Raw genomic sequence first — 56,803 nt, forward strand, 5'->3', positions numbered from 1 at the left:
GCTAAATCATTAAAGCGAACCCCCGTTGGAGTCTCTCCTTCGGGGGTTTCGTCTGTTTGTGCGGCATGAATTTTCAGACCCTGTCCAGACGGAGTCTTTTCTTGAGAGAAAACAACATGTCTGAGGAAACCAAACCGGCTCGCCGGCAATACCGTCGTACCACGGAACGCCGCCAGGAGATTCTGGTTGCAGTCGTGCAGCTGTTGTCGGATCCTGATAGCACCGGTGTCACGACGAAAGACATTGCCCGCTACCTTGGGTTGGCAGACGGCGCGCTTTATCGCCATTTTTCCGGCAAGGCCGAGATCCTTCAGGAACTGATCGGTTTTTGCGATGATTCTTTCGAGCGTATGTTCGATGAAATCAACGCCGAAGCGGAAGTGACGATGGTGACGCGTGCCATGGTGAAGGCTCGTGCTCTGCTGTTGTTTGCGGAAGCCAACTGCGGTCTGACTCGTCTTCTGACTGGTGAAGCGCTTTCTTCGGAGGGGCAGCAAGTGCGTGAAGCAATGCTGGCCTGTTTGGAAAAGGCCGAGAAGGCTCTTTGCTCGAGTCTGCAGCTTGCGGTGGTGCAGCGCGAGGTTCCCAACAGTGAGGATCCGGCCGTGCGCGCGCGCCTCATCATGAGCTACGTGCAGGGACGTTGGGCTCGGTTCGTGGCTTCGGGCTTTGAAGAAAAGCCTACGGCCGATTGGCCCCAGGCACAGGCGGTTTTGTTCGGCGGCCTGCTTGCTTCTTAATCTGCTGATAATTGTTGTTAACGGCTTTGTTACATATGAAATGGCGACGTTTTTGCTTAAATGAGCGACGGCGCTATAGCCAAAAATTCGATTAAGTCCTTGAATTTGTTTGGATTATTGCGTTTTAAAGCGAAGTTCAATAGGATTGGATTCTTAAGTTTGTCCTAAGACAGTGTGAAGAAAGGTCTATGGGCTTCATTCTTTGTTTACAAACGGTTGCTTCACACTAGATTTCTTTGCACATAGGACAAATATCCATATGTACTATTCAAGGCACACATCGATCTCCTTAGTTTGGTCATTGTAACTGTGATCAAATGCTTTGGGCCGGGATTAGAGACAAGATCCCGGCCCGTTTTTTTGTCCTCCGTCTGCGCACTGATTCTGCGGAAGTGGCAGAATCCGACAGTTGACAGAATTTTTTTGCCCGACTTCGGATGTTTTTGAGTTGGTTGAGCAATCTGCGCTGTAGCGCAATACTTTTCTTCGCGGCTTTTGTTCTTTTGTTTAACGCCGCCGGCGTTCATGCGGCGAGCGACGTGAGTCGCGCGCATGATCGTCCCCTGCGGCTGGCGATCGTCAATACCTACGGTCAGATTCTCTCGGACATGTATTACGGCGAATCGCTCAAAAAGATTCGCGAGGCGATTGCGCCGCGTCCGCTGGAGATTCGTATCTACGGGCCGGATACTTTTCTGGACGCCGCTCGCAGCAATCAGTTTGACATGTCCATCGCCTCCTACGGGCTAACGAGCATCATGCTGCGTCAAACCGGAGGCGCGCGTGTTTTGACCGCCGTCAACAATCGTTTCCCCAACCCCTATGCCGGCAACGGTGCGGCCATTATCGTTCGCTCGGATAGAAAGGACATCAATACCTTTGAAGACTTGCCGGGAAAATCGCTTGGGGTGATGAGCATCACTGCGTTTGCGGGCTGGCAGGTGCCGATGGCCGAACTCACATCGATGGGTATTGACGTCAAGAGAGCCTTTCGCGACATCAAGGTCGTGGGCGAGCCGATGACTCAGATTCTCGATCTGGTCTACAGGGGCGAGGCTGACGTAGGTTTTGTTGTCAACTGTCTGTTGGAGGACGTTCAGGCGCTTGGCAAGTACAAGGAAGAAGACTTCAAGGTGATCGGCGACCGAGGATTGCGCTCAGGCAGCAGCTGCAAGCATTCCACTCGACTTTATCCCAACTGGTCGTTTTCCATTAAGCCGCAGATGAGTCCGGACGAGTCCAAGGCTGTCGTGATGGCACTGCTGTCGATCCCCGCCTCAGAAGACATCTCCGTGCACTGGACATTGACTCCCGACGGCACGGGTGCCGATGCCGTTTTTCAGCAGCTGAACCTTCCTTATGCTGAAGCCTACGGTCTGCGTGATCTGCTGCTTGAATACTCCGGCGTGGCTTTTGGTGTTCTGGCCGTTGGTTTGGTGCTCGTCGTTAACATTGTGGTGCTCACGGTGGCGGTCCGTATCCGCACCAAACAAAAGGAAAAAGCGCTTGCCGAAAAAATGCAGTCGGATTTGGATGCGAGGCGGGCGGCTCTCAAACTTCGCACCATGGAAAAGTTAAGCGCCGTTGGTACACTCTCGAGCATGGCCGCCCACGAGCTCAAGCAACCTTTGACGGTTGTCAACAATTATGCGGGAAGTCTCCGGCGCCGATTGATGCGTAGTGATGTGCCGCGTGAGGTACTCATTGATGCGCTCACCGAAATTGAAGAGTCGGGACTGAAGGCCGCCGAAGTGATCGACCTGGTGCGCGGATACGCCACCAATAAGGAAAGAACCTTTGTGCGTACGGACCTTGCGATGAATGCGCGGCACGTTTTGGATCGCAACCGCAAGTACCAGCATATTATTCACCCGGACCTGCGCCTTGGCACCTATGTGCTTGCCGATACGATTGAGCTTGAACTGGTGCTCACGAATCTGCTGAAGAACGCGGTGGCTGCGGTGGCCGACGTGGAGTCGCCCAGAGTTGAATTCAAGGTCTGGCGTGACGAGGCCTTTGCTTATGCGCGCATTGCCGACAACGGCAAGCCGCTTACCGATGAGCAATTCTCTCAGATAGGACAGATCGGACGCACGACCAAGAAAAACGGTATGGGAATGGGGCTTGCGATTGTGAAAAGTTTGCTTGAAGCACATTCCGGCGCGCTTAGAATAGAGAGACTTGATCCGTGCGGGATTTGCTGCACGGTCCGTTTGCCGCTCGTACTGCCGCAGGACGCAGCGCAACAACAGTAGGATTGGAAAGGATACTTTTATGGTGGAAATGGGCTCGCTTCATGATGCATCGGACGCACAGCAGCCGCACGTGCCGATCGTGCGTGTGGTGGACGATGACGATAAAGTGCGTCGATCCTGGCAGTTTGTTCTGGAAGGGGAAGGCTGGCAGGTACAGGCTTATGAGAGCGCCGTACGGTTTCTGCAGGAGGACGATCCGTCGATCCCCGGTTGCATCGTTTGTGATGTGCGTATGCCTGAGATGAGCGGCATTGAATTGCAGACGGAAATGAAGCGAACCGGCAACACGATGCCGCTTGTACTCATCTCCGCTCATGCCGATCTGGTGATGGCGGTCAAAGCCGTCAAGGACGGCGCTTACGACTTTCTTTTAAAGCCCGTGGAAACTGAGCGCTTGATTCAAACGGTTTCCGAAGCCTTGGAGCTTGATCAGACCCGGCGAGAGGAAAGCGCCGAGGACGATCGCGTCCGCCGCAGCTGGGATCTGTTGAGCGCGCGCGAAAAAGAGGTGGCCCGGGGCGTGGCCGACGGCAAGCTCAACAAGCAGATTGCCTACGATCTGAACATTTCGGAAAAGACCGTGATCGCGCACCGCAGTTCGCTATGCCGCAAGTTAGGCATCCGCTCGGCGGCCGACATCACGCGAATGCTTCTGACCATTGAAAAGCTCGAAAAGGATCAAAGTAAGAAAGAGACGTCGGTTGGTTAAACCGCGTTTCCACGGCAAAACAAAACCGGGTCGTTCTACAAAACGGAACGCCCGGTTTTGTTATTCACGACAAGAAGCCGATTATGACTTGCCGAAAATTTCGTTTAACTGCTGTGTCACGCGGACGAAAGTCGTGCGCATCGTGAGTTCCTTGAGCTTGCGGGCGCCGACGTAGGTGCAGGCGCTGCGCACGCCGCCGAGGATGTCCTGACAGGTCTGATTCACGGGACCTCGGTCGTCGAGGTAGACGATCTTGCCTTCGGCTGCGCGGTAGTGAGCCACGCCGCCCGAATACTTGTCCATGGCGGCCTTGGAGCTCATGCCGTAGAAAGCGCGCATCTTCTTGCCGTCCTTTTCGATAACTTCGCCGCCGGATTCGTTGTGGCCGGCAAACATGCCGCCGAGCATGACGAAGTCGGCGCCACCGCCGAAGGCTTTGGCGATGTCGCCGGGTTGCGTGCAGCCGCCGTCCGAGCATATGCGGCCGCCGAGACCGTGAGCGGCATCGGCGCATTCAATTACGGCCGACAACTGCGGGTACCCCACGCCGGTCATCTTACGGGTGGTGCAGACCGAACCCGGACCGATGCCGACCTTGACGATGTCGGCGCCGGCGAGAATCAGCTCCTCGGTCATGTCACCGGTGACGACGTTGCCTGCCATGATCACGACATCGGGGAAGTTGTCGCGCATCTTTTTGACGAAGCTCACGAAGGCTTCGGTGTAGCCGTTGGCCACGTCAATGCAGACGTAGCGCACAGCGCCCGGGGCAGCCTTCATGACGGCGCAGAACTGTTCGTACTCGGCATCGCCGATGCCGAGCGAATAAAACGCGTCGGATTTGTTTTCAAGACCGGTGAAGAAGTCAATGTATTCTTGGGCGCTGTAGTGCTTGTGCAGGGCGGTCATCATGCCGTGACGGCCGAGTGCGCGGGCCATTTCAAACGTACCGGTGGTATCCATGTTGGCGGCGATCACGGGAATGGCGTGAAAGCGTTCCGGGGACCAGCGAAACTTGATTTCACGGGTGATGTCCACCTGGCTGCGGCTGGTGAGAGTCGAGCGCTTCGGACGGATCAGCACATCCTTAAAGTCAAGTTTGATTTGATTGTCTAAATGCATTGCGGATTACTCCTCGGAAGAGTCCAAACACGAAAAACGCCGGGTTTCAAGTCCGAAACCCAGCGTTGATTGAGTTTAGCCGTTAATCGGTGCAATTGCACGAAAAGCCGTTGGTTTTTTACATAAAAGCTTCGTTCGGCACCGTGTTTTCCAGCGCGGTGAGCTCCTCAATTGTCTCACGGCGGCGGATGAGCCAAGCGCGAGAACCGCTTACAAGTACCTCGGCAGCACGTCCGCGCGAGTTATAGTTGGACGCCATCGACATGCCGTAGGCACCCGCACCCGTCATGGCCAGCACGTCGCCGGGCTGCGCGGCAAGCTCAATTGACCGGGCAAGGAAGTCGCCCGTTTCGCACACCGGGCCCACCACATCCCATTGCTGGCTTTGTTCGCGCTCGGTACAGTTGACGAGTGGCATTTGCGCCTGATAAAGCGTCGGGCGCACCATGTCGTTCATGGCTGCGTCTACGATCATGAAGTTTTTGGCCTGTGTGGGCTTAAGGTATTCCACGGTGGTGAGCAGAACGCCGGCGCGGGCTACAAGCGAACGTCCGGGCTCGAAATAGATCGGAAGGTCAGCAAAGCCGCGCTCAGAAGCTTTCTGTGAGACGGCCTTGACCAGCGTTTCGGCCGAGGGCGGCGTTTCGTCGGTGTAGCGCACGCCCAGACCGCCCCCGAAGTCGAGGTGATCGAGCGTGATGCCGTGCTGAGCGAGTTGTTCGACAATGTCGAAAATCTTGTCGGCGGCGTGCACGAATGGTTCAAGTTCCGTGATTTGGCTGCCGATGTGCATATCGATGCCCGAAATTTGAACGCCGGGAAGCGAGGCGGCATGTCGGTAAAGCGCCACGGTCTGATCGTAAGCAACGCCGAACTTGTTGTTCTTGAGCCCTGTGGAAATGTACGGATGTGTCTTGGCGTCGACATCCGGATTGACGCGCACGGAAATCGGCGCCAGCAGCTTTTCTTGCAGCGCCACTTCGTTGATGCGGTCGAGTTCCGGAATGCTTTCGACGTTAAAACAGCCAATGCCTGCGCGCAGGGCGGTACGGATGTCTTCTCGACTCTTGCCGACGCCTGAGTAGACGATGTCTTCGCCCTTGGCTCCGACCATGAGTGCTCGCTTGAGTTCTCCGGGACTCACGATGTCAAAGCCAATGCCCGCATCGCGGAAAAATTTCAAAAGAGCCAGATTGCTGTTGGCCTTCATGGCATAGAAGACGCGGTGCTTGGTGCCGGAAATGCCGCGCAGCCAGCTCTCAAGCGCCGTTTTGAGCGCTTCACGGGAATAGACGTAAAGCGGTGTGCCGAATTGGTCGGCAAGCTTTCTGAGGTTGAGATCTTCGCAGAATAGTTCGCCGTCGCGGCGGGAAAAGCCGGGCAGCGCGGTGAAGTCTTCAGACATAAACGTATTTTCCGAGGAGTTTTTTTGTTATGGTTCTGCTTTTAGTCTTCCCAGCGATCCTGCAGGAGACTGTCGGAGGGCACGCCGCTCGGCTGCTGTTGCTGCGTTTGCGACGGAGCTTGCTGGCGCTGCCCGTTTTCATCGGTCATGTAAAGCGGCCCCTTGAGGCCACATGCGGACAAAAGGGCAATGCTTAGAATGGCTAAAACGGTGCGCACCATGGCTTGCGTGCCTCCTTGAAATGAAAAAAGCGAAAATTTTTTGGCGCAGGAAGCAATTATGACTGAAACGGAATTCCTTGAGGCAAGCGAAGCTCTGATGCAGCAAGTGGAAAACGCCGTTGATGCGGCCGAACTCGACGTCGAGTGCGATCGCACGGGCAATGTGCTCACCATCGAAGCCGATTCGGGCGAGCAGATCGTGATCAATCGTCATACGCCGACGCAGCAGATGTGGCTTGCTACGCGCAAAGGAGGCCTTCATTTTGAAAATTCGGACGGCAAGTGGCGCAACACTCGCGACGGGACGACGTTTGAGAGCGCGCTTCAGGCTGCTTTGAATTTCGTTTGCGAGGAAGACGTTTCGTTTTCTCTTGATTGATAGGACAAAAACCGCGCCGAAAAACATTTCCGACGCGGTTTGCCCGGGGCCGACGATCAGAAGATCTGATCGCGGACCAGTTCCTTTTGCAGGTTTTCCTGCTTGATGCGGCCGTCGAGCGGCACATCGCGAACGGCCTTGTCCACACTGTCGGCGTAATAGTAGGTGCCGTTCAAAAGCACGACGCTCGAGGGCTGACGGCGACGGTAAGGCGGCTCATCCTTGATGGCCGTCTTCATATAGTCGATCCAGATCGGAAGCACCAGGCCGCCGCCCGTTTCGGTGCTGCCCAGAGGACGCATCTGATCGTACCCGACCCAACCCACGGCCATGGTGTGCGAGGCGTAGCCCGCAAACCACGCGTCGTGCGCGTTGTTCGAGGTACCGGTTTTGCCGCCCATGTCGGGGCGCTTGAGCTCGCGGTAGGCGCGGCGTGCGGTGCCGCCCGGGCCGCTTACGACGCCGTTCAAAAGCGTGTGCATCACAAAGGCGTTGCGCTCGTCGATTGCACGGATGGCTTCGTTGCCCGCCTTAGGATTGTTGACGCGCATGAGCACCTTGCCGTCGACGTCCGTGACTTTGTTGATGAGGTAGGGCTTGACGCGATAGCCGCCGTTGGCAAACACCGAGAAGGCGGCAGCCATTTCCCAGGGCGTGGTTGAACCTGCGCCTAACGCGGTGGTGAGCTGAGCGGGCGTACGCGACGGATCAAAACCGAACTTCGAGACATACTCCTGCGCGTAGCGGGCGCCGATGGCCTGCATCACGCGGATTGAGACGAGGTTCTTCGACTTGCGCAACGCCATCGCAAGCGACATCGGACCGTCGAACTTGTTGTCGTAGTTACGTGGTTCCCACAGTTCGCCGCCCGTCAGACGCGGATCGATGAAGATCGGCGCATCGTTGATGATGGTGCCGGGGTTAAAGCCCTTGTCGAGCGCAGCCGAATAAATGAAGGGCTTAAAAGAAGAACCGGGCTGGCGAAGCGCCTGCGTGACATGGTTGAACATGTTGAGGTAGAAGTCAAAGCCTCCCACCAGACTCTTGACGGCGCCCGTGTCGAAGTCCACGCTGATGAAACCGGCCTGCACTTCGGGAATCTGGGACAGGGTCCAGCCTTTTTTCACGCGAGAGACGCGGATAATGCTACCGACTTGCAGGCGCTTTTCCTTGGCCACCTTGTTGGTGAGGTATTTGCCCGCAAACTTGCGGCTGTCGGCATCCAGATCCAACGTCTTGAGTTCCTTGCCGTCGAGCACCACGACCTTAAAGGTCTTGTCCGTGAGCTCCGTGACAACGGCCGGTTCCAGATTGTCCGAGGACTTGGCCTTGTGCAGCGCCAGACGAATCGAGTCGTCGCGGGTTTGTTCGTCGCTGATGTCGATGCGGCCGCTCGGACCACGGTAACGGTACTTGCGGTCGTAGGCGATCAGGTGCTTGCGCACGGATTCCCAGGCGGCTAGCTGATCCTTGTCACGGATGGTCGTATAGACGTTGAGGCCACGCGTGTAGGTTTCTTCACGGAAGATGTCGTAGACCAACATACGAGCCATTTCAGCGGCGTACTCGGCGTGAATCGTCTTTTCGTTTTCAGGTGTTTCCTTGGTGAGGTCAACCGAGCGCTTTACGGGCATCAGCGGAGCGTTTACTTCGGCTTCGTACGTGATGTCATCAATGTACTGCAACTGGTGCATGCGGCTCAGCACATAGTTTTTGCGCATCGTCGCGCGCTTGGGATTGACGATGGGGTTGTAAGCCGACGGCGCCACGGGAAGACCTGCGATCGTAGCGGCTTCGCCGATGGTGAGCTCGTTGAGTTTCTTGCCGAAGTAGACCTGCGCGGCCGCGGCAAAGCCGTAGGCACGCTGACCGAGATAGATCTGGTTGAGATAGACCTCGAGAATTTGGTCCTTGGTGAGATGGCGCTCGATCTTGTAGGCCATGGCCACTTCATAGAGCTTGCGCGTGTACGTGCGCTCGGAACTCAGAAAGAAGTTACGGGCCACCTGCATGGTGATGGTCGAGCCGCCCTGACCTCGGCGTCCCGTGAGAATGTTGGAGAGCGCAGCGCGGGCAATGCCCATGAATTCGATGCCGGAGTGCTCGTAAAAACCGTTGTCTTCGGCCGCGAGAACGGCATTGCGAACAAAGCCCGGAATTTCATCGAGGCGCACGAAGTCGCGGCGCTCCTCGCCGTATTCGCCGATCAGGGTGCCGTCGGCGCTCCAGACGCGCAGCGGAACCTTGGGCTTATATTCCGTCAGAGAATCAATGGGCGGCAGCTGGGAGTACACCACGGAAAAGACGATCATGAAGAGGCTTGCGCCGCTTACGGCCGCGGCAAGGCCGAGGCCGGTCAGGCGACCGAGCCACTTGAGCCAGCCGCGGGATTTGGTTTTGGATTTCTGCGTGGTCACGGAACGGGGGCGACGGCGTCGCGTCGGACGTCTCGCTTTCTTGAAAAACACGTGTAAAAACTGGACTGATTATAGGGACGGCGGCTTTTCGGGAAACCGCACCGAAACATTTTGAAAACAAGCCTGGAGCTTTGTTTTCACCTTCTTTTTTAGACACACAAAGCCGTCGGACGTCGGCCGACGGCTTTGCGTTTGCACCCTGCAACAGGCGTCAGAGCACGCGCTTGAGGAAGGCGCGGGTGCGTTCTTCCTTCGGATTGACGAGCACTTCGCTTGGGTGCCCCTGTTCAACGATCACACCGCCGTCCATGAAGACGACGTGGTCGGCCACTTCGCGGGCAAAGCCGATTTCGTGTGTCACTACAACCATCGTCATGCCTTCGTCAGCAAGGCTCTTCATCACGGCGAGCACTTCGCCAACGAGTTCGGGGTCAAGCGCCGAGGTGGGTTCGTCAAATAAGATGGCTTTGGGATCCATCGCCAACGCTCGGGCGATGCCCACACGCTGTTGCTGACCGCCCGACAGACGCACGGGATAGTCGTCGGCCTTGGCTGCGAGTCCCACACGCGTGAGCGTTTCGATGGCCTTCTTGCGAGCCGCTTCCTTGTCCTTGCCGCTCACAACCATCTGGCCGAGCATGACGTTTTCGAGCACCGTCTTGTGCGGCCACAGGTTAAAGCGCTGAAACACCATGCCGAGATGTTCGCGCAGCTTGTTGATGTTGGTGCGGCGGCTCGTGACTTCGATGCCGTCGACCGTGATCGTGCCCTTGTCGGGGTCTTCCAGTGCGTTGATGCAGCGCAGCATCGTGGATTTGCCCGAACCCGACGGGCCCAGAATCACCACTTTTTCGCCGCGGTGCACATCAAGGTCGATGCCCTTGAGAACCTCCAGATCGCCGAAATGCTTGTGCAACCCGCGGATGCTGATCATGACGTCTTTGTTGCTCATTTGTCGTCTCCCTTGCCCAGGCGCTTTTCAAGCATGTGGATGAGCCAGGCCAAGCCGAGCGTTGCCACCCAGTACATCAAGGAAATAGTGAGATAGGGCTCCCAGTAGCGCGCCGAGGCGCCCGCGACGGTGCGTGCGGCGTAGGCGAGTTCGGTAAGGCCGATGGCCGACACCAGAGAGGAGTCCTTCAAAATGGCGATGGCGTTGTTGCCCAAGGCCGGCAGCATGCGGCGGAAAGCCTGCGGCAGGATGATGTGACGCATGCACTGCCAGTAGGTCATGCCCACGGAGCGGGCCGCTTCGCTCTGGCCCTTGTCGAGCGACTGAATACCGGCGCGGAATACTTCGCTCATGTAGGCGCCGGCATTGAGCGTGATCGCAAAGAAGCCGGCGAGGAACGCACCGTAGTTGCTGCGAATTTCGCGTGCGAGGCTGCCCGAGATAATCAGACCGTCGACCGGATGAATGAACACCGGCAGCACGGCAAAGTACATCAGAAAGATCTGAACGAACAGCGGAGTGCCGCGGAAAAAACTCACCCAGATGGTGACCGGCCAGCGAACGCCGTAATAAAGAATGGATTTCCAGGGGTCGTGACGGGCTTCGGCCATGCGGGCCATGCCGAGCAGCATGCCGAGGAAAACGCCGCAGATGACGCAACCGATGGTGAGCTTGAGCGTCATGCCGATACCTTCCGCAAACAGCGGCCAGTATTCGGCTAGAACATCAAAACGAAATCCGCTCATCGTGATTTCCTTGTTGTGGGGGAATGGAAGAGACGGCACAACACTGTAAAAAAGTATTGCGCTTAAAAAATCGGCGGATATTTTACCCGATGCGGGTTATGCCTTTTTGACCGGTTCGAGCTTCTGGGCGTTATTCCTGATGCAAAACGGGCGCTTTCTTTTCAAAAAGCGCCCGTCGGGATTCGTATGGGATCGGATCAGGCCGATTTATTACGGAATCGGAAGCTTCGGCGGCTGAGTCTTGTCGCCGAACCACTTGGCGTAGATCTTGGCGTATTCACCGTTGGCGATGATCTTCTTTAGACCTTCGTTGACCTTGTCGCGCAGCTCTGTGTTGCCCTTGCGGAAGGCGATGCCGAAGTACTGGTCTTCAAAGGACGGATCGCGGGCCATGTTGAACTGTTTTTCGGGGTTCTGCAAGGCGTAGTACGCAAACACGCCGATGTCGCCCACGGCAGCGTCCACGCCGCCTGCGGAGAGCTCTTCGAGCACGAGCGGGGTGTTGTCAAAGCGCTTGATGTTGCTGCTTGCCTTGCCGAAAACCTTGCTGCAGGCGATGTCGCCGGCCGAGTTGGCCACAACAGCCACATTCTTGCCCTTGAGGTCGGCCACGGACTTCACCGTCAGATTCTTCTGGGTGAGGATAAGCTGGTGAGCGGCGAAGTAGGGATAGGAGAAGTCAACGGCTTCCTTGCGCTGCGGCGTGATGGTGATGCCGCTGATGATCATGTCGCGGTCGCCGTTGCGAACGGATTCAAAAATCACGCCAAAAAGCGTGTTGATGAATTCCACCTTGAAGCCCTGTTCCTTGGCGATGGCCTTGACAAGGTCAATGTCAAAGCCAACGAGTTCCTTGTTCGGAGCCTGGAATTCAAAGGGACGATAGGTTGCGCCCGTGCCGACGGTGTAGGTCACGGGATCGGCGGCCGAGACCGGGCCGCAGGTAAGGACGGTTGCCGCACAGGCTGCGGCAGCAAAAATATGCTTCAGTGACATCGGGTTTGACTCCGAGGGGTGAGTAACCTATGGAATATGTGTGAGACAAGCCCGACGCACGCAAACGCGCCGCGCTTCCGCTCAACACACAATTTTGGCGCAGAAATTCGCAAAAGAAAAACGAAACCGGTTAGCGATTACTCGATAGCAGATAGGTGCCCATGGTGACGGCGCTTTCAATGACGTGTCCTTGCATGGCGGCTTCGGCTTGCGCACGCGTGAAGTTCTCCGGCAAGTCAAGCACCGTATCCAAAGCGTAAAGCTTGAAGAAATAACGGTGTCGTCCGATGGGCGGCCGCGGACCGGACCAGCCGCGTACGCCGCTGTCGTTGACGGCGACAAGGCAACCTTGCGGATAGTCGCGGATGCCTTCGGCAAAGCCTGCGGTCTCGGTCGGGATGTTCACGACAAGCCAATGCAGCCAGATGCGTTTGGGTGCCGCCGGATCCGGGGCGTCGGGATCGTCGGAAAGGAGGACCAGCGAGCGGGCATTGGCCGGAACTCCCGAAAAGACGAGTTCGGGTGAGAGGTTTTCGCCTTCCTGTGTGTAGCGCATTGGAATTTCAGCTTCATGCGCGAAAGCGGGCGTCGTGATCTTTAGCATGAGTTCCTCCCAAAGGATATACCGCTCTCAGTCTTCCACTTCTTCTGGCGCACCGCAGTCGGCAATGCGGCAGAAGTGCGTGAAGTCATAAAGCGTCTTGTCGGCGAGCTGCGAAGCGGCTACGCGTGTGGTGCTCATGAAGAGATTGTAGATGCGGCTGTCGAATTCCTTGTCCCACTGCGCCATCAAGGCCTTGATCTCTTTTCGCTTTAAGTTTTCACCCACGCCGCACAAATCCTTGGGAAAGAGGGGGTAGCCGCAGATCTCGGCCCAGCGGCTCATTTCGTATTCGCGCAGATAGATGAGCGGGCGAATCACGGTGTTGTGACCATCGTCGCTTTTGAGCACCGGGGGCATCGCCTTGATTCGGCCGCCGTAGAACATATTAAGAAGCAACGTGGAGACAACGTCGTCCATCTGATGGCCCAGCGCAATCTTGGTGCAGCCGAGTTCTTTTGCGACGCGATAGAGGATGCCGCGGCGCAGGCGGGCGCACAGCGAACAGACGTTTTTGCCCGACGGGATGAGCTTTTGCGTGATCGAGTAGGTGTCCTGATTTTCGATGTGATAAGCCACGCCCTTTTCCTTGAGCCAGGCTTCGAGCAGGTGCGTGGGACTGCCCGGAATATGTTGGTTGACGTGCACAGCGATGATGTCAAAGTGCACCGGAGCACGAGCCTTGAGTTTCAAAAGCGCATCAAGCAGCACGTAGCTGTCCTTTCCGCCGCTCATGGCAACGGCGATTTTGTCGCCGTCTTTGATCATGCCGTAGTCGGTGCAGGCCATTGCGCACAGGCGCACGATGCGTTTTTCGAGTTTTCGCATCGAAACGGAGGCTTCGATGTGCTTGCCGGGTGCGATTTCGATGAATTTGGCTTTTTCGGCGCGGCTTTTGGTCATGCGTACCGGACGCACGGGAATGTCGGAGGCGTTGTGTTCGGTCATGATCGTTGATTTCAGATTCGGCTGCGGAAGGTTTCGACGGCAACGGCCTTGGCACCGACGCAAGCGTGCAGTTTGGCGGTCTTGACGCGTGCGGCGGCAACGCGTTTGTCGGCGAGGATGCGATCGAGAAGTCGGTCGCCGAAGGTTTCCTGCAAACGGATGTGTCCTTCGGAAACCGTTTCTGTCACGATTTGCGACAAGACGGAGTAGCTGTAGACCTCGTCAAGATTGTCGCCCGTGGCCGTGCTGTATTCAAACGGTACCCAGGCTTCAATGGTGACGAGCACGGGCTGTGTGCGGCCGTGTTCTTCGGCGTGCGCGCCGATTTCCATGTCGACCTGCAAATCCTCAAGAACGATGCGGCGGCAGGTCAGAGTCAATGTTTCAAATAAGGAGGACATTCGGATGATTTCGCAAAGGAGTCGGCGCAGACGGGAAGAAGCCGCGGGAGGCTTTACAATGCGCCAATGCGCTGGATTTTAGTTATTTTGGTTTGCATCATGGTCTTGATGACCTGTGTGCCTTGGCTTTCGCGGTTCGGTCTCGGCCGATTGCCCGGAGATATCAATTTCCGGGTGTTCGGTCGCCGCATCAGCATTCCGCTTGCCAGTACGCTGCTGATCTTTCTTCTGTTCTTCCTGATCGGGAAGTTTCTCTAGAAAATCGGACGTTTGCGATTGGCAATTTCAATGAGGTTGCCGTCGGGGTCGCGCACATAAATCGACAAAAGATTCCCCGTGGCACCGGTGCGTTCTACCGGTCCCAATTCCACCGCAATGCCGTGAGCCTTGAAGTGACCGGCCAAGGCCGCCACCGGAACGGTGCTCAAAAAACATAGATCGGCGCTGCCGGGCGTCGGATAAAGTGCGTGCGGCGCAACTTCATTTCCCTTGATGTGCAGATTGATTTTTTGGTCACCAAAGCGAATGGCCTTGCGGTTGTCGCCGAAGGTAACTTCTTCACAGCCCAGAACGCCGCAGTAAAAGTCGATCGTTTTTTGAACATCGGCTACCGTCAGAACCAAATGGTCGAGTGAAGCAAGAAAGGGCATCGAAAAATTCCTCAGAGGCTATGGCAAAGCGCAGACTTTACCGCAGCTAGGCGGGCTTGCCGCACGGCCTGCGCCACATTTTTACCTTGTGCTTGACGCGCAGCGGCTCCCGCATCTGTTTCAATAAATGCTCGAGCGGCCAAACGAAGGTCTGCAAAGTCGATCTGCGGGTCAAACGCTGCGCAAGTTGCCAGAAAAGACTCGAATCGAGACGGACGGCGCAAGACATCGGCAGCTTCCAGAAAAGTGACGTAATCGCCGGCTTCATGCAGAGTGAAAAGCGTATGGTGCAACCGGCAAAAGATCTCGCACAGCGAAATCGTGTCGGCATCAACGCGAAGCGCCTGCAAACGCTGTCGCAGTTTGACCGGGTCGTCGAATTCGGCAAAAAGAAGCGCCGTGCGTTGAGCGGTATCGAGCTTGCGTTGAGCGGCGCGCAGCAGTGCTTCACGAACACGGCCGGTGACGGAGATGTCGGCAAAAATTCGATTCCAGACACCGCACTCTTCCAACACCTCGATCATGCGCACCGGATTGACTTCGGCAAGTCCTCTGCGCAACTCCTGCCAGGTGCGTTCGGGCACCAGGGCGTCAACTTCTCCGCAATCCACCATTTGCCGGCAAAGCGCAAGCGTTTCGGGGGCAACAGCAAAGTCGGGAAACCGTGCGGCAAAGCGGGCCAGACGCAGGATGCGCACGGGGTCTTCGCAAAATGCTTCCGAGACGTGTCTTAACACGCGGGATTTGATGTCGGCCTGACCGCCCCACGGATCAATGATGTTGCCCTTGTTGTCTTCGGCCATGGCGTTGATCGTAAGATCGCGTCGACGCAGGTCTTCTTCGAGCGTCACGTCCGGCGCCGTGTAAAACGTAAAACCGTGATAGCCCTTGGCGGTTTTGCGTTCGGTGCGCGCCAGAGCATATTCCTCGTGCGTACTCGGATGTAAAAAGACGGGGAAATCGGCGCCCACCGGTATGAAACCTCGCGCGAGCATCGCTTCGGGGGTGGCGCCTGTCACCACCCAGTCGATGTCGCCCGTAGGGGCGTCGAGGCCTTGTTCCCGCAAGAGGCGGTCGCGAACGCATCCGCCGACCTTAAAGACGTGCAAGCTCATGATGCATCCTTTGCCGTTTTGGCTTTACGATCGGTACGCGCTTTGTGTTCGGCAAGAAACGCTTTGAGAGCAATGCCCGTCGGGGTTTTCTTCCGGGCAATGGCAGCGGGTTCTCCCTCGCCGGTTACCTTGCCGCCTTCGGGGCCGCCTTCCGGACCGAGATCGATCACCCAGTCGGCTTCCGCAATGACGTCAAGATTGTGCTCAATCACCACCACGGTGTTTCCGGCTTCAACGAGCTTATGCAGCACATTGATGAGCTTTTCGACGTCGGCCATGTGAAGGCCCACGGTGGGCTCGTCAAGGATGTAGAACGTGTGCGCGGTTCGGCGCGTACGCATCTGGCTGTAGGCCTTGGAAAGCTCTGTGACAAGCTTGATGCGTTGGGCCTCGCCCCCGGAGAGCGTTGACGAAGGCTGACCGAGGCGAAGGTAGCCGAGTCCCACGGCGCGCAGCAGTTCAAGGGGCTTGGCGATCTTGGGACGATTGGCAAAAAGTTCGAGCGCGTCGTCAACGCTCAGATTCAATACTTCGCCGATGCTCTTTCCCATCCATTTGACAGCGAGCGTTTCTTCGTCAAAACGCATGCCGCCGCACGCCTCGCACGGCATCTTGACGTTGGGCAGAAAGCTCATTTCGACGCTCACCTGCCCCTGGCCTTCGCAGATCGGACAGCGGCCTTCGGGCGTGTTGAAGGAAAAACGGGTCGGCTGGTAGCCTCGCGCTTGTGCTTCAGGCGTCTGTGCGTAAAGATCTCGGATGTGGTTGAAGAACGACACGTAGGTTGCAGGACACGATCGCGGCGTCTTTCCGATCGGGGTTTGATCGACCTCCAGCACACGTCCCAAAGGAGCGTCTTCGTCCCATTTGATCGCGTCGCACCCGCGAAGCTTGGATGAAGAGGATTCCAGTCGCGCCTGCAACGACGTACGCAACACATCGCGCACGAGCGTCGATTTGCCCGATCCCGAGACACCTGTGACGGCCACCAGACGGCCGAGCGGGAACTCGACCGTGATGTTTTTGAGGTTGTGAAGCGAGGCGTTGCGCACTGTCAGACGCGGCGTAGCGTCGTCGACCGGATGCTTTGCTTTGCCTGTGTGCGCGAGCGGCTCACGCAGCATACGACCCGTGACGCTCTTTTCGTTGGCGCAGACATCTTCGAGTGAGCCTTCGACAATGAGTTCGCCGCCGCGGCTGCCCGCACCCGGACCGATGTCGACCACGTGATCGGCGCGTCGGATGAGTTCCTCGTCATGTTCGACAACAATGACCGTGTTGCCCTTGTTTTTGAGTTCCGTGAGCATGTCCACAAGACGCGCGTTGTCTCGGGCGTGCAGGCCGATCGTGGGTTCGTCAAGCACATAGCAAACGCCTTGGAGCGTGCTGCCGATCTGAGCGGCCAGACGAATGCGCTGCGCTTCTCCGCCCGACAATGAGGGCGCATCGCGATCTAGACTCAGGTAGCCCAAACCCACCTTCTGCAGGAATTCCAGACGAGAAATGATTTCCTTGACGGCGTCACCGCCGATGGCTTTGTCTCGCCCCTTGAGCTTGATTGCGCGCATTGTTTCGAGCGCTTCGTCGACTGACATTGCCGTGGTGTCGCCGATCGAGCGGCCGTCGAACTTCACGGCAAGCGCAACGGGATTCAAGCGCATGCCGTGACAGGCCGGACAAACGGCCGCCGAGAGCGCTTCTTCATCATCGGCAAGAGCCTGATCCTCCTCGGCGTTGATGCCGACGCGGCCCGTGCCGGTGCATTGCGGACACCAGCCCATCTTGTTGTTGTAGGAAAACAGACGCGGATCGGGCTCCGGAAAACTGACGGCGCACACCGGGCAGGCTCGCTTGGTGGACAAGATTTCCACGGTGCCTTCTTCGGATTCAGACAGATCGCCGGAATTTGGGAGCGCCTTGCGGCCGCTTGCCACGCACACCAGCCCGTGACCGTGGAAGAGCGCTTCAGTGAGCGCCTGATGAATCTTTTCCTCGGTTTGCGGCTCAACCTTAAACGTGCCGGTCGGCACTTCAAGGGTGTGCTCTTTGTAGCGCGACAGCAGCGGGAAGGGTGCAGTGGGTTCCCATTTGCCGTCAACGCGGATTTGATGGGCGTTGAGCTTTGAGTGCGCCCACTGTGCGACTTCCTGGTAGGTGCCTTTTCGAGCTACGACGACAGGTGCCATCAACGTGACGCGCTGACCGCGGTAGGTCTTCATGACGTGCGCGAGGATTTGCTCCTGCGTCTGTTCGCGTACAAGCGAACCGCACTTCGGGCAATACTGCGTGCCGAGTTTGACGTAAAGCAAGCGCAGGAAATGCTGGATTTCGGTGATCGTTGCCACCGTTGACTTGCGGCCTCCTCGGCTTGTGCGCTGTTCGATTGCCACCGTGGGAGCAATGCCCGTGATGCTTTCGACATCGGCCTTGGGCGGCGGCTGCGTGATGGAGCGCGCGTAGGCGTTGAGGCTTTCGAGATAACGCCGCTGACCTTCGGAGAAGACGATGCCGAAGGCAAGCGTTGATTTGCCCGAGCCCGAGACGCCGGTCACGGCGGTCAGACGCCGCTTCGGAATCACGACGTCAATGTTCTTGAGGTTGTGTTCACGTGCTCCGAAAATTCCCAGGTCGCCTTGACGCGCGCCGCGCCAGATGCTTTGCAGCGATCGCCCCGGGCTTGTGCGGCCGCGGGTGTGCGGCTGAGCGAAAAGTCCTGTCATCGGCACGCTTTCTTCGCCGATCATTTTGTCGTAGGCGGCCAGCGCCTGTCCCGTGTAGCTTCGGGAGTTGCAGCGAAGATCTTCGGGGGTGGCGGTCGCCACGATTTGTCCGCCCTCGTCGCCGCCTTCGGGACCGAGGTCGATCACCCAGTCGGCGGCGGAAATCACGTCGAGGTTATGTTCGATCACCAGCACGGTCTGACCGTTGAGCACCAGACGACGGAAGACTATCAGAAGCTTGCGGATGTCATCGAAGTGAAGCCCCGTGGTGGGTTCGTCAAATATGTAGAGATGCCGTTTGGAGGCGTAGCCCGATTCAGTTTCAGCGAGAATCTGCGCAAGCTTCAGGCGCTGCGCTTCGCCGCCCGAGAGGGTGGAAAGCGGCTGACCGAGTTTGACGTAATCGAGACCGACATCAATGAGACTTTGAAGCGCGCGTTCGATTGAACGTTCGCCGAGGAAATAGTCGAAGGCTTGTTGCACGGTCATCTCGAGTACATCGGCGATGCTGACTTCGCCGCGGCCGAGATAGTTAAGCTTCACTTCCAGCGTTTCAGCGCGGTAGCGGGTGCCGTTGCAGTCCGGGCAACGTAAGAGGACGTCGCTTAAAAACTGCATTTCAACGCGCTCGAAACCTGCACCCTGACAGGTGGGGCAGCGGCCTGTTCCCGAGTTAAAGCTGAAGGTGCCCGCGGTATATCCTCGCTCGTGAGCCTGTTGCGTGTTGGCAAAAAGGTAGCGGATGTCGGTAAAGACGCCGCAATAGGAGGCCGGATTTCCGCGGCTCGTTTTACCGATTTCGGATTGGCTCACGTAGACGGCTTCGCCTACCGGACAGGTGCTTTCAACGGACGCGAAAACGTCCGGCGGATTGTCTTTGTTGTTCTTGTTCAGGAATTCGACCGCAGCGAGAATGACGTCGTTGGCAAGCGTTGATTTGCCGGATCCCGAAACGCCGGTGAGCGCCGTGAAAGCGCCGATCGGCAGATTGACGGTAATGTTTTTGAGGTTGTGTGCGTGCGCTCCCGTCACGGTCAGAAAGCCAGAAAACGCTTCTGGCCGTTTTTTGGGTTCTTCGGGCATGGTCGAGCGTTTGCCTCTGAGGTAGAGCCCGGTGAGCGAGTCAGAAGCTCGAACCGCATCGGGCGTGCCGTCGGAGACGATCGCACCGCCGTTGGTGCCGGCGCCCGGTCCCATGTCGATGATGCGGTCGGCGGCAGTCATCACTTGCGGATCGTGCTCGACCACCACCAGCGTGTTGCCGCCCTCCTTGAGTCCGGTCATGATGCTGTTGACTCGGTCCATGTCGCGCGGATGCAGACCTACGGACGGTTCGTCCAGCACAAAGAGTGTGTCGGTGAGGTTGGTGCCGAGCGCCGTTGTGAGGTTGACGCGCTGCACTTCGCCGCCCGAAAGCGTGCGGCTTTGGCGTCCCAATGTCAGGTAGCCCACGCCGACGTCAATGAGGTATGTGAGCCGCGTGCGAATTTCTTCGGCCACCAATCGCGCCGCTTCGTCGCGGGTCTCTTGCAGCAGCGCGTCGAAAAAGCGCTTGATGTCTTCGATCGGCAAGTTCATCAGATCGGGCATAGCAAGCCCGGGCAGCGACTCGAAATTTTCGAGAGCCGCTTTACCCAAACCGCGCGGGCGGAAGCGCTTGTAGAGTCCTTTCTTTGGCAACACAGCGGCGTCGGACGCCTCGCGCGACCCCAGACGCCACAACAGACTTTCACCGATGAGGCGTGCGCCTCGGCAGTCAGGGCACAACGCGTAGCCGCGGTAGTTGGCAAGCTGCACGCGCACGTGCATCTTGTAGCTTTTCGATTCGAGCATATCGAAATAAGCTTTGATGCCGTACCAATGTGTGCGCCAGTTTTTGCCGTTGTATTCCTTGTCGCCGTGGATGACCCAGTTCTTTTGCTCGGCCGTGAGTTTCTGCCAGGGGACGTCAAGCGGCACGCCGCGCTTGGGTGCCCATTTTTCAAGGTCCCGCTGGCATTCCGATCCAGTGGCGGTACGCCAGGGCTTGATGGCGCCTTGTGCAAGCGTGAGCGTTTCGTCGGGAATCACCAGCGAGTAGTCGATGCCGATCACGCGGCCGAAGCCGCGGCAGGTGGGACATGCGCCGACGGCCGAATTAAAGGAAAAGCGAGACGGGGTGGGGGCGGCGTAACGCTGCAAACACACCGGGCAGGTGAGGTCGGTCACCCAACGGCGCTTGGTAAGGGTGCCGTCTTCGGCCTGTGCGTAGACGCACAGAACGCGCTCTTTTCCGAGCTGGAGCGACTTTTCAACGGCTTCGACCGCGCGCGATTGCGTCAGGCGTGAGGCGCGCACGCGATCGGCCGCTACCCACAGTCGCTTGCTTTTGTTTTCAATTGATTCCTCTTCGAGGATATGCGTGAAGCCTTGTGCGGAAAGGCCGCCCAGCACCACGTCCCGTTCGAGATTTTTGGGAACCAGAACCGCAAAGCAGATGCTCAGACGTGCCTGAGGTTTCGTTTGGGCCCACGCCACGATTTCTTCGGCAATGTCGCCTGCGCTGCGCGCCTTGACCGGTTCTCCGCACTGACCGCAGAACAGAGCAGCGCTTCGCGCGAAGATGAGCTTGAGGCAGTCGTTGATTTCCGTCATCGTGCCCACGGTCGAGCGCGACGTTTTGACGCTGTTGGACTGATTGATGGCGATGGACGGAGGTACGCCGTCGATTTTGTCGACCTGAGGACGATCGCAGCGCTCCAGAAATTGCCGGGCGTAAGCGCTGAACGTTTCGACGTAGCGGCGCTGCCCTTCGGCGTAGAGCGTGTCGTAGGCAAGCGAGCTTTTGCCAGACCCCGACGGGCCGGTGATGACGGTCATCGTACCCGGTTCAATATCCAGGTCCAGGTTGCGAAGGTTGTTCTGACGGGCTCCGCGGATTCGGATGGGACTAATGTCTGTTCTGTCGGCGGCGTTACGCATGGCAAATCAATTCAGGTTCTCGAAAAAGACAGAAAGTTGGGCAGGAAAAATCGTATTTAGCACGGGGAGGCCCACTGCGGGCAGCAAACCTGCCAAAGGCGCCGATCGGGCAGTCGTACGCAGGTCAGTTGCCCGCCCCACAGGCAACCCGTATCGATGGCGATAGTGTCCTTGCGCATCACAAGACCGAGTGTCGACCAATGACCGAAACACACGGTTTTCTCGAACCGGCGCGGGTAATCGAACCAAGGCAAGAGGTCGGGCGTGTCTTTCGGGTTCATCTTGGCTTTGAATTCAAGTGAACCATCGGTTCTGACGTAGCGCATACGGGTAAAGGCGTTGAGGATGGCGCGCATGCGGCCGGCCCCCTTTTTTTCCGTATCGGTGTCGTCGCCGTACATGCCCTGCAGGTAGGACTTCCAGTCCTTGCTTTGCAGGGTGTCGGAGACTTCCGCGGCATAGGTGCGCGCTTCTTCGAGCGTCCAGGCGGGTGAAATGCCGGCATGAACGAACACCGTGTCGGGCGTTTCGAAAAGAAGCGGACGGTGACGCAGCCACTTGAGCAGTTCCTTGCAGTCCGGCGCCTCAAGAATCTCTCCGATGGTGTCGCTGCGATGCAGCTTGCCTGCACCGGCGGCAACGGCTAATAAATGCAGATCGTGATTGCCGAGCAGTACGGCCCGGCATCGTCCGGCTTCGTCGAGCGCCTTGACGCGGCGCAGGGTTTCGAGCGAGGCGGGGCCTCGGTTGACGATGTCTCCCACGAACACGAAGGAAGCATTCGGATCCAACATATCGATAAGTTCTTCGAAGCTCTCCAGACAGCCCTGAAGGTCTCCGACGGCGTAAATTGGCTCGGACACAGACATGATCACAGCATTGGTTAGAATTTCGACTCAGATTCTAACTGCGGCATTTGTCCGACAGTGTGCCGTCCCGATTGCATTTTTGCGGAAACGGCCGCACCGGCAGACAACCGCTTTTTCATTTGGGAAAATGACATGAAACCCGTTCGTAAGGCTGTATTCCCGGTTGCCGGTTTGGGCACCCGCTTCCTGCCCGCTACTAAGGCAATGCCCAAGGAAATGTTGCCGGTGGTCGACAAGCCGCTCATTCAGTATGCTGTGGAAGAAGCCGCTGCCGCCGGTATCACCGACATGATCTTCATTACGGGCCGTTACAAGCGCGCCATTGAAGATCACTTCGACAAGAGCCCTGAATTGGAAGCCGATCTTACGGCCAAGGGCAAGTACGAACTTTTGGATTTGGTGCATTCCGTGACGCCGCGCGGCGTCAACTTCATCTTTATCCGCCAGCCCGAACCGCTCGGTCTGGGGCATGCCGTGCTCTGCGCCCGTCCCGTGGTGGGCGACGAACCCTTCGGCGTGATTTTGGCCGATGACCTGATCTACGCTCAGCAGCCTGCTTTGGGCCAGTTGATTGGTGCTCGCAGTGAAATGGGCGGCGGCAGCGTGCTGGCCGTTCAGAATGTGGAACCCAAGGAAACCAATAAGTACGGCATTGTCGGCGTGGATGACGAACTCAAGCAGACGAGCTGCGTGCGTACGATGGTCGAAAAACCCGCTCCCGAGGCGGCGCCCTCGACGCTTGCCGTCATTGGCCGCTACGTGCTTGAGCCCGAAATCTTCACCGCACTCGAACACGTGGATCGCGGCGTGGGCGGTGAGATTCAGCTCACGGACGCCATCGCCTCTTTGCTCGGCGAAGGCAAGACTTATGCCCACCGCTTTGAAGGCCGTCGTTTTGACTGCGGCAGCAAGCAGGGCTTCCTGACGGCCACAGCGCACTACGCCCGTTTGGCCGGCTACGACTTCATCTGATCCTGAGACTTTTGAGGCGGACGCGGCTTGAATGAGCTGCGTCCTGTCGGATCAGATATTGCGCAAATCCTCAAGACTCAAGCTTTGTCGCGTGATGTTCCAGTCGCGGTACTGCGGCTGAGATTTCAAAAACGCCCCAATCTTGAGCTCCAAAAGTCCGGCGGAGAACTTGGCCGGATTCAATTTGACCTCGGCAAAACCAATGGATTGCGTGAGCGGGTTAGTGGCGACGAGGTCAATTTCGTTTTGGCCTTTTCGATCCCACCAGGCGTCGGCGTGCAACCATTGACCGTTTTGCAGCCAGGCTTGCCGAAACCATTCCTCCAATGTGCGGCCCAATAGCGTCGGAAGCTCTCTTAAGCACATTTGCGAAAGGATGCGGCTTTGCCCGAGAGACTCCAAGGTGTTGGCTTGAATACTGTCGACGAAGCGTAGCCAGAAGATGAAGTACGGGTCGCACAAGACCCAACGGCTGCTGCCTTTTGTCTTTTGTTCGCCGAAAGGAAGTTTCTGCCTCAGGATGCGAAAGGTTTCCAGCCGGCGCAGGTAAGCCGTGATGTTGACATCCATGCCGTCCTGCAACTCTGTCCACTTGCTGCGGCCGCGGGCAATTTTTCTGAGTAGCTCCATGTAGATGGGACTTTCGAATCGAAATTCGTTGGAAAGGAAGCGCTCACCTTCACTGCGCAACCAAGAACCGGCGTTGCTGAAGAAATAGGAAACGGCTTTTTCCTGCGTCAGGCATTGCGCTTCGTCAAGAAGCTCAATGTATTTGGCGACACCACCGGTCATGGCGTAGACCGTCAGCAGATCCAGATCGGATGCCAGAGGAGCCAAAGTTCCCATGATGGTGCACATGTCTGAGGGACCAAACGGCATGAGCATCATCTGATCGTTCAAGCGTCCGTAGAGCGGTTTGCTGTTGTTGCCGAAAATGTCTTCCAGAGCGGAAATGATGGAGCCGCTCATGACGAGCAGCGTACGGGACGATTGGCGGCATCTGTCCCAGAGTTCCTGCAGTTTTCCCCAAAAAGCGGGATCCATCTGATTGAGTTCCTGACATTCATCAATGATGATGACACAGGGGGCGTCTTTGCTCAGATGCATGACGACCTGAAGAACATCGGTCGGCGTTTGGACAGCTGGCGGAAAAGGAAGCTTAAAGATCTCGACAACTTGATCAAGCCAGGCGCGGACCAGTTCGTTGAGTGTGCAGCGGTTTGGCACATATAGATAGAGGACAAGGCAACTCTTGTTTTCAAAGGCTTTCAGCAGTAGCGTTGTTTTTCCGACCCGTCGACGGCCCATAAGGCAAACCATTCGAGACTCGTGCTGCGACTGCACGGCGCTCAGTTGGTTTTGCAGACGTTTGATTTCTTCAGTGCGACCGAAAAACTGCATGGCAATTCAGGAAATAGAAATAAACTTGTTAAGCATGTTAACGTTAACGTCGTTAACGTTCAAGTGCTTAATGTGTTTATTGAAAGCCATGTGAATGCGTTACTCGAAATGTTTGTCTGACGAAGAAGGAAATATCAGGCGCCGCGTACTTTTTCTAAAAGTGCTGTCGTGGAACGCTGGTATTCGAACTCAACGGTGACGGTGCGCCCACCCCAGGAAGCGACAAGAGGAGCTTCGGGAAGGTCTTCGATGCGGTAATCGCCGCCTTTCACATAGATGTCCGGGTGTGCCTCTTCAATAACCTTCAGCGGCACTTTTTCTTTAAAGATGACGACGAGATCAACGGCTTCAAGCGAGGCGAGCACGGCGGCGCGATCAGCTTCGGTGTTGATGGGGCGATCATCTCCTTTGCCGAGCATTTTGACGGAGGCGTCGGAATTGACGGCTACGATCAGACTCTTTCCCAGATCACGTGCCTGTGCAAGATAGGTGACGTGGCCACGATGAAGAATATCGAAGACGCCGTTGGTCATGACGACGGGGCCGGGTAGTTGCGCACGGCGGGCGGCGAGTTCTTCGAACGTGACGATTTTGTTTTCAAAAGCGGGAGCAGGCAGTCGAAGAGCCATGAAAGCACACGAATAGTAGGTTGGGACGACAACGGAATGCTATCAAAAGAGCTTGTTTGGAGTTGTTGGCGGGCAGAAGAAAACGCAAATCAACATGGTTTTGCTTCTGTGGAGCCGAAAAAGAGAAGAGGGCAAAAAAATTAAAAAAATTTTTTAGGTGCGCAAATATTTGATTTTACAAAAGAAAATTCGTTTTTCGAGAATTTTTTGAGAAATTTCTTCAAAAATTTTCGCAAAAAGACTTGCATTTCAAAAAATATCGGTATATAGTTTCGACTCCTTCGGGGGTATAGCTCAGCTGGGAGAGCGCTTGCATGGCATGCAAGAGGTCAGCGGTTCGATCCCGCTTACCTCCACCAAGATTAGGTCCCCATCGTCTAGAGGCCTAGGACACAACCCTTTCACGGTTGGTACAGGGGTTCGAATCCCCTTGGGGACGCCAAATTTAAAAAGCTCGCCTTAACCGGCGGGCTTTTTTGGTATCTGCGGTAGATTTCAACACAAGAAAAAACCGCCCGGACGATGCCGGACGGTTTGCGATCGACTCCAAGCATCAGGCGAGAAGTCGGGAAAGCGGTGAAACTCAATCAATGAGAATGACGCTTGTCGTTTTCCTCCTTGACCGCACGGCGAGCCGTATCAAACACCTTGTTGATGGCTTGCATGGCGTCAGGGTCGTTTTCCGTTGCAATCACGCTGCGGCCACCTGAGACAATCATGTCAAGTTTGACGCTGAATTCGCCGAGACCTTGATGACCGACTTTCGTAATCGTCGCTTTGCACTCCGAGAGATTGTTGTCAAAGCGCTGGAGAGCTTCGAAGCGTCTTGCGATGTCGGCTTCAGCCGCCGGAGAACGATCAACGCCGTGGAAAATAACCTGCAGCATAAAAACCTCTCTTTTTGTTGTTTGTAGGGTTCCAGTCAGACTGCTGAAAGTCTTCCTGTACGAAGTAGTTTACTCGGCATGAACGGTTAAAACGCGCGGGATTGTTTGGATTTGGTGGAAATTTGTATTTTTCGACAGAGCCGGCACGACTCTGTCTATACTATTTAGTTGGGCGGCTTGCGGAGCAAGTCCGCCGATTGTTTTCGATAAGGAAAATTGCAATGGCTTTCGACCGTTTCAATGACAAACCTGCGCGCCGTGAAAAACGTGACGGCGATCGTTTCGGCGGCAAGGGCGGCCGTTTTGAAGAATTCGGACGCGGCCGCGGAGAAGGCCGTTTCGGTGATCGTGGTGAAGCTCGCTTCGGCGCACGCAAGCCGTTTGTCGGTCGTCCGTTCAAGGAAGAGCTCGGCGGTCGTTCCGGTCCGCGAGCCAAGGCTGTGGACAAGCGCCGCTTCTCCGATCGTGCCGCATTTGTTCAGAATGCTACGGTGCGTTTGGATTCTGACGTGGCTCGCTACTTCAAGTCTTCCGAAGATGTCAACGCTGCGCTGCGCATGGTGATTGCGCTTACCAAGACCGTCAAGGCCGAAGAGGCTCCGGCAAAGGTCGAGGACGATCAGCCGCAGGCTATTGAAGCCGCCGCTGAGACCGACGCCGGCGAAGAATAAGAGCGCCGGTTCACAGACATTTGCAAAAAGCGCTTCCCGATGGCGTGGAGGCGCTTTTTTCTGCCAGTTGCCGCGTTAAGTTTTTCGGGCGGATTGCTCGGCTAAACTTGCGTTTGCATGAAAGAGGACGGCGGGTTGTGCAAACGCGCCGGCGGCGCCTTCCCGGTGCCAAGTCTCTTTTTCTACGACCAGATAAGTGACACGAGACATGGACAAGAAGCAGGCCCCTTGGAGCCGCCGCGAGATGATTGAACGTCTGGAGCGGCAAGACGAGTTTGACGTTACCGTGATCGGAGCCGGCGCCACCGGACTGGGTGTGGCGCTTGATGCGGCCAGCCGCGGCATGTCGGTGCTCATTGTGGACGGTCAGGACTGGGCCTCGGGCCACGCCTCTCGCTCGGGCAAGCATATCGGCAGCGACATTCGCCGCCTGGTGTGCCCGGCTGGTTGGGCTCGCGTTCGCGAAGAGCTTTACGAGCGACGTTTGCTTTTGCAAAATGCGCCGAGTCTTGTGCGCGCACAGAATTACGTGATTCCCTGCCGCAGCAAGGTCGGCATGGCGCTGCGAGCTTCTAGTCTCGCGCTCTACAGCCTCTTTTCGAGCGGCGGACGTGGTACGCGTCCCGTCTCCATGCAGGGTCGTGTCGGAGCGCTCGGCATGCTGCCCGGTATTGAACGCAAGGGACTGGCAGGTGCCGTGACGTTTACCGATGCTGTCTGTGACGACGCCGGTCTGGCTCTTTCTCTTTTGAAGGGAGCCGTGGAATACGGCGCGGTGGCGCTCAACAACATGCGCATGATTGATGCGGAAGCCGATGGGCGCCGCGTGACCTCGGTCGTGCTACAGGATGCCGAAACAGGCCGCAAGCGCAAGGTGCGCACCCGCACGGTCTTCAATTGCGCTGGTGTCTGGGCCGACGATGTTCGCCGTATGGTGGACGTGACCTGCGGCAATCTGGTGAAAATCGTGCGCCGCTCCTATATCGTGGTCGACAAGACGTTCATGCCGACGGGCAACGCGCTTTATCTGCCGCGCGGCTGCGGCGGGCGCGGACCGCTTACCATCGTACCGTGGCAGGGGCGACTGCTGATTGGGGCGACGGCCATTGATCAAGGACAGGCTCCGATCGATCCGCAGCCGACTGAGGACGAAATCCGTCTTCTGATGGCGAGCGCTAACCGACTGCTGAGCCGCAAGATTCGTCGCGAGGACGTGCGTGCTCGCTTTGCGGGACTGCAGGCTGAAGTAGGCGTGCGTGGACTGGATGCCGGGCGAGGCTTTGCCGTGGTGACTGAGTTCAACAACATGTTTACGGTGGTCGGCGGCTCCATGACGCTTTATCGTGCCAAGGCCGAAACGGCGATCGACGCAGCCATCGCGCGGCACATGCTGCCTAAGTACGGCTGCATGACGCGCTCGATGCGCTTGGACGGCAGCTCTCAGATGGCCATGGAAGAACTGCAGAAAAAGCTTCTTGCGGGCGAAGCGCCTTCGACGGATGCGCTCATGCAGCTCAATGCGTTCGTTGCCCGACACTTTGATGAAACGGGCGCACGCTCGGCCGATGACATTCTCTGGCGTCGCTTGCGGCTCGGCGAGATCGATGCAGCACGCGCCGAAATGCTCAAGCTCGTAGTGACCGAACAGCTCGAGGTTCTTAAAAATCAGCAGTAACCTTGGGATCCGAGACGGAGAGCGAGCACAAGCACCTGATTTTTCTGCAAAAATAAGCGCTCAAACGGTTGACATCATCCGTTGCCTCTGTCATAATCTCGATTCCTTCCTTCGCAGGGAAGGTGCGCGCGTGCGCGCAACACTGTGCAATTCTGTGCAGTGGCGCAGTGCGCGTGATGTGTAATTACAAAAAGGTTTTGCCAACCGGGAAACCGGGCGCAAAACGGCGAGGATAAATACATGTACGCAATTATCAAGACCGGCGGCAAGCAGTACCGCGTTGCCGAAGGCGATTTTCTCAAGGTCGAAACCCTTAACGCCGACGTTGAAGGCGAAGTGGTTTTCAACGAAGTGCTCGCTGTGAGCACCGAAGAAGGCCTTAAGGTCGGCACCCCCGTTGTGGAAGGTGCTGCCGTGACCGCTGTCGTGACCCATCACGGCCGCGCCGACAAGGTCCGCATTTTCAAGTTCCGCCGCCGCAAGCACTCCATGAAGAGCGCCGGCCACCGTCAGAACTACACGGAAGTCAAGATCGTCAAGATCCAGGCTTAATTTAAGTAACGATTTTTAGAAGAGAACATAGAAAATGGCACACAAGAAAGGCGGCGGTTCCACCCGCAACGGTCGTGACTCTCAGGCTAAGCGCCTCGGCGTCAAGGTTTTCGGTAACGCCATGATCAACGCTGGCGGCATCATCGTTCGTCAGCGCGGCACCAAGTTCCACGCCGGCGACAACGTCGGTATCGGCCGTGACCATACGCTCTACGCTCTGGTCGACGGTGTGGTTACCTTCGAAGTGAAGGGCCCGAAGAACAACCAGTTCGTGAAGGTTGTTCCGGTTGCCGGCTAATTAAGGCGTCGGGCGCCGAAAAACGGTGCCTCGCTTGACTGAAAAAGCCCTGACGGGACGTTGTTCTCGCGGGGCTTTTTTCGTTATGCTGTTTGATGCGGCTGTCGTTTGAGCCGCAATGACCCATTTAAATTTTTACGGACGGTTTTCAAGTGAAATTCGTTGACGAAGCCCGCATTGAAGTTCAAGGCGGCAAAGGCGGCAATGGCGTTGCGAGCTTTCGCCGCGAAAAATTCATACCCAAGGGCGGTCCCGACGGTGGCGACGGCGGCCGCGGCGGCAGCGTGTGGGCGGTAGCCGACCGCAACATCAACACCCTGGTGGACTATCGCTATACGCGCAAATTCTTTGCTCCCAACGGTGAGAACGGCCGCGGTGCCGACTGTTTCGGTGCGGGCGGTGAAGACATCGTGCTGCGCATGCCCGTGGGCACGTTGATTGTGGACGAAACCACCGGCGAAACCGTTGCCGACCTGACGCACCACGGCGACAAGCAGCTGTTGGCCGCAGGCGGCAAGGGTGGCCTGGGCAACCTGCACTTTAAGACGAGTGTCAACCGTGCGCCGCGTCAGTGCACGCCGGGCGAACCCGGTCAGTACCGCGCCGTTCGCCTTGAGCTCAAGGTGTTGGCCGATGTCGGTCTGCTCGGTATGCCCAACGCCGGCAAGTCGACTTTCATCACTGCCGTGAGTAACGCCCGTCCCAAGATCGCCGACTATCCCTTCACGACCTTGCATCCGCATCTCGGCGTGGTGCGCGTCGGTCCCGAACAGAGCTTTGTCGTGGCCGATATTCCGGGTCTGATCGAAGGCGCAAGCGAAGGTGCCGGCCTCGGACATTTGTTCTTGCGTCATCTGTCTCGTACGAGCCTGCTGCTGCATATCATTGACTGCGCACCGTTGGATCCGGACACTGACTCGGTTGCCGAAGCTCGCGCTCTCGTGGCCGAACTGGCCAAGTACGATGATGAGCTCGCCGAAAAGACGCGCTGGGTAGTGCTCAACAAGATCGATCTGGTGCCCGAAGACGAACGCGAAGAGCTGATCGCGCGTTTCAAGGCTGAGCTCGGAGCCGATCGTCCGCTCTTTGTGATGAGTGCCGCAACCCGCGAAGGCTGCGAGACGCTCATCAAGGCGATTGCTCAGGAACTCGACACCAAGCGCCGCGAAGCGCAGCAGATTGATGAGCAGCGCGACGACGTGCGCTTTGCCGAAACGCACGAAGTGGAGCTTTAAATCGACCGCAAATCCCGGTCGTCGGTAATGGTCAAAGGAGAGAAAAGCATGGAACAGAGTGCGCTGAAACAAGCCCGACGCGTTGTCGTGAAAGTCGGAAGTGCTCTTTTGACCAACGACGGCCGAGGATTGGATCGGCAGATGATCGAAAACCTGGCTGCCCAGATTTGCACGCTGGTGCGCGACGGAAAGGAAGTGGTTTTCGTGAGTTCCGGCGCCATTGCCGAAGGCGTTCTGCGCCTGGGCTGGAGCAAGCGTCCGGAGCGCATTTGTGAATTGCAGGCTGCAGCTGCCGTCGGTCAGATGGGCTTGGTGCAAGCTTACGAAACAGCTTTTTCGGCACACGGCGTTAAGACCGCGCAGATTCTTCTGACCCACGCTGACCTTTCCAATCGTGAACGTTATCTGAACGCCCGCGAGGCGCTTCTCGAACTGCTTCGCTTGGGGGTGGTGCCCATCATCAACGAAAACGACACGGTGGTGACCGATGAAATCAAGGTGGGAGACAACGACACTTTGGGAGCGTTGGTAACCAATCTCATCGAAGCTGACGTGCTCGTGATTCTCACCGATCAGCGCGGCCTTTATACGGCCGATCCCCGCAAGGATCCATTGGCTCAGTTTGTGTCCGAAGCCAGTGCAGGCGATCCGGCCCTTGAAAAAATGGCAGGAGGCGCCGCAAGCTCGCTCTCCAAGGGCGGCATGATTACCAAGATTCTGGCGGCCAAGCGAGCAGCGCGCAGCGGATCGAGCACCGTGATTGCATGCGGACGGGAAGAAAACGTTCTGCCGCGTCTGGCGCAGGGTGAGGCAATTGGTACGCAGCTCACGGCCGTGCATGCGCCGTGGCACGCACGTGCGAAATGGCTCGCCGACCAGCTCAGAGCCCAGGGGTTGGTGGTGCTTGACGCCGGTGCGGCAAAGGCACTGATGGAGAAAAAGACGAGTCTTTTGCCGGTGGGTATCAAGGCCGTGCAGGGGGATTTTGTACGCGGTGACGTGGTGGGCTGCTTGGCTCCGGACGGCACGGAAATCGCACGAGGACTTGTCAATTACGATTCGTCGCAATTGCGTCTCATCGCCGGAAAGCACTGTGAGGAATTTGCGGCGATTCTGGGTTTCTCCGGTCCAGAAGAAGCCGTGCATCGCGACAACATGGTCATGATTGTCGGTAAAGACAATCAGGCATCATAGTCATCAAACCGAGCCTTGGTAGCCGTTTTGGCGCCAGGCCTCGAATACCGTGACGGCGACAGCGTTACTGAGGTTGAGCGAACGGTTCTTGGGCATCATCGGCAGACGAATGCGCTGAGACGAGGGGAAAGACTCTCGAATGGCGTCCGGCAAGCCGTGGCCTTCGCTGCCGAAAATCAGCCAGTCGCCCGGCTGAAATTTCATCGTCGAGAAAATGCTCGAGCCCTTGGTCGTCATGGCAAACATGCGTGAGGCTGAGGGCTTTTCCGTTTCCAAAAAGGCCTCCCAGGACGGGTAAGTCTTCATGGTCGTGAATTCGTGGTAGTCGAGACCGGCGCGGATGAGGTGCTTGTCGTCGACGCTAAAGCCCAGCGGTTCGATCAGATGAAGCGAGCAGCCCGTGTTGGCGCACAGGCGAATGGCGTTGCCGGTATTGGGAGGAATTTCCGGATGAACGAGAACGACGTGAAACATGGTGTGGGCGTTTAGCGAACTGAGGCGGTAAAGGCTCAATAGAAAAGATGTCAAAGGATGTCTTTGTCGGCGGCAAGTTCCGTGCGCAGCTTCGCGATCGCCTTCTTTTCGATTTGGCGAACGCGTTCGGCCGAGACGCCCAGTTCTGCGGCCAGTTCCTGCAGCGTCATCGGATCCGGGTTGCCGTCGGTGTCTGTGCGTAGCCACCGCGCCTGTACGACGCGGCGACTGCGATCGTCAAGCGCAGCGAGCGCATCGCGCAGAATTTCACCTGTGAGTCGATTGCGGTCACGCTCTTCAAGCGCCGCTTCCGGTTCATCCTCTTCTCTTGAGAGCCAGTCGATGGGAGCAAACGGATTGTCGTCTTCAGCGCCAGACGAGCCGGGACCTTCCAGGGGCGTGTCGCCGCCCGACAGGCGCGCTTCCATTTCGCGCACTTCTTCAGGCTTGACGTCGAGCGTTTCGGCGATGCGCTCTGTTTCCGAGGGTGAGAGCGACTTTTCGTCGGACTTCATCTGGCGCAGGTTAAAAAACAGCTTGCGTTGATTTTTGGTTGTTGCGAGCTTGACCATGCGCCAGTTGCGTACGATGTATTCTTGAATTTCAGAGCGAATCCAGTGCACGGAGAATGTCATCAGACGCACGCCGCGGTCGGGGTCGAAGTGCTTGATTGCCTTCATGAGCCCGATGTTGCCTTCCTGAATCAGATCGGCATGCGGCAGACCGTAGCCCAGAAAGCCGCGGGCAATCGAAACGACAAGCCTCAGATGCGACAGGATAAGTTGCTGCGCAGCCATTAGGTCGCCCTCGTCGCGCAGTCGTACGGCCAGATCGTGCTCTTCTTCGGCAGAAAGAATCGGCGCAGCGTTGGCATAGCGAATGTACGCATCCAGATCTCCCAGACGCGGAATGACCGCCGGCAGATACTGTTTTTTCTCGTAGGGAACGACTTCGCCCTTGACGGGATCGGGTCGAACAACAAGTGAGCCGCCTTGCGGCCCTTGATAAGGGACGAGCTGTTTGCCTGCGCCTTTATCGGCTACGACGATCTGCCCTGCGTTTTTTCCGCGCGCAACAAGAGCCCTGTCCGTCGCCGTGGGGCGGGCGGAGTCCGGTACCGAGGCGATTGTCTTCGTGTCGGAAGGTTCGGCCTCGAGCTTTTGCGGAATTGCAGGAGTATCAGTCACGTAAGCAGAGAAAAGCTTTTCAAATTAACAGCAGGATGCTACTGCGAAAAGACGTAAACGGGTGCAGTCAAGTTTGTCGGAGTTTGACAAAAATCAGGGCTGATGCCGCAACACGCGGGTGATGGCGTCTTTAGCGGCAAAAGATCCGACAACGTAACCCAGAAGTGCGGCTGAGCCAACGTAAAGCAGACACCAGTCAAGCGCAGGCATGCGAAGAATCACCGTTACGCCGTACAAGCCCGCAAAGTCGGCGATGGGCTTTGCAAGCAGACTCACGCCGGTGGCCGTCACGCCGAGTGACAGAACCGCCGCCAGCATCAGCGTGAGAAAGCCGCGCCACGAATACGGACGGCGAATAAAACTCGAGGTGGCGCCGAAAAGGTGCAGCGCGCGGATTTCGTCTCGCTGCGCGTTGGTCGTCAGGCGCACGGAAGCAAAGATCACAAGCAAAACCAACAGGAAGACCACGGTGCCGAGAATGCCGAGAACGACGGACAAAGCGGTGTAGAGCGCATTGAGGTAACGCTGCCAAGAGTCGTCGTAGGCGACGAGATCGACGTTTTTGATTTTACGGAACTGCTCGGCTGCGGCGGCAAGTTCTTCGGAGGAGACATTGTTTGCTACCGTCGCGATGATGATGTCGGGCAGCGGATTGTTCTTGGCTTTTTCCTTGGAGCGCTCATCCTCGGTTTTCATGCCGAGCGACTGATTGACCAAGGCAAGCGCGTCTTCCTTCGGCATGATTCGTACCGCGGAGATGACACTGTTTTTGGAAATGGCTTCAGCCAGATCCTTCACGGATTGCTCGCCCGCGCTGCGGTCGGCAAAGACGGTGACTTCGGCTTGCGTCGGGACGTTGAAGACCTGTGCCGACAGGGACCAGGCAAGCGTCGCAAGGAAGAAGGGAATGGTCAGTGCCAAACCAGCCAGAGAAAGCGCCATCAGAAAGAGGCCCTTGAATTCTACGATGGCTCGAACGGTCTGTCGCGCGGCCCAGCGTGTGCTTGTAAACATGCTCATCGAAAACCTCCCTGCAGCATAATGGGGCGGCAGACGATATTGGAGGGGTTGAGCTGCAGGTGTGAGGCCACGATCACGGAGACGTTGGATAGCGACACTTCGCCCAGCAGATCCATCAGGTGCTGAGCGTTGTCAGCGTCCAGATGCGCGCACGGCTCATCGGCCAGCACAAGCAGCGGATCGTTGACGATGGCGCGCGCCACGCTTGCGATCTGCTTTTGTCCGGCTGACAGATCGTGCGGATGGGCCTGAGCCAGATCCGCGATGCCGCACTTGTCGAGTGCGTTCATGGCGGCCACGCGCGCCTTGCCGTAGGACTCTTCGGCAGCGAGCGACGGCAGCATGACGTTTTCCAGAATGGTGCGGTTGTCCAGCAACAGACACTCCTGCATCATGATGCCCATGGAGCGGCGCACGATCGCCATCTCACGCTCGGTGAAGTTGTTGAGGCAGTCGCCCGCAACGCGCACTTCGCCGAAGGTGGGGCGCAGAATGCCAGCGATCATCGAAAGCGCCAACGATTTGCCCGAACCCGTGGGACCGTGCAGGCAGACGAACTCGCCGCGCGTCACGTTAAACGTGATGCCGGCGGAGAGCCGCTCGCCGTTGATTTCAATGCCGGCGTTGATGAGCTCGACAAGGGGAATGTTGACGCCGTTGGAGACCATGGGATTGCGTGACTCCGGTTAAGAAACGTTGTTTTGCAGCGTGAATTCCATACCGACGCGTGCCCAGACCAGAGACTCTTGCTCGAGCAGATAGCCGGTAAGCGGATGGCGCGAGAGCCACTGCGGATCAACCCAGAGTCGGAAAGCGGTCTTGCGGGTGTGCGCAACGCGTTCGAGCTTGATTTCGGGCAGTCGCAGCGTACGGCGGGCATGGGCGAAGATCACGGCCAGACGAAGCGACAGAAGCATGTTGACGAAGGTCGGATCCTGCAGGGCGCTTTCGACCTTTTTGAGGTTGCCTCGCTGACCGAGCACAAGCGTGCTCATCTGCGTCTGATCGTAGCGGGAGAACCCGGGCAGATCGGAATTCATCAGGATGTACTGGCTGTGCTTATGGTAACCGCTCGGACTGATCACGCGGCCGGTTTCGTGCAGCATGGAGGCCCACTGCAACAGCTTGCGGCAGTCGTGCGTCTGCTGATCGTCGGGGTTGAGAGCTACGAAGAACTTGTCGGCAAGCGCGGCCACGCGGGCGGCCTGCTGCTTGTCGATGCTCGAGCGCTTGATGAGCGCTGTGACCGTACTGTCACGCGTGTCGCGCTGTTCCTGTCTGCCGAGCATGTCGTAGAGAAGTCCCACGCGCAACGCACCGGAAGCCGGGCGCATTTCCTTGATCTTGAAGGTGTCGAACACAGCCGAGAGAACGGCCAGGCCGCCGGCGATCACTTCGCGGCGGTCTTCTTTGAGACCCGGGAAGTTGATCTTGCGTATGTCGCCCGCTTCAACGAGCTCTTTGCGCATGACCTTCAGGAGAGCCGGCGTAACTACGCCGTTGGTCAGGCCCGAGGCGTGACCGATGTCGGCGACGGCGCCGATCGTGCCGGCGCTGCCGTAGGCGGCGTCCCAGTTGCGGAAGGAGAATTCCTGATGGGCTTCTTCAAATTCGGCCTGAGCCGAGAGCTGAGCCTGCTTGAGAGCGTTGGCGGTGATTTTCCCGTCCGGAAAATAGGCGCGGGACGTGTTCACGCAACCCACATGAAACGATTCGCATTCTTTGGCGATGAAGCCGCACCCGATGATCAGTTCGGTTGAAGCGCCGCCGATGTCCACCACCAGGCGCTTTTCGCTGGAGGGAGGAAGTGTGTGGGCACAACCCGAAAAGACGAGACGGGCTTCTTCACGGCCGGCGATGATTTCGATGGGGTGCCCGAGAGCTTCTTCGGCTCGCGGCAGGAAGTCGGCAGAGTTCGTTGCAACGCGCAGCGCCTGCGTGCCGACGGCACGAATGTTCTGCGGATCAATGCCCTCGAGCTTTTCACGGAAACGGCGTAGCGCCGACAGGGCACGCTCCTGAATTTCCGGCGTAAAGGCGCCGTGTTCATCAATACCGCCGGCCAGACGCACGGTTTCCTTCCAATAGCTTTCGGTCGTGATGCGGTAGTCCTCCACGCGACCGATTTCCACGCGAAAGCTGTTGCTGCCAAGGTCAACTGCGCCAAGCAAAATCGGCTGCTTGTCCTGTGCTTCACCCTTCATCTCGTTGTCTCTCTCAAGTATCGTTTGCTATGGGCTGGAAATTAGGTTAATTATCCTCGAGCTCTTCGCCGACCAGCGCGCTGGCAAAGCGCTTGGCGTCAAAAGGCTGCAGATCATCGATCGTTTCGCCTACGCCGACGAAATAGATCGGAAGCGGCTCTTCACGCTCGGCGGTGATCGCCACCAGAACGCCGCCTTTGGCGGTGCCGTCCAATTTGGTAACGATAAGACCGGTGAGGCCGGCATATTGATCAAAAGCCTTAACCTGCGCAAGCGCATTCTGACCGTTGGTGCCGTCGACCACCAGGAGCACTTCGTGCGGTGCGCCTTCCATGGCTTTGCCCTGCGAGCGTCGAATGCGGGCAAGTTCTTCCATGAGGTTGGTCTGCGTAGGCAGGCGTCCGGCCGTATCGGCAATGACAACATCGGTGCCGCGAGCGCGGCCCGCCGAGACGGCGTCGAAAACAACAGCGGCCGGATCTCCGCCGCTTTGCGTGATCACGTCAATCTTGTTGCGTTCGCCCCAGACGGCCAGTTGTTCGCGCGCGGCGGCGCGGAAGGTGTCGGCAGCGGCAAGCAGCACTGTCTTATTCTGAGCGGCAAGCCACTTTGCGATTTTCCCGATCGTAGTGGTTTTGCCTGCACCATTGACGCCGGCCATCATGATCACCAACGGCTTGGCCGCATCCAGATTCATGGGTTTCTGCGCCGGAAGCAGGATGCGTTCGATTTCATCGCGCAATGCTGCACGCACTTCCTCGCGCGTTTTGAGGCCCTTGAGCTTCACCGTATCGCGCAAACGCTGTAGGATGACGGACGTAGGCTTGTAGCCAATGTCGGCGGCAATCAGCGTTTCTTCGAGCGATTCAAAAAATTCTTCATCGACAACCCCGCCCGAAAACAGGCCGACGAGGTTGACGCGGGTTCGGGCAAGCCCGCTTTTTAAGCGTGAAAAAAATCCCATGACGAAAACCAAGAAAAAACCAGCGGCGCCCAAACGGCGCGCAGGCACCACAGCGGGCGAAAAAGTCCAACACATTAGTTTACCAACCCGTGGTGCTGACGGCACGGTTCGCATCGTTTCCGGACGCTATAAACGAACGCCCGTGGCCGTCGGTTTGCGCGACGGACTGCGGCCAACGCCTTCGCGCGTGCGCGAGACGCTTTTCGATTGGTTGCGCCATTTTCTCGGCGATTTTTCCTCGGCGTCGTTTCTGGACATGTTCGCTGGTAGCGGGGCACTGGGGCTGGAAGCGGCAAGCAACGGCGCCGGACGCGTGGTGCTGCTGGAAAAGGATCGCCAGTCTGCGGCGTCGATTTTGGCCGTCATTGCCAAACTGCAGGCGCAGGACACCGTGCAGTGCCTTGCTGTCGACGCGTTTGTCTGGGCGCAGCAGGTCAACGAGACTTTTGATGTGGTTTTCATCGATCCGCCTTTTGCGCTGTCGCTGCATCAGAAGGCTGTGCAGGCCGCCTTGCCGCATCTGAAGAAAGACGGATTCCTTTATCTGGAAAACGAAAGCGAGATTCCGGATGACATGTTGAGCAAGTGGGGACTGCAAGCCGTGCGTCGCGGCAGGGCGGGAGCCGTTTATTACCTTCTTTGCGTTCGCAGTATCGGGTAAAATTATTTGTTTCTCATATTTTGATGAAGGAGCGCGGGTCTTTTCGGATGCGCGCTCAGCCTTAAATCGCATGACGACGGCCGTCTATCCCGGAACATTTGACCCCTTTACGCTCGGGCACCTAGATGTGCTTAAACGAGCGGCGCGCCTCTTTGACCGCGTGATTCTCGCGGTGGCCGAAAGCGAAAAGAAAAAAACGCTTTTTACTTTGGAAGAGCGCATCGCCTTGGCGCAAGCCTCCTGTGAAGAGGAACAAGGGCTTGAAAACGTGACGGTGGAAGGCTTTCGCGGATTGTTGTGTGATTTTGCCAAGGCCCGCGGCGTGACCGTGTCCGTACGAGGCGCGCGTGCTGTGAGCGACTTTGAGTATGAGTTTCAGATGGCCGGCATGAATCGTACGTTGATGCCGCAGGTCGAAACGATTTTTCTGATGCCCGCCCTCGAGTGCCAATTCGTGAGCGGCAGCTTCGTTCGTGAAATCGCTGCTTTGGGTGGCGATGTCTCCGGCTTTGTGCCGCAACCCGTGCGTTGTGCTCTGCAGCAGCGCTTCGCCGAGAAAAACGCAGCCGTTAGGGATTGACTGATCCTGAGTCGAGCTGCTTGAAAACAACAAACAACAAAGGAAACACAAAATGGAACCCTATGCTGCCGAGTGGTGGTCGATTGTTCCTCCGATTGTGGCCATTGGCCTCGCGCTTCTGACCAAGGAAGTGTTCTCATCTCTGCTGGTGGGCATCTTCACTGGCACGCTCATCTACGCGGTGGGCACAGACGCCAACATCGTGATGGGCACGCTGGAGACGGCCTTTACGATGATGGCCAAAAAGGTGGACTTCAATATTCTCATCTTCTGCTCGCTGCTGGGGGCGTTGGTCTACCTGATCAGCTTGTCGGGAGGTACGGTGGCTTATGGCAAGGCATCAACGAAGGTCATTCGCGGACGCCGTTCGTCCTTGGCTGCAACGGGAGGCTTGGGGATCGCCATCTTCATTGACGACTACTTCAACTGCCTCACTGTCGGCACCGTCATGCGCCCGATTACGGATGTCTACAAAATCAGCCGTGCCAAACTTGCCTACATCATTGACAGCACGGCTGCACCCGTGTGCATCATTGCTCCGATTTCTTCCTGGGCGGCTGCCGTCGGCTCTTCGCTTAAGGATACCGGTGTGTTTGAGAGCGAGCTCGGCGCCTTTGTGGCTACGATTCCGTGGAATTTCTACGCCATTTTCTCTCTTTTGCTGGTGTTCTTCCTTTGCTGTACGGACTTTGACTTCGGTCCGATGCGTCGCGCCGAAGAGCAGGCAAGCCGGCAGAGTGTTGATGTCACGGCTTCCGGAGGAACGGCTGATGAAAAGCTCAAGTACAACCCCAACGGCACGACCTGGGACATGTTGGTTCCGCTCGGCGCGCTCATCGTGTTTGCCGTGCTGGCTCTGATGTATACCGGCGGCTATTGGGGCACTGACGCCAAGTACCACACCTTCATGGCTGCCATCGGCAATTCCTCGGCTTCAATCTCGCTGGTGTTTGCTTCCTTCGGTGCACTGATGGTGGCATTGCTCATGTATGTGCCGCGCAAGCTGATGACGTTTGCCCAGTTTGCCGAAGGTTCGGTTGAAGGCATGAAGCTGATGCTGCCCGCAAACATCATCCTGATTCTGGCTTGGACGCTTTCGGGCGTTTGCCGCGATCTGCTCTCGGCGCCGCAGTTCATGCAGCATGTGGTGACCTCTTCGGGTATGGGAGCGATGTTCCTGCCCGTGATCGTCTTTGCGATCGCCGCCTTCCTGGCCTTTTCCATGGGTACTGCCTGGGGCACTTTCGGCATCCTGATTCCGATCGTGGTGCCGATTGTTGAAGTGCTCGACCCGAACCTTACGGTGGTGGTTCTGTCGGCTACGCTTGCCGGCTCGGTCTTCGGCGATCACTGCTCTCCGATTTCGGATACGACGATTCTGTCGTCTGCGGGCGCAGGCTGTGCGCACATCGAACACGTTTCGACGCAATTGCCGTATGCATTGCTGGTTGCCGGTTCGGCAGGCGTTGGCTACTTGGTGGCCGGCGTCTCGGGCGGCAGTCTGTGGATGAGCTGGCTTGCAACGGCGGTGGTGTTGTTCGGCGTGACAATTTTCCTGCATGTCAAAGAGGGACGCTCTGCGTCTAAAGCGTAACAATCCTTGCGGTCAGAGTTCGCAGAAACGCTCAGGCCGCTACAATCCCACCAAGGTTTTTGAGTAGCGCCCGCGACCTGGCGGGCGTTTTGAGTGCATGATTTTTAATCGACTGTTGGTCAACGAATTCGCAAGCAGCGCCGGGGGTGTCTTCACGGTGCTTTTTTCGGTCGTGGTGACGATCGGGCTTGTGACCATTTTGGGCGAGGCTGCCGGAGGCAAAATTGACTCTCGCTCCGTGTTTGAGCTGATGGCCTACTCGTCGTTTACCAATCTGCCGGCATTGCTGTCGCTGTCAATCTTCATTGCCGTCCTGATGGTCATGATGCGCAGTTGGCAGGATAGCGAAATCCCCGTTTGGTTCAGTTCCGGCGGATTGAGTTTGTTGCGTTGGATCGCTCCGGTTCTGCGATTTGCCATGCCGATGATCATCTTGGTGGGCGTGATTTCGATTGCGGTGACGCCTTGGGCAAAAGATCAGATTGAGCGTACGGCGCAGCAATTCGAGCAACGCGACGATGTCAACCGCATTGCCCCCGGACGTTTTATTGAGACAATGGGCGGACGCCGCATCTTCTTCATCGAGGAGGTTAGTCCGGACGGTTCTTCGGTTAAAAATGTCTTCATGAGTGAGCAAAACGGTGAGAGTGAAATCATCGTGCGTGCCGCTTCGGGGGAAGTACGGGCGACCGACAAAGGCGAGCGTTACGTGGTGCTCAAAAACGGCCGTCGCTACGACACGAGCCGAAACGGGGACGCCGCCTGGCGCGTGACCGAGTTCGACACCTACGAAATTCGCATCGGCACTCGTGCCGAACAGGCCTACATCAGCCGCGACGTGGAAACCATGACGTTTGAAAAACTTCTGGAACTGGATACGTCGCACGCCAAGGCCGAAATCGTCTGGCGCCTGTGCTGGCCTTTGGCGGCCTTCAACCTGGCGCTTCTGGCCATCCCTCTGTCCTACACCAACCCGCGCGCCGGTCGTAGCATGAGTCTGATTCTGGCCGTGCTGATCTTTATTCTGTATCTCAACGGCATCTCGGTGGCCGAAAGCTGGATCAAGACCGAGAAGGTCAATTGGATTGCTGCGCTGGTCGGACTCAACGGCACGGTCACAATGGTGACGGCGCTACTGTTCATACGGCGCGTCTGGATGCAGCGATGGATACCGCTTGCGATTTCCGAACTGCCCTACAAGCTTCTCGGGAGGGATAAATCGTGAAGGTCCTGACCCGACACGTTGCCAAAGAAGTTTTGATCGCCACCCTCTTTGTGCTGGTGGCGCTCGTTGCGCTCATCGCTTTTTTCGATCTGGTTAGCCAGGCTCGAAACATCGGCAATCGATACAGTATTTCGATGGCGCTTTTTTTGACGATGCTCAAGCTCCCGTCTCGCCTCTACGAAGTGATGCCGATTGCGGCTCTATTGGGCGCCGTCTACACGATGAGCCGGCTCGCCGCCAATTCCGAATTCACCATCATGCGTGTGGCGGGCCTGTCGCCCTTCCGTCTGGCGGGAATGATGACGGTGCCGGCGCTTATCTTGATTGCCATGACGTATTGCTTGGGTGAGTGGCTGACCCCTGCGGCCGACATGATGCGCAACGACATGGACAACATCCTTTTTAACCGGAAACTTTCGGCAAGAGGTTATTCGTCGGGTGTCTGGGTGAAGGACAATGTCAAGGAGCAGCAAAACGCTGGTCAGGCGACGGTGCGCTTTGTGAACGTACACAACCTGATTGCGGGCGAACACAGCCGCACGGGAGCCTGGCGCGTTTTTGAGTTCGACAAGGACGGCAGTCTGATTCGCGTGCTGCATGCGCCTGAAGCCAGCTACATTTCCGGCCGCGGCTGGCACCTCAAGGATGCCAAGGTCGAAACGCTCCCCAAGATTACGCACGATGAAACGCCCATGGTGGAAAAGAGTTCCGCCCGCAAGGACGTGGATTTGATGCTTCCGTCCGAAATGCGACCTGAAATTCTGGGCGTGCTGACCATTAAGCCGGAGCGCATGGGGATTTCAGATCTCTGGCAATACATCGCGCACCTGAAGGAGACGAAGCAAACATCGGATCGCTACCAGGTGGCGCTCTGGTCGAAGGTGTTCTATCCCTTGGCCATATTCGTAATGCTGGCCGTGGCAATGCCCTTTGCGTACCTCAATACGCGATCGGGCGGCGTATCGATCAAGATCTTCGCCGGGCTGATGATCGGCATTTCGTTCTATGCGCTCAACAACATCTTCTCTTTCCTCGGGGTCTTGAACACATGGCACCCGATGGTGGTGGCGGTGGTGCCGACAAGCGTCATGCTGATATGCGCGGCAGTAGCCCTGTGGCTGCTGGAGCGACGGTAGCGGCCGCCCAACTACGAAAAGAAACGCTGCGAGAGCCTCTGGAGGTTTTCGTAGCGTTTTTTATGGGAGCCGTCATGCGGCGATGCTCTTGGGATCCAGCGTAAAGAGCGACTGCAGTTCGGCAGCGGAAAGCTCACCGATCCAAGTTTCTCCCGTGGCTACGGTGAGATCGGCCAGATTGCGCTTTTCCATGAGCATTTCGTTGATGCGCTCTTCAAAGGTTCCCGCCGTCACGAAGCGATAGACGAGAACGTCGCGTCTTTGTCCGATGCGGTAGGCGCGGTCGGTGGCCTGTGCTTCAACGGCCGGATTCCACCACAGGTCGTAATGCACGACGCAGCTTGCCGCCGTGAGATTAAGACCTGTGCCGCCCGCTTTGAGAGAAATGATCATGGCGTGAACGGAACGATCTGTTTGGAAGCGATCGACCATAACTTGACGTGCCTTGACGGAGACGCCTCCGTGAAGGAAGTCGGGCCTATGACCGGTTGCTTTTTCGATCCAGGTCTGCAGGCGCTCTCCCATTTCCCGGTATTGCGTGAAAATGAGCACCTTGCGACCCGCTTCCCGACAGTGCCCGAGAATGTCAAAGAGGGCGGCAGCCTTGCCGGAGTCAGGCATTGCCGTTTCCGTCTTGAGGTATTGCGAGGGCGAATTGCAGATTTGCTTCATGCTCGTGATGAGCTTGAGCACTTCACCGCGGCGGATGGTGCGGATGTCGGTGCCTTGCGGATCTTCGACCGCTTTCTCCTCGAGCTTTTTGAGCTTTTTCATGTGCGCTTCGAGCACCTTGCTGTAAAGCGCGGCCTGTTCCGCCGTGAGGTTCGTGAACTGATCCACCGTGTTGCGTTCGGGCAGATCGGCGATGATGGACTTGTCGCTTTTCAGACGACGCAGCATGAAGGGGGCCGTCAGGCGGCGGAACGCTTCGGCGGCTGATTCGCTGTGATCGGTCTCGATCGGAGCGGCGAAAGTCTCCGTGAAATCCCTGAGCGATCCCAGAAGGCGCGGCTGGACGGTTTCCAGAATCGACCAGTATTCGCTCAATCGATTTTCAACGGGTGTACCTGTCATGGCGATCGTCTGAGAGGCGTTGAGGGATTTGGCCGCCACGGACTGGCCTGATGTGGCGTTTTTCACGGCCTGTGCCTCATCGAGCACCAACAGGCGCCACTTGTATCCCGCCAATTTTTCCGTTTCCCGGCGCATCAGCCCGTATGTCGTCAGCGTGACGTCGGGGAGGTCTTTGACGGCTTCGGGCAGCACGCGACTGGTGCCGTGATAGATACCTACGGAAAGAGAGGGCGCGAATTTGGCGATTTCGCGCTGCCAGTTGGTCATGAGCGTGGTCGGTACAACGACAAGTGCCTTGGCTTTGGTCAGTTCGCCGTCGTTTTTGAGCTGAAGCAGTGTGGCGATCACCTGCAGTGTCTTTCCGAGCCCCATGTCGTCGGCAATCAGGGCGCCGATGCCGAGACGAAGGTTTTTCATGAGCCACGAAAAGCCGCGCGCCTGATAAGGGCGAAGCGTGGCGTGAAGGTTCTCAGGAGGTGAAATTTCGTCGATCTCGGTGAGGCGCTTAAGTCGTTTGCGGATTTCGTCGCTCACGAGCACTTCGGCCTGTCGGCCTTTGTTTTCATAGTTGCCCATTAGCGCCGCGCGCATTTTTTCCAGATAGGTGGGCTGCGGCTGCTTATCAACGGTTTCTGCCATTCGCGCGAGCTCGGTCGGATCGAGGTAGACGAAATCGTCGCCGACCTGCACGACTTCGCCGACGTGCTTGGCAAGCTCTGCGAGTTCCTCCTTCGTGAGTTCCCGATCGCCTACGGCCACGCGCCAGTCAAAGCGTGAGAAGGCGTCTTTGCCCAAAAACGATTTACCGGTGCCGGCGTCCAGGTGTGCCACCAGACGCGGTTTGAGAAGGTTTTTGAGGCGTTCGGGCAACATCACGGCCACGCCCAAAAGTGTGAGCACCGGAGCGACTTCAAAGAGAAAGTCCTTGAGTTCGGATCGTTCAACCGTCACGGGGCTTCCGCCGGTTGCTTCAATGCGGTTCAATGACGGGTAAGCCGAAGTGAGCGTTTTAAGAACGGAGACGGCGGCAAAGCGTTCGTTTTGAAAGCGGCTTTCCTTGAGCAAACGCTTGAGCATCACCGGCCGCTTGGTGGAAAACACTGTGGTTTGCGAGGTGGTCTCGTTGTCAAAAAGCGAACCGTCGCTTTCTTCCGACACGTCGACTTGAGCGGGATCGACTTCCCGACCCAGAATGCCGTAGTTGATTTTGATGCCGTCCGGGTGTGTACGTACCGTCAATACGGGGCGCCACGGGTAGACGTTGCCTAATAGAAAGGCGCGCAGGCCGCGCAGCATGGTCTTGAGCATGCTTTCGGGCAGGAGGTGGTTTTTTGGCAACGGTGTTTGCATTGCCAAAAGAAGCAGTAGCGAACGGGTGTCGGCTAGAGCCTTAATGTCGCCTGCGACAAGCTTCATCAGAGCGCAAAGCGCAGCGGTAAGCGCCAGGAAAACGGTCTGACGGGCAAATCCCTCACCGCTTGGAACGACGGTGGAGCTGAACAATCGGTTTGCGTACGGCTGGCAGGCTCGGGTCAGTTGCTCAACAAGCTGCGCGACGTGACGGTTGCGAACGGCAGGAGTCCACATGAAAAACGGTACAGCCTGCGGGTTGTTTTGCGGGACGACCAGAGCAGGCACTACGGCCGAGTTCATCAGCAGTCGAGCGGCAAGCTGTGTGATCTCGCGCCAACATTCGACTTCCGGCGCCGACTCCTGAGCGTACACGACGGGCATCGTCAACAGGACTTCGAAAATGTCGGAGGAGTCGGTGAGTGTGAGACGCCGCGCTTTTCCTGCCGTGTCCCGCACGTGAACAGCGAGTTCTGCGCTCAAGCCCTCATCGGCGTCACAGACGGCTTTTACGGAAACGCTCAGAGATGCGAGCGCCGACTCGTCGACCGTGATTTTCTTTTGGAATAAATGTGACGAGAGGCAGTAGCCCAGCCAATCCGAGGCGACGGAATAGGAAATTCGGCGCCTCAGCTCCTTTTCGACCCCTGTGAAAAGCTTTCGAAGGTCGCTGCGAAAGGCTTCGCCTCCGGGCATCGGAAGCGATTCGGGGAAAAGAGACAGGATGGTTTCGCGCAGCGGCTCAAGTGTGGCGTAGGGGAGGCTGCGCAGTTCGGACAGAGCCGATGGTTCATCCAGCTCGACCGGGTCGGGGCGCGATTCGGTAGCGGCCGCAGCGAGTTCGGCCAGACGCAGCGGGCGAGCCGTGGTGGCTGATTTCAGGTCAACGCCTCTGTTTTTGAGTTCGGACTGCAGGTCAAGCCCGTGAAGTTTGAAAATCAAAAACGGATCGGCGTCGATGTGGTTGGCCATGCAGTAGAAAACGGCGGCGATGTGCTTGCAGATGCGAGCGCTGTCCGGGCACGAACAGGATGTGCGCATTTCTCGCCAGGAACGAGGAAAGAGCTCCAGGGAGAGCCCTTGGCAGATGTCGGCGACGCTCGGCGAAAGCGTACCTTCCAGAAGTTCGGCCACAAGCGACGGATTTTGTGCAATGGCGTCAAGCAGCAGTTTTTCCTTTTCCCGTCCCCACTTCGGCAGCGCAATTTTGATTTCGTACGGATAGTAGGCAGATCCCGAGACGAGCGCTTCGACGCGATCTTCGTGCGAAATCCACTCGCAGCTCACGACGTGTCCGGTGTTGTAGTAGGAACGTCCGCGAGGCAGTCGGTTGTCGAAGTCAACATTGCTCAATGCGTCGAGCCATTGTTTGCCCCACCAGGTGTTGCCGAAGGTTCTGCGTTTGGCCATAAGAAATGCAGTCACAAAAAAAGCAGAAAGGCGTGGGAGCTTTTCTGCTTTGGTTTGCAAAAAGCGAAGGCTTCGCTCAGTGCGAGAGAATCTTGGAGAGGAACTGCTGGGCGCGTTCCGAACGCGGAGAGCTGAAGAACTCCTCTTTCTTGGCATCTTCGAGGATTTCGCCGGCTTCCATGAAGATCACGCGATCGGCCACCTTGCGGGCAAAGCCCATTTCGTGCGTCACCACCATCATGGTCATGCCTTCACGGGCGAGTTCCACCATCACGTCAAGCACTTCGTTAATCATTTCCGGGTCGAGAGCCGACGTCGGTTCGTCAAAGAGCATGCAGACCGGATCCATGGCAAGAGCGCGAGCGATGGCCACACGCTGCTGCTGGCCGCCCGAGAGCTGGCCGGGGAATTTGGGAGCGTGCTTGAGGAGCCCCACGCGGTCGAGAAGCGCCAGACCGCGTTCCGTGGCTTCTTCACGGGAACGGCCGAGTACCTTCATCTGAGCGAGTGTCAGATTGTCGGTAATGGACAGATGCGGGAAGAGTTCGAAGTGCTGGAACACCATGCCGACGTGGCTGCGCAACTTGGGCAGATCGGTCTTGGGATCGCCCACGTTGATGCCGTTGATGAGCACTTCACCCTGCTGGAACGGTTCCAGGGCGTTGACGGTCTTGATGAGCGTGGACTTGCCGGAGCCGGAGGGGCCGCAGACGACCACCACTTCGCCTTTTTCTACGGACGTGGAGCAGTTCTTCAGAACTTGGAAGGAACCGTACCACTTGCTCACATTTTTGATTTCAATCATCGCCATAGGAAAAAGGCCTCTTTTTGCGGTTGTTTTCGAAAAAACTGCTTGTCTTTCAAGCGTAGCGTTTAATTGTAAGGTATTGCGGAAAAACGCGTCGACTCTTTTACAACCCAATTTGTGTTGACCGGGTGTGAAGACTGATGCCTCCGGTGGCCATCAATGCGACATGGACAGTAAACGGCCTTAAGGATCTTGAAAAAAGAAACGTCACTTTCGGTGAAGTAGCTAATGGCGGTGTCGAGGCCGTCGAGATTGACCATCACAAACCATCTCAAGCACATGCAGCAGGCCGTTTTGTTGGAAGCTGCCGAACTGAGCAAAGGCCCCTCGCTCAAGATCTGAGGCGAAATGTTCAAAGCGATTGCCGACAGTCGGAAGGTGACGCAAGATAGAATCGAACAATCTTCAGGTATCTTTGGCACCATAGAACATAACCAATTTCAGAATCCACAATCGAGGAAAATCGGCGTGAATCCGTGGTCATTGACAGTCATGTTGCGGCTTGACCGATCCCGTGCGGCATCGGTCCGGGACATTGTTGTGTCTAAAGGGGAGCCGGCATGACGAAGCGACTCGGGTTTTCTTTGAAGCTCGCGCTATTTGCGCTGTTGTCGACGACGATCGTCGGTGCCGATGCGGTGTATGCGGCTCCGACGCAGCAGGCACGAGCCGAAAGACCTAGATTGGGTCTGGTGCTTTCCGGCGGAGGCGCGCGCGGTTTTGCACATATCGGGGCGCTGAAGGCGCTCGAAGAGCTTCGCGTGCGTTTTGACGTGATCACCGGCACGAGTATGGGCTCGATGGTGGGCGGCGCGTATGCGGCGGGCTACAGCGCCAAGCAGATTGAGGACATCACGCTTGCTGTTGACTGGCCTCGTATGTTTGCGCCGCGTCCGGATCGCAATCGTATGGACTGGCAGGGTAAAGACAACGACCGTAGAGGCCTGGGACCTACTGAAATCGGCGTCACGAAGGACGGATTGCGCTTCTCAGGACAGCTAGTCCCTTCGCAGGAGCTCGACATCTTCCTGCAGCGCTCCACGCAGCCTTTCAACAGTGTCTACGATCTCTCCGAACTGGACATTCCGTTTGCGGCCGTCGCTACGGATCTGGAAAGCGGGCAAAGGGTGGTGCTGCAAAAAGAAATCTCGTTGGCGCAGGCCATGCGTTGCTCAATGTCTGTGCCGGGGGCATTTCGACCGGCCGAGTACAAGGGCCGAGTCTTGGTTGACGGCGGTCTGATCGACAACCTGCCGATTGATCTGGCTCGGGATATGGGCGCAGAACGCGTGGTGGCGATTAACGTCGGCACACCTTTGGGTAAGCGCGATGACATTAAAGGCGTGTTGGGTGTCATGGCGCAGGTGGTCAACATTCTGACCGAGCAGAATGTGCGCAAGTCCAAGGAGTCCATCCGACCGGGAGATATCTACATAGAACCTGATCTGGGGGGACTGACTTCCGGCGACTTCATGAAGTCGCGCGACATTATCGAAATCGGCTACAAGGCTGTGATGGACAATAAGGAGCTCTTTGCGCCCTACATCGAAGACGAATACGACTACCGGTTCTATTTGAGCGCCCGCTACGAAAAGACGCTTGTCGATGGTGAGCATAACGTTTCCGAAGTGAAAGTTGCGGGACTCGAGCACGTTAATCCCGAGCATGTGCTGGCGACAATTGATATTGACACCGACAAGCCCGTGAGCAACGAACAGGCGGCGGAGGCCGCACGCGACATCTGGGCCGAAGGCGACTTTCAGAGCGTGCCGTTTCGTTTTGAACCTGGCCCGAACGGCACGGAAGTGCTGGTGTTTGAACCCGAGGAAAAGACGGTGGGCTACTCCCGTCTGATGTTTGGCGGCAACGTGCAGTCTGACTTTCAGTCGTCCAACACCTTTAACGTGGTGCTGTCGCATACCTGGGGATGGCTCAACAAATGGGGCGGTGAATGGCGTAACGAAATTCAGCTCGGTGAAGTCAAGCGATTTCTTTCCGAATTTCACCAGCCTTTGGGCGTGGGCGGACGCTGGTTTTTGATGCCGCGCGTGAGCTACCAGTGGGAGCCGTTTGATCTTTATGTCGGCGACAGCGACACGCCGGTGGGCGAGTTCCGAACCGAGACGTTCGAAGCGGGCATGTTCCTGGGGTATGAATTTCCGAGGCTCGGCCGCATCTCCGCGGGTGCCGGCTGGTACGACAGTCGCATCAAGACGGAAACGTTCATCACAGATCTGAAATACACCGAAGATTCGTCGTTTGTGTCTCTGCGCGCCAATTTCGATACGCTCGATGATGCGAGCTTCCCGCGCAGAGGTTTTTACTTCGACGGTTCGGTGACCTATGACTTCAATCCGCAGGGTTCGATTGGAGAGCCGGACTCCAACACGCGCTACGAGGTCAAGGCCGCCATTCCGCTTCAGCTCGGTGAACGCACGACGGCTTTGGTGAGCGGCAGAGCTGCTGCGGCAAGCGAGGTCGGAAACTACAACATGGGAGGCGTTTTTAATCTTTCCGGTTCGCCTTACGGACGTTATTCGGGTGATCGGCTGGCATTCGGCCGCGTGATGATCTATCACGACGTGAGCCGCACCATGCGCGAACTGCGCATGCCGATCTATCTAGGCGGCACGTTTGAAATCGGGCGCGTTTGGAACGGCACGATCACCGAGGTGATCGGGGATCAGGGAACGCCGTGGCGTAAGGCTGCAAGCTTGTACATCGCAAGCGACACCTGGCTCGGTCCTATGTATCTGGTCGCGGGCAGAACGTTCGGCGAAAGCTCGTCTCTGACGTTCTACTGGGGGCGTCTGCTCTGGTAAGAAGCGTCAGTCAGCGATACTTGGCACACACCGGGCAATCGGGGTCGCTCGCGAGCTTCATGCGTGTGAATTCCCACGACAGCGTATCGAGTATCAGAAGACTTCCGACGGAAACGGGCGTGAGTCCTGCCGCAATCTTGAGGGCCTCTTCGGCGGCCATCATGCCGGCAATGGACGTAACCGGTGCCATGACGCCCGTTTGCGAGGCCTTGACGTCGGTGGCGTCGTCTTCAGGAAAAGTGCACTGATAGCACGCAGGATTACCGTTGCGGAAGTCGAAGACTGCCAATTGCACGCTGTAGCGCACGGAAGAAGCCGAAATCAGCACCTTTCGCAACGCTTTGGCCGCGCGGTTGGAGGCGTGGCGCGTGCGGAAGTTGTCCGAAGCGTCAATGATGATGTCGCAGTCTCGGGCGAGATCGAGGAGTTTGGCTTCGTCAACGAAGTCCCTGACGACTTTGACCGGAACGTCGGGATTGACGGCGTGCAGGGCGAGGGCTGCGCTTTGCGCCTTGTTCATGCCGATGCGCTCGGGCGTGTGCAGGATTTGCCGCGGCAGATTGGAAAGATCCACGGCGTCGGCGTCGGCAATCGTGAGCGAGGCCACGCCGCTTTCAACAAGCGCCAAGGCTGCGGGACAGCCCACGCCGCCCGCGCCGATGATGAATACGCGGCTGGCGGCAATGCGCGACTGCCCCTCAGGGCCGATTTCCTTCAGAAAAACGTGACGGCTGTAGCGATCGTCGGTCATTACTTCTTTTCGGTTTCGGTCGTGTTCTTGCTCTGAGCCTTGTTTTGCTTCTTGTCTTTGGCCGCTTGTTCAGCCTTCTTCTTGTCGCGATCGGCCTTGAGCTTAGCCTGCGTTTCCTCGTGCGTGACGACATGCTCACCCTTTAGAAACGCCTTGGCCTGTTGCAGCGGGAAGTCTTTTTCGTCGCCGAACATGTAGCGAAGCTTGGGCATCGTGGTCTCTTCTTCGTCCACGAATTCTTCAGCGGCTTTCTTGTTCTTGTCTTTTTGGACGGCCGACTTGTCGTCCTTCTTGACTTCAGGCTTGTCGCCGTTTTTCTGCTCGACCTTCTTTTCCTCCTTCACTTCAAGGTGATGTGCGAGTTCTGCCTCGCGAATCGAGAAGGAGGGATAGTTGCCTTCGGGGGTGTCGTCAACGGCGATGTCGGGCGTGATGCCCGTGGCCTGAATCGTGCGGCCTGAGGGCGTGTAGTAGCGGGCCGTCGTGATTTTGACGCCGGTGGTCTGATCCTTCTTCATGCGGATCGGGATGATGGTCTGGACGCTGCCTTTGCCGAAGCTGCGCGTACCCATGATGGTGGCGCGCTTGTGGTCCTGAAGGGCGCCCGCCACAATTTCCGAAGCGGAGGCCGAGGCCGAGTTGATGAGTACGACAACAGGCACCGTCTTGGTGATTTCAGGCAGGTGCGAGATGTTGTCCTGACTGGACTTGCCGGTGGCATAGTCCTTTTCAACCGCGTTGAACTTGCGCTCGTCTTCCGGATTGCGTCCGCGAGTGGAAACGACGAGGCTTCCCGGTTTGATGAAGGCGGCAGACACGCCGATAGCCGAATTGAGAAGTCCGCCCGAGTTGTTGCGAAGATCAAGTACCACGCCCTTGAGCGGCTTTTCCTTGTTGAGCTTCATGAGCGCGTCGGCCACGTCGGTTGCCGTGCGTTCCTGAAACTGCGAGATGCGGATGTAGGCCAGGCCGTCGCCCAAGGACTTGGACTTCACCGACTGAATCTTGATGATGTCGCGCATGAGCTTGATGACGATGGGCTTGGCCACCCCCTTGCGGGCAATGGTAAGTGTGATCGAGGTCTTGGGTTTGCCGCGCATGAGCTTGACGTTTTCGTTGAGGCTCAGGTCGGCCGTGGATTTTCCGTCAATCTTGACGATCAGGTCGCCAGCCATGACGCCGGCCTTGGCCGCGGGCGTATCGTCAATTGGATTGACAACGCGCACGCCTTGCGCATCCTTGGTGACTTCCAGGCCGAGACCGCCGAATTCGCCCATCGTGGACTCTTCCATGTCCTTGAAGGCGTTGAAGTCGAGATAGGACGAGTGAGGGTCAAGCCCCTCAACCATGCCTCGAATGGCGTTTTCAATCAGGTCTTTGCTTGGCACTTCATCGACGTAGTAATTCTTGATGGTGCCGAAAATGTCCGCAAAGAGGCCGATTTCTTCAAGAGGAATGCTTTCTTCGGCTTGTTCCTGCTCCTGAGGCTGAACGTCGGCGGCAAGAACGGAACCGCCGAAGAGTGTTCCGGCGGCCAGAAGAAAGGCAAAAGCGGTGCCTTTGAGTCGTTGAGAGGTCATGTTAAAGCTTTCCAATGGCTGGCATTGAGTGCGGCGATCCGCTGCGCTTCTTAGTTTTTGGCGATCCAGCGCGACGGATCAAAGGGTTTGCCTTTGTAACGGAGCTCAAAGTATAAGCCAGGGGCATCTTCGCCACCCGAGCTTCCGACGCTGGCAATTGTTTCGCCTTGTTTAACGGAGTCGCCCACGCTCTTATAAAGCGTTTCGTTATTGGCGTAGACCGAAAGGTAGTTGGAGCCGTGATCCACGATCAGCAGGTTGCCGAAGCCGCGCATCCAGTCGGAAAACACGACGGTGCCGGGGCCGGCGGCAACGACGTCCTGACCTTGTTTGGCGCGAATCAGCAGGCCGCGCCAGGCAAGCGTGGAGGCCGCGCCTTCGCGTTTTTGGCCGAATTTGGCCACGATCTTGCCCTTGGTGGGCATGGTGAGCTTGCCGCGAAGCTTGCCGAAGTTGCCGGTGGTCGGCGCCACAGTAGTGCGGCGCGGATCGGGTTTGGCGACTTTTGCAGTCTGTGTTTTCTTAGACTCTTTGCGTTTTGCCGCGGCTTTTTCCTGTTCGCGTCGTTTGGCGGCGGCAAGCGCTTCTTTCTTGGCGCGTTCGCGCGCGGCTGCGGCGGCAATCTGTTTGTCGATGTCGGCAATCAGGTTGGTGAGCTGCCGATCGTTCTTGACGAGCTGCTCATAACGGGCTTTTTGAGTGCTGAGCTCTTTTTTGAGTTGGGCAAAGGCACTTTCGCGGCGTGTCTTTTCCCGCTCGAGTTCCGATCGGTTTTTCTGCTCGGCGCTTTCAATGCGAATCAGTTCCTGCTGCGTTTCGTTCGTCTTTGCCGTGACGATTTCGATGTTCTTGCGGCGATTGGCAAGACGATCGATGGTACGGTCCTGTTCTCTGGCCATGTACTGCAGGATGGCCGACATGCGTGCAATGTCGTTGGGGTTATTGCCGACCAAAGCTGTTTGCCACGGGTGGCGGCGCGAGTTGACGAACTGCGCCTGACTGATGCTGGCGATGAGGTCTTCTGCTTCCGAGACGTGCAGGCTCACGATGCCGGCCTCTCGCTTTAGGTCTTCAAGCTGATTTTCAACATCTTGCTTTTTGTCGCCGAGTTCCTTGAGCGTTCGGTTGCTTTGCGAAATGGCCTTTTCGGAGGCGGCGAGTTCGCCGTTGACCTTGTCCAGACTCGCTTCCTTTTCGGAGATGTCCTTTTTGATGGACGAAATTTGCCCTTTAAGCGAGCGCTGTTCCTTTTGCAGAGAGCTCTTTTTTTGCTTGGACTGGGAGCTCGACTGCTTGGCGGGCGCAGCCGTTGCCTGAACGACGGGCGCGGCCAGCCCTGCGGCAAAGACCGCAATCACGAACAGTTTGGCAGGAAGCGCGAAGAGCATGAAAGGCAAACGCAAAAAGAAAGCAGGCAACACAAACGCTCGCCGCCACGCACAACGCATCGCCGCGAGGTGTCCTCAATTGTAGAGGAAGCGCCTTTCAAGCGGGCTTTTGGAGAGTACAAGCTTTTCGCCGCAAGTCTTTATAATCCGTTGCTCATGTTTAACGGCTTGCGGCAAAGCTTGAAAAGTCGGGCCCCCGTCCCCATATCCCAATGAAGCGGCCTTTTCGGAAGGTCCGGGCAAGTCATTTGAAAGAAACAGGAACTTACGGCTGTGAACCAATTTCTGATCGACAACATCCTGCTTTTGGTCATCATTCTGGTCTGCGTGGTGACGTTGGCAACTCCCTACATCAATCGCCGCCGCTTTGCGGAACTCGACAACGCCTCGGCCACCGATCTCATCAATCACAAGGGCGCCCAGATCATTGACCTGCGCGACCCGAGCGAATTCAAGAAGGAATGCATCGCCCGCTCGGTCAATATTCCGGCTGACCGCATTCATTACGAACTTGACAAGCTCGACAAGACCAAGCCCATCTTGCTCGTTGACGAAGATGGCAAGCGCGCCCGCATGGCTTCGCCCCTGCTGCGCGGTGTGGGCTGCAAGCAGGTCTACATTCTGCAGGGCGGTCTGAACGCATGGCGCCGTTCCGGCACGCCGTTTAGCCGCTAAGAAACGATTTTTTCTTTTTATCACTCAAGAAACCCATTGACGGAGTCAGCCAAAATGGCAGAAGAAAACCGCACGGAAAATACTGAAGGTCAGGCTCAGCAGGCTCAGGACAAGAACGAACCGTTCTTCCAGCTCGTCCGCTGCTACATGAAGGATGCGTCGCTCGAAATGCCGCACGCACCCGAAATCTTCATGACCACGCCCGAAGAGCAGCCCAACGTTGACATTCAGTTCGAAGTGTCCCAGCGCGCGCTTCAGATCCCCAACACGTACGAAGTGGTGGTGCGCGGCACGATCACTGTGTCCGTGAAGGGGCAGGCCATGTTCCTCGTTGAAGGCAAGCAGGCCGGTATTTTCGAAATCCGCGGCATCCCGCAGGAAGGCGTGCACCACATTCTCAACGTGCTGTGCGCGAGCACCATCTACCCGTACTTGCGCGCCAACTTGGCCGACCTCATCAACCGTACGGGGCTGCCGCCGGTGCACCTGCCCGAAGTCAACTTCGAAGGCCTCTATCAGCAGCGCATGGCGCAGCAGGCTCAGAAGCAGGCCGAAGCAGCCGCCGCTGCTCCCGCCGCTCCCGAAGCCAACGCCTAATCTCTTGTTCGAAACTGCGGACCTGCGGGTCCGCTTCGATCGCAAGCCGTCGCCGGATTGTCTTGTCCGCCGGCGGTTTTTTATTTGATTTGCGGATAATCCGCAACCTAAGTTATCCATACCCATCAAAAATGCGCTAACCTCGGGAATTGATTTTCGTCTGACATCGGAGTCGGCGATCTGGCATTTAACCGATTGGCCTTTTTAACGTATGACTGCAGAAGAAACCGCAAAAAAAATCCGCATTGCGCTCATTGACGACCACACGCTGTTTCGCAGCGGCTTAAAGGCGCTGCTGACGCGACAGAGCGATTTTGAAATCGTGGGCGAAGCTGCCGACGGCCTTGAAGGCGTCAAGTTAGTCGAGCAAATTAAGCCCGACATCGTTCTGCTTGATCTGGATATGCCCACGATGAGCGGCAATGAGGCGCTCGCACAAATTCTTGAAACCGATCCTTCGATGAAGGTGCTGATGCTCACGGTGAGCGAAGACGGCGACGATCTGGCCGAGTGCATGCGTCTCGGCGCAGTCGGCTATCTGCTTAAGAAGATCGATGCCGACTTCCTGTTGCAGAGTATTCGGCATGCCGTGGCGGGAGATTCGGTTATTTCGCCGGAAATGACCAGTAAGCTCGTGATGAAGCTTCGCAACGACACGTATCGCGCCAGCTCGGCGAGCGCTGACATCGAGTCGCTTACGCCTCGCGAACGTCAGACGCTGGCCTGGCTTGCCCGCGGCGTTTCCAACAAGGAAATCGCCCGTACGCTGGATCTGGCCGAATCGACGGTTAAAGTGCATGTGCAGAGCGTGCTTCGCAAGCTCAACATCAAGAGCCGTGTGCAGGCGGCCGTATTTGCCGTGGAGCACCATCTCGACAAGCTTTAAGCGGTCTTTTGATCGTTTGCTTGCCTCCTTTGTTTGAAAGGAGAAAAAATGAGCAAGGTTTTCAAATTGAAGACGGCGTGCTTTGCCGTTGCATTGAGCGTTGTCGGCGTATTGGCCGGCTGTGCGCATCCTCAGCTCGTCAGCATGGGCGAGACGCAGCAGGAGGTCATCGCCTATCTGGGTGAACCGGCGGCACAGACCCCGATGCCCGACGGTACTGTGCGACTGACCTACAGCGGCCAGCCCTTTGGACAGGATGCTTGGTGGCTTTTCATCGGTAAGGACGGCAAAGTTGTTTCGCGCGAACAGGGGTTGCAGGAGAAGTACTTCAATATGCTCACTCCGGGCAAGTCCACCGAGGCCGATGTATGGGCTCTGTGGGGTAAATGCGCGCAGAAGTACGAGTTTCCGCTCGTCAACCAGCACGCCTGGATGTACCGCTACAAAGCTCCCGGCGGATTCGACATGGCCGTGTGGCCGCAGTTTGACGTCAACGGCGTGATGCAGTCGCTTGAGGTGACGCTCGATCCCTGGGTTCTCAACGACGGCGACAGTTTCGATTAATCGTTGAAGGCTGCTGAAAATGCGAATCAAGTTTGTGTCGAAAGCGGCGGCGCTTGCTGCAGCGTTCGGCGCGGTTGTCGTGTTGGGCGGTTGCGCGCACCCGCAGCTCGTCGAGATGGGACAGACGCAGGA

At 57.2% G+C, this 56,803-nt stretch carries 51 protein-coding genes and 2 tRNA genes (1 of these 53 cut by a window edge); 25 read left to right on the forward strand and 28 right to left on the reverse strand.

The features are described 5' to 3' along the window. The first annotated feature begins 116 nt into the window (after window positions 1-116). From slmA to DW133_RS08110, 3 genes are all read left to right on the forward strand, one after another. Entirely contained in the window at window positions 117-740 is a 624-nt protein-coding gene (slmA, locus tag DW133_RS08100; RefSeq protein WP_158571163.1) for a nucleoid occlusion factor SlmA, read from the forward strand. A 539-nt stretch (window positions 741-1,279) separates the two neighbouring features. Next, window positions 1,280-2,995, forward strand: coding sequence for a sensor histidine kinase (locus DW133_RS08105; RefSeq protein ID WP_158571164.1), 1,716 nt, complete (start codon window positions 1,280-1,282; stop codon window positions 2,993-2,995). Between the two features lie 19 nt (window positions 2,996-3,014). After that, the gene (locus DW133_RS08110; protein WP_118276157.1) at window positions 3,015-3,704 is read left to right on the forward strand and encodes a response regulator transcription factor; all 690 of its coding nucleotides are present in this window, start codon (window positions 3,015-3,017) and stop codon (window positions 3,702-3,704) included. 81 nt (window positions 3,705-3,785) lie between these two features. Here DW133_RS08110 and DW133_RS08115 read toward each other — a convergent pair whose 3' ends face one another. From DW133_RS08115 to DW133_RS08125, 3 genes are all read right to left on the reverse strand, one after another. Continuing rightward, window positions 3,786-4,826, reverse strand: coding sequence for a GMP reductase (locus DW133_RS08115; RefSeq protein ID WP_118276158.1), 1,041 nt, complete (start codon window positions 4,824-4,826; stop codon window positions 3,786-3,788). A 118-nt stretch (window positions 4,827-4,944) separates the two neighbouring features. After that, window positions 4,945-6,231, reverse strand: a complete 1,287-nt coding sequence (gene lysA, locus DW133_RS08120; RefSeq protein ID WP_118276159.1) for a diaminopimelate decarboxylase — start codon at window positions 6,229-6,231, stop codon at window positions 4,945-4,947. Window positions 6,232-6,272: 41 nt separating this feature from the next. Further along, on the reverse strand, window positions 6,273-6,452 hold the full coding sequence (locus tag DW133_RS08125; RefSeq protein WP_118276160.1) for a lipoprotein: 180 nt from the start codon (window positions 6,450-6,452) through the stop codon (window positions 6,273-6,275). A 58-nt stretch (window positions 6,453-6,510) separates the two neighbouring features. Here DW133_RS08125 and cyaY point away from each other — a divergent pair, with 58 nt between their 5' ends. Further along, window positions 6,511-6,831, forward strand: a complete 321-nt coding sequence (cyaY, locus tag DW133_RS08130) for an iron donor protein CyaY (RefSeq protein WP_118276161.1) — start codon at window positions 6,511-6,513, stop codon at window positions 6,829-6,831. A 56-nt stretch (window positions 6,832-6,887) separates the two neighbouring features. On the opposite strand, the gene DW133_RS08135 is transcribed toward cyaY, so the two are convergent. The 7 genes from DW133_RS08135 to DW133_RS08165 all read right to left on the reverse strand — a co-directional run bounded on the left by DW133_RS08135 (window position 6,888) and on the right by DW133_RS08165 (window position 13,892). Beyond that, complete coding sequence (locus DW133_RS08135; protein ID WP_233542155.1) at window positions 6,888-9,248, reverse strand: penicillin-binding protein 1A; 2,361 nt, start codon at window positions 9,246-9,248, stop codon at window positions 6,888-6,890. Between the two features lie 211 nt (window positions 9,249-9,459). Beyond that, window positions 9,460-10,182: an amino acid ABC transporter ATP-binding protein gene (locus DW133_RS08140; RefSeq protein WP_118276213.1), complete on the reverse strand. Its 723-nt coding sequence runs from the start codon at window positions 10,180-10,182 to the stop codon at window positions 9,460-9,462. 14 nt (window positions 10,183-10,196) lie between these two features. Continuing rightward, complete coding sequence (locus DW133_RS08145) at window positions 10,197-10,946, reverse strand: amino acid ABC transporter permease (protein WP_118276214.1); 750 nt, start codon at window positions 10,944-10,946, stop codon at window positions 10,197-10,199. Window positions 10,947-11,156: 210 nt separating this feature from the next. Further along, window positions 11,157-11,942 (reverse strand): basic amino acid ABC transporter substrate-binding protein, encoded by a 786-nt coding sequence (locus tag DW133_RS08150; protein ID WP_118276162.1) that lies wholly within the window; start codon window positions 11,940-11,942, stop codon window positions 11,157-11,159. A 130-nt stretch (window positions 11,943-12,072) separates the two neighbouring features. Next, window positions 12,073-12,546, reverse strand: a complete 474-nt coding sequence (locus tag DW133_RS08155) for a YbhB/YbcL family Raf kinase inhibitor-like protein (protein WP_118276163.1) — start codon at window positions 12,544-12,546, stop codon at window positions 12,073-12,075. Between the two features lie 27 nt (window positions 12,547-12,573). Further along, window positions 12,574-13,491: a tRNA 2-thiocytidine(32) synthetase TtcA gene (gene ttcA / locus DW133_RS08160; protein WP_118276164.1), complete on the reverse strand. Its 918-nt coding sequence runs from the start codon at window positions 13,489-13,491 to the stop codon at window positions 12,574-12,576. A gap of 11 nt (window positions 13,492-13,502) precedes the next feature. After that, on the reverse strand, window positions 13,503-13,892 hold the full coding sequence (locus tag DW133_RS08165) for a dihydroneopterin aldolase (RefSeq protein WP_118276165.1): 390 nt from the start codon (window positions 13,890-13,892) through the stop codon (window positions 13,503-13,505). A 66-nt stretch (window positions 13,893-13,958) separates the two neighbouring features. Between DW133_RS08165 and DW133_RS08170 the strand changes: the two genes are divergently transcribed. Beyond that, complete coding sequence (locus tag DW133_RS08170) at window positions 13,959-14,150, forward strand: DUF2905 domain-containing protein (protein WP_118276166.1); 192 nt, start codon at window positions 13,959-13,961, stop codon at window positions 14,148-14,150. On the opposite strand, the gene DW133_RS08175 is transcribed toward DW133_RS08170, so the two are convergent. Genes DW133_RS08175 through DW133_RS08190 form a run of 4 tightly spaced genes read right to left on the reverse strand, consistent with a single transcriptional unit; the run spans window position 14,147 to window position 22,207 of the window. After that, entirely contained in the window at window positions 14,147-14,542 is a 396-nt protein-coding gene (locus DW133_RS08175) for a VOC family protein (RefSeq protein WP_118276167.1), read from the reverse strand. The genes DW133_RS08170 and DW133_RS08175 overlap by 4 nt on opposite strands. Window positions 14,543-14,553: 11 nt before the next feature. Then, the gene (locus DW133_RS08180) at window positions 14,554-15,657 is read right to left on the reverse strand and encodes a hypothetical protein (RefSeq protein WP_118276168.1); all 1,104 of its coding nucleotides are present in this window, start codon (window positions 15,655-15,657) and stop codon (window positions 14,554-14,556) included. Beyond that, a complete protein-coding gene (gene uvrA, locus DW133_RS08185) occupies window positions 15,654-21,338 on the reverse strand; it encodes an excinuclease ABC subunit UvrA (protein ID WP_118276169.1) in 5,685 nt (1,894 codons plus the stop codon). Before uvrA ends, DW133_RS08180 begins: the two co-directional genes overlap by 4 nt. A gap of 56 nt (window positions 21,339-21,394) precedes the next feature. After that, window positions 21,395-22,207 (reverse strand): symmetrical bis(5'-nucleosyl)-tetraphosphatase, encoded by an 813-nt coding sequence (locus tag DW133_RS08190; protein ID WP_118276170.1) that lies wholly within the window; start codon window positions 22,205-22,207, stop codon window positions 21,395-21,397. A 132-nt stretch (window positions 22,208-22,339) separates the two neighbouring features. Here DW133_RS08190 and galU point away from each other — a divergent pair, with 132 nt between their 5' ends. Beyond that, window positions 22,340-23,179 carry a UTP--glucose-1-phosphate uridylyltransferase GalU gene (gene galU, locus DW133_RS08195; protein WP_118276215.1) on the forward strand — a complete coding sequence of 280 codons (840 nt, stop codon included), beginning with the start codon at window positions 22,340-22,342 and terminating at the stop codon, window positions 23,177-23,179. Between the two features lie 51 nt (window positions 23,180-23,230). On the opposite strand, the gene DW133_RS08200 is transcribed toward galU, so the two are convergent. Then, on the reverse strand, window positions 23,231-24,580 hold the full coding sequence (locus tag DW133_RS08200; protein WP_118276171.1) for an ATP-binding protein: 1,350 nt from the start codon (window positions 24,578-24,580) through the stop codon (window positions 23,231-23,233). Window positions 24,581-24,714: 134 nt separating this feature from the next. Next, entirely contained in the window at window positions 24,715-25,197 is a 483-nt protein-coding gene (rfaE2, locus tag DW133_RS08205; protein WP_199588861.1) for a D-glycero-beta-D-manno-heptose 1-phosphate adenylyltransferase, read from the reverse strand. A gap of 295 nt (window positions 25,198-25,492) precedes the next feature. Here rfaE2 and DW133_RS08210 point away from each other — a divergent pair. Both DW133_RS08210 and DW133_RS08215 read left to right on the forward strand, forming a co-directional pair. Beyond that, window positions 25,493-25,568: transfer RNA gene (locus tag DW133_RS08210), tRNA-Ala, on the forward strand. A gap of 7 nt (window positions 25,569-25,575) precedes the next feature. Next, window positions 25,576-25,651: transfer RNA gene (locus DW133_RS08215), tRNA-Glu, on the forward strand. Window positions 25,652-25,796: 145 nt separating this feature from the next. Here DW133_RS08215 and DW133_RS08220 read toward each other — a convergent pair. After that, a complete protein-coding gene (locus tag DW133_RS08220; RefSeq protein ID WP_118276173.1) occupies window positions 25,797-26,096 on the reverse strand; it encodes an HPF/RaiA family ribosome-associated protein in 300 nt (99 codons plus the stop codon). A 221-nt stretch (window positions 26,097-26,317) separates the two neighbouring features. On the opposite strand from DW133_RS08220, the gene DW133_RS08225 reads away from it, so the two are divergent. The 6 genes from DW133_RS08225 (at window position 26,318) to proB (ending at window position 31,721) form a co-directional block, all read left to right on the forward strand. After that, entirely contained in the window at window positions 26,318-26,767 is a 450-nt protein-coding gene (locus tag DW133_RS08225) for a hypothetical protein (RefSeq protein ID WP_118276174.1), read from the forward strand. A 208-nt stretch (window positions 26,768-26,975) separates the two neighbouring features. Continuing rightward, window positions 26,976-28,442 carry a glycerol-3-phosphate dehydrogenase/oxidase gene (locus tag DW133_RS08230; RefSeq protein ID WP_118276175.1) on the forward strand — a complete coding sequence of 489 codons (1,467 nt, stop codon included), beginning with the start codon at window positions 26,976-26,978 and terminating at the stop codon, window positions 28,440-28,442. Window positions 28,443-28,682: 240 nt separating this feature from the next. After that, a complete protein-coding gene (rplU, locus tag DW133_RS08235) occupies window positions 28,683-28,994 on the forward strand; it encodes a 50S ribosomal protein L21 (protein WP_118276176.1) in 312 nt (103 codons plus the stop codon). Between the two features lie 34 nt (window positions 28,995-29,028). Continuing rightward, window positions 29,029-29,292: a 50S ribosomal protein L27 gene (gene rpmA / locus DW133_RS08240; protein ID WP_118276177.1), complete on the forward strand. Its 264-nt coding sequence runs from the start codon at window positions 29,029-29,031 to the stop codon at window positions 29,290-29,292. A gap of 152 nt (window positions 29,293-29,444) precedes the next feature. Beyond that, a complete protein-coding gene (cgtA, locus tag DW133_RS08245; RefSeq protein WP_118276178.1) occupies window positions 29,445-30,527 on the forward strand; it encodes an Obg family GTPase CgtA in 1,083 nt (360 codons plus the stop codon). A gap of 48 nt (window positions 30,528-30,575) precedes the next feature. Further along, complete coding sequence (proB, locus tag DW133_RS08250) at window positions 30,576-31,721, forward strand: glutamate 5-kinase (RefSeq protein WP_118276216.1); 1,146 nt, start codon at window positions 30,576-30,578, stop codon at window positions 31,719-31,721. A gap of 3 nt (window positions 31,722-31,724) precedes the next feature. Here the strand turns inward: proB and trmL are convergent, their stop codons facing one another. The 6 genes from trmL to ftsY all read right to left on the reverse strand — a co-directional run bounded on the left by trmL (window position 31,725) and on the right by ftsY (window position 37,570). Next, window positions 31,725-32,195, reverse strand: coding sequence for a tRNA (uridine(34)/cytosine(34)/5-carboxymethylaminomethyluridine(34)-2'-O)-methyltransferase TrmL (trmL, locus tag DW133_RS08255; RefSeq protein ID WP_118276179.1), 471 nt, complete (start codon window positions 32,193-32,195; stop codon window positions 31,725-31,727). A gap of 50 nt (window positions 32,196-32,245) precedes the next feature. Beyond that, complete coding sequence (gene rpoH / locus DW133_RS08260; protein ID WP_233542159.1) at window positions 32,246-33,118, reverse strand: RNA polymerase sigma factor RpoH; 873 nt, start codon at window positions 33,116-33,118, stop codon at window positions 32,246-32,248. A 357-nt stretch (window positions 33,119-33,475) separates the two neighbouring features. Continuing rightward, window positions 33,476-34,402: an ABC transporter permease gene (locus DW133_RS08265; RefSeq protein ID WP_118276180.1), complete on the reverse strand. Its 927-nt coding sequence runs from the start codon at window positions 34,400-34,402 to the stop codon at window positions 33,476-33,478. Beyond that, window positions 34,399-35,070: a cell division ATP-binding protein FtsE gene (locus DW133_RS08270; protein ID WP_118276181.1), complete on the reverse strand. Its 672-nt coding sequence runs from the start codon at window positions 35,068-35,070 to the stop codon at window positions 34,399-34,401. The genes DW133_RS08265 and DW133_RS08270 overlap by 4 nt, the downstream gene beginning before the upstream one ends. Before the next feature lie 18 nt (window positions 35,071-35,088). Then, complete coding sequence (locus tag DW133_RS08275) at window positions 35,089-36,606, reverse strand: Ppx/GppA phosphatase family protein (RefSeq protein ID WP_233542156.1); 1,518 nt, start codon at window positions 36,604-36,606, stop codon at window positions 35,089-35,091. 46 nt (window positions 36,607-36,652) lie between these two features. Next, entirely contained in the window at window positions 36,653-37,570 is a 918-nt protein-coding gene (gene ftsY / locus DW133_RS08280; protein ID WP_118276182.1) for a signal recognition particle-docking protein FtsY, read from the reverse strand. Between ftsY and DW133_RS08285 the strand changes: the two genes are divergently transcribed. From DW133_RS08285 to lptG, 5 genes are all read left to right on the forward strand, one after another. Further along, on the forward strand, window positions 37,569-38,231 hold the full coding sequence (locus DW133_RS08285; protein ID WP_118276183.1) for an RsmD family RNA methyltransferase: 663 nt from the start codon (window positions 37,569-37,571) through the stop codon (window positions 38,229-38,231). The two genes, ftsY and DW133_RS08285, sit on opposite strands and share 2 nt — an antisense overlap. A 70-nt stretch (window positions 38,232-38,301) precedes the next feature. After that, complete coding sequence (gene coaD / locus DW133_RS08290; protein ID WP_118276184.1) at window positions 38,302-38,811, forward strand: pantetheine-phosphate adenylyltransferase; 510 nt, start codon at window positions 38,302-38,304, stop codon at window positions 38,809-38,811. Between the two features lie 52 nt (window positions 38,812-38,863). Further along, complete coding sequence (locus DW133_RS08295) at window positions 38,864-40,405, forward strand: Na+/H+ antiporter NhaC family protein (RefSeq protein ID WP_118276185.1); 1,542 nt, start codon at window positions 38,864-38,866, stop codon at window positions 40,403-40,405. A 97-nt stretch (window positions 40,406-40,502) separates the two neighbouring features. After that, on the forward strand, window positions 40,503-41,630 hold the full coding sequence (gene lptF, locus DW133_RS08300; protein ID WP_118276186.1) for an LPS export ABC transporter permease LptF: 1,128 nt from the start codon (window positions 40,503-40,505) through the stop codon (window positions 41,628-41,630). Continuing rightward, window positions 41,627-42,766, forward strand: a complete 1,140-nt coding sequence (lptG, locus tag DW133_RS08305; RefSeq protein WP_118276187.1) for an LPS export ABC transporter permease LptG — start codon at window positions 41,627-41,629, stop codon at window positions 42,764-42,766. The genes lptF and lptG overlap by 4 nt, the downstream gene beginning before the upstream one ends. 72 nt (window positions 42,767-42,838) lie before the next feature. Here lptG and DW133_RS08310 read toward each other — a convergent pair whose 3' ends face one another. Then, window positions 42,839-46,600, reverse strand: coding sequence for a DEAD/DEAH box helicase (locus tag DW133_RS08310; RefSeq protein ID WP_158571165.1), 3,762 nt, complete (start codon window positions 46,598-46,600; stop codon window positions 42,839-42,841). 76 nt (window positions 46,601-46,676) lie between these two features. Continuing rightward, a complete protein-coding gene (locus tag DW133_RS08315) occupies window positions 46,677-47,405 on the reverse strand; it encodes an amino acid ABC transporter ATP-binding protein (protein ID WP_199588862.1) in 729 nt (242 codons plus the stop codon). Window positions 47,406-47,968: 563 nt separating this feature from the next. Here DW133_RS08315 and DW133_RS08320 point away from each other — a divergent pair. After that, window positions 47,969-50,230, forward strand: coding sequence for a patatin-like phospholipase family protein (locus tag DW133_RS08320; protein WP_118276190.1), 2,262 nt, complete (start codon window positions 47,969-47,971; stop codon window positions 50,228-50,230). Between the two features lie 10 nt (window positions 50,231-50,240). On the opposite strand, the gene DW133_RS08325 is transcribed toward DW133_RS08320, so the two are convergent. The 3 genes from DW133_RS08325 to DW133_RS08335 are packed head-to-tail and all read right to left on the reverse strand — an operon-like array spanning window position 50,241 to window position 53,949. Then, window positions 50,241-50,981 (reverse strand): HesA/MoeB/ThiF family protein, encoded by a 741-nt coding sequence (locus DW133_RS08325; RefSeq protein ID WP_118276191.1) that lies wholly within the window; start codon window positions 50,979-50,981, stop codon window positions 50,241-50,243. Continuing rightward, window positions 50,981-52,561, reverse strand: coding sequence for a S41 family peptidase (locus tag DW133_RS08330; protein ID WP_118276192.1), 1,581 nt, complete (start codon window positions 52,559-52,561; stop codon window positions 50,981-50,983). Before DW133_RS08330 ends, DW133_RS08325 begins: the two co-directional genes overlap by 1 nt. Window positions 52,562-52,611: 50 nt before the next feature. Continuing rightward, a complete protein-coding gene (locus tag DW133_RS08335; protein ID WP_158571166.1) occupies window positions 52,612-53,949 on the reverse strand; it encodes a murein hydrolase activator EnvC in 1,338 nt (445 codons plus the stop codon). Between the two features lie 273 nt (window positions 53,950-54,222). Here DW133_RS08335 and DW133_RS08340 point away from each other — a divergent pair, with 273 nt between their 5' ends. The 5 genes from DW133_RS08340 to DW133_RS08360 form a co-directional block, all read left to right on the forward strand. Continuing rightward, complete coding sequence (locus DW133_RS08340) at window positions 54,223-54,624, forward strand: rhodanese-like domain-containing protein (RefSeq protein WP_118276194.1); 402 nt, start codon at window positions 54,223-54,225, stop codon at window positions 54,622-54,624. A gap of 54 nt (window positions 54,625-54,678) precedes the next feature. Continuing rightward, window positions 54,679-55,221, forward strand: a complete 543-nt coding sequence (gene secB / locus DW133_RS08345) for a protein-export chaperone SecB (protein ID WP_118276219.1) — start codon at window positions 54,679-54,681, stop codon at window positions 55,219-55,221. 211 nt (window positions 55,222-55,432) lie between these two features. Then, a complete protein-coding gene (locus tag DW133_RS08350; RefSeq protein ID WP_118276195.1) occupies window positions 55,433-56,107 on the forward strand; it encodes a response regulator in 675 nt (224 codons plus the stop codon). Between the two features lie 48 nt (window positions 56,108-56,155). Beyond that, window positions 56,156-56,671, forward strand: coding sequence for a hypothetical protein (locus DW133_RS08355; RefSeq protein ID WP_118276220.1), 516 nt, complete (start codon window positions 56,156-56,158; stop codon window positions 56,669-56,671). 19 nt (window positions 56,672-56,690) lie between these two features. Beyond that, window positions 56,691-56,803: the beginning of a hypothetical protein gene (locus tag DW133_RS08360; RefSeq protein WP_118276196.1), read on the forward strand. Its footprint extends 409 nt past the window's final position; 113 of the gene's 522 nt are visible here — the first part of the coding sequence; its start codon is at window positions 56,691-56,693; the stop codon falls past the right edge of the window.

It is taken from the genome of Sutterella sp. AM11-39 (assembly GCF_003472385.1).
In the GTDB taxonomy this organism is placed as follows: domain Bacteria; phylum Pseudomonadota; class Gammaproteobacteria; order Burkholderiales; family Burkholderiaceae_F; genus Duodenibacillus; species Duodenibacillus intestinigallinarum.

Bases quoted from the DNA above. Each gene is read 5' to 3' on its own strand.
- DW133_RS08315 (WP_199588862.1), bottom strand. From the start codon at position 47,405: ATGATTGAAATCAAAAATGTGAGCAAGTGGTACGGTTCCTTCCAAGTT.
- proB (WP_118276216.1), top strand. From the start codon at position 30,576: ATGGAACAGAGTGCGCTGAAACAAGCCCGACGCGTTGTCGTGAAAGTC.
- DW133_RS08350 (WP_118276195.1), top strand. From the start codon at position 55,433: ATGACTGCAGAAGAAACCGCAAAAAAAATCCGCATTGCGCTCATTGAC.
- DW133_RS08110 (WP_118276157.1), top strand. From the start codon at position 3,015: ATGGTGGAAATGGGCTCGCTTCATGATGCATCGGACGCACAGCAGCCG.
- DW133_RS08170 (WP_118276166.1), top strand. From the start codon at position 13,959: ATGCGCTGGATTTTAGTTATTTTGGTTTGCATCATGGTCTTGATGACC.
- DW133_RS08165 (WP_118276165.1), bottom strand. From the start codon at position 13,892: ATGTCCTCCTTATTTGAAACATTGACTCTGACCTGCCGCCGCATCGTT.
- DW133_RS08355 (WP_118276220.1), top strand. From the start codon at position 56,156: ATGAGCAAGGTTTTCAAATTGAAGACGGCGTGCTTTGCCGTTGCATTG.
- DW133_RS08230 (WP_118276175.1), top strand. From the start codon at position 26,976: ATGGACAAGAAGCAGGCCCCTTGGAGCCGCCGCGAGATGATTGAACGT.
- DW133_RS08150 (WP_118276162.1), bottom strand. From the start codon at position 11,942: ATGTCACTGAAGCATATTTTTGCTGCCGCAGCCTGTGCGGCAACCGTC.
- cyaY (WP_118276161.1), top strand. From the start codon at position 6,511: ATGACTGAAACGGAATTCCTTGAGGCAAGCGAAGCTCTGATGCAGCAA.
- rplU (WP_118276176.1), top strand. From the start codon at position 28,683: ATGTACGCAATTATCAAGACCGGCGGCAAGCAGTACCGCGTTGCCGAA.
- ttcA (WP_118276164.1), bottom strand. From the start codon at position 13,491: ATGACCGAACACAACGCCTCCGACATTCCCGTGCGTCCGGTACGCATG.
- DW133_RS08270 (WP_118276181.1), bottom strand. From the start codon at position 35,070: ATGGTCTCCAACGGCGTCAACATTCCCCTTGTCGAGCTCATCAACGCC.
- DW133_RS08320 (WP_118276190.1), top strand. From the start codon at position 47,969: ATGACGAAGCGACTCGGGTTTTCTTTGAAGCTCGCGCTATTTGCGCTG.
- trmL (WP_118276179.1), bottom strand. From the start codon at position 32,195: ATGTTTCACGTCGTTCTCGTTCATCCGGAAATTCCTCCCAATACCGGC.
- DW133_RS08125 (WP_118276160.1), bottom strand. From the start codon at position 6,452: ATGGTGCGCACCGTTTTAGCCATTCTAAGCATTGCCCTTTTGTCCGCA.
- galU (WP_118276215.1), top strand. From the start codon at position 22,340: ATGAAACCCGTTCGTAAGGCTGTATTCCCGGTTGCCGGTTTGGGCACC.
- uvrA (WP_118276169.1), bottom strand. From the start codon at position 21,338: ATGCGTAACGCCGCCGACAGAACAGACATTAGTCCCATCCGAATCCGC.
- rpmA (WP_118276177.1), top strand. From the start codon at position 29,029: ATGGCACACAAGAAAGGCGGCGGTTCCACCCGCAACGGTCGTGACTCT.
- DW133_RS08275 (WP_233542156.1), bottom strand. From the start codon at position 36,606: ATGAAGGGTGAAGCACAGGACAAGCAGCCGATTTTGCTTGGCGCAGTT.
- coaD (WP_118276184.1), top strand. From the start codon at position 38,302: ATGACGACGGCCGTCTATCCCGGAACATTTGACCCCTTTACGCTCGGG.
- DW133_RS08335 (WP_158571166.1), bottom strand. From the start codon at position 53,949: ATGCTCTTCGCGCTTCCTGCCAAACTGTTCGTGATTGCGGTCTTTGCC.
- DW133_RS08225 (WP_118276174.1), top strand. From the start codon at position 26,318: ATGGCTTTCGACCGTTTCAATGACAAACCTGCGCGCCGTGAAAAACGT.
- DW133_RS08220 (WP_118276173.1), bottom strand. From the start codon at position 26,096: ATGCTGCAGGTTATTTTCCACGGCGTTGATCGTTCTCCGGCGGCTGAA.
- DW133_RS08140 (WP_118276213.1), bottom strand. From the start codon at position 10,182: ATGATCAGCATCCGCGGGTTGCACAAGCATTTCGGCGATCTGGAGGTT.
- ftsY (WP_118276182.1), bottom strand. From the start codon at position 37,570: ATGGGATTTTTTTCACGCTTAAAAAGCGGGCTTGCCCGAACCCGCGTC.
- DW133_RS08200 (WP_118276171.1), bottom strand. From the start codon at position 24,580: ATGCAGTTTTTCGGTCGCACTGAAGAAATCAAACGTCTGCAAAACCAA.
- DW133_RS08190 (WP_118276170.1), bottom strand. From the start codon at position 22,207: ATGTCTGTGTCCGAGCCAATTTACGCCGTCGGAGACCTTCAGGGCTGT.
- lysA (WP_118276159.1), bottom strand. From the start codon at position 6,231: ATGTCTGAAGACTTCACCGCGCTGCCCGGCTTTTCCCGCCGCGACGGC.
- DW133_RS08175 (WP_118276167.1), bottom strand. From the start codon at position 14,542: ATGCCCTTTCTTGCTTCACTCGACCATTTGGTTCTGACGGTAGCCGAT.
- DW133_RS08180 (WP_118276168.1), bottom strand. From the start codon at position 15,657: ATGAGCTTGCACGTCTTTAAGGTCGGCGGATGCGTTCGCGACCGCCTC.
- DW133_RS08115 (WP_118276158.1), bottom strand. From the start codon at position 4,826: ATGCATTTAGACAATCAAATCAAACTTGACTTTAAGGATGTGCTGATC.
- DW133_RS08145 (WP_118276214.1), bottom strand. From the start codon at position 10,946: ATGAGCGGATTTCGTTTTGATGTTCTAGCCGAATACTGGCCGCTGTTT.
- DW133_RS08155 (WP_118276163.1), bottom strand. From the start codon at position 12,546: ATGCTAAAGATCACGACGCCCGCTTTCGCGCATGAAGCTGAAATTCCA.
- DW133_RS08330 (WP_118276192.1), bottom strand. From the start codon at position 52,561: ATGACCTCTCAACGACTCAAAGGCACCGCTTTTGCCTTTCTTCTGGCC.
- lptF (WP_118276186.1), top strand. From the start codon at position 40,503: ATGATTTTTAATCGACTGTTGGTCAACGAATTCGCAAGCAGCGCCGGG.
- secB (WP_118276219.1), top strand. From the start codon at position 54,679: ATGGCAGAAGAAAACCGCACGGAAAATACTGAAGGTCAGGCTCAGCAG.
- DW133_RS08325 (WP_118276191.1), bottom strand. From the start codon at position 50,981: ATGACCGACGATCGCTACAGCCGTCACGTTTTTCTGAAGGAAATCGGC.
- DW133_RS08285 (WP_118276183.1), top strand. From the start codon at position 37,569: ATGACGAAAACCAAGAAAAAACCAGCGGCGCCCAAACGGCGCGCAGGC.
- DW133_RS08295 (WP_118276185.1), top strand. From the start codon at position 38,864: ATGGAACCCTATGCTGCCGAGTGGTGGTCGATTGTTCCTCCGATTGTG.
- slmA (WP_158571163.1), top strand. From the start codon at position 117: ATGTCTGAGGAAACCAAACCGGCTCGCCGGCAATACCGTCGTACCACG.
- DW133_RS08310 (WP_158571165.1), bottom strand. From the start codon at position 46,600: ATGGCCAAACGCAGAACCTTCGGCAACACCTGGTGGGGCAAACAATGG.
- DW133_RS08265 (WP_118276180.1), bottom strand. From the start codon at position 34,402: ATGAGCATGTTTACAAGCACACGCTGGGCCGCGCGACAGACCGTTCGA.